This is a genomic window from Marinobacter sp. SS8-8 (assembly GCF_030540945.1).
Lineage (GTDB): Bacteria > Pseudomonadota > Gammaproteobacteria > Pseudomonadales > Oleiphilaceae > Marinobacter.
This window is the reverse complement of record NZ_JASSVN010000010.1, coordinates 115,344-156,588: the sequence shown is the minus strand read 5'-3', so window position 1 is coordinate 156,588 and position 41,245 is coordinate 115,344. Positions and strand designations below refer to the sequence as shown.

The following is a 41,245-nucleotide window of genomic DNA, read 5'->3' as shown; positions in this document are numbered from 1 at the left end:
GTATGCCTTCCCGCTCGAATGCTCTGACTAAAGCCCCTTTGTATTGACCGTATAAGGAGCCCGCTGTGTCCGAAACCTCCCGGCTGACAAAATGCCGAGCTGTGGCCGCGCCACGGCTGAAACCGAAAACGTCAAGAATCATTTCGTCGATTGATTCTTCAACAAAGTCTCGAATTTCAAGTGCGAGATTACCGCTGCCGTGGTCAATTTTCTTGAGTATGCCTTGCTCGCCCAAACCAAGGCCCATACTGGGACCGTCGTCCGGCTCCCCGGACTTGGTCCCAACTCCCGACACATAGGTTGATAGCCGGTAGACCCTTTCGCCGGTCTCACTTTGGCCTCCTTCACGCTGGTAAAGGTTTTCCAGTTTGGAAACATTCGTTTCGGCATTCAGATAACTGCCTTCCATGATCTGCGACAGTTCACTGCTGCACTCGTCCTCGGAGATGGCTCCGGTCGCATTGGCCGTCAGGCATTCGTCCATTTGTCGCTGATAGGCTTGGATCAGAACGGCATTTCAGTCTATTGGGGGGGTGTGAAACCTGCGTAGCTGCGTAAATGTAGATACAGATGTTGACACCTAAAGCCAGCCCAGTTAGTGTAGCTACAACCATCGGCGCGAGGTTGCCATGCAAAGCGAAATTAAACGCTGGGGAAATAGCGCTGCCGTGCGGCTTTCCAGCAAGATCCTGGCGCAAGCCAAACTGGATGTATCCAGCCCAATCAGCATTGATGTTAAGGCCGGAAAGATCGTGATTGAAGCCGCCCAGAAGGCCCCGCGTAAGGTAAACCTTCCCTTCTCGGAAGCCGACTTGCTGAAAGGGCTTGATGCCCACGGCGCTCACGCGGACGAGCTTGCTCAACCCTCTGCCTCTGAAATGGGGATTTGATGGCACACTACGTTCCTGATCGCAACGACATTATCTGGCTGGATTTCGATCCAACCAACGGTAAAGAGATCGGCAAATACCGGCCAGCGCTTGCGCTGTCCTCCAAGCAGTACAACAAGCAGACGGGGCTCCTGATTTGCTGCCCTATCAGTACACGCATTCGCGGTACTGCCACCGAGGTGCCCGTGGACAATCTGGACAAGCCATCTGTCGTGGCTTCGAATCTGATTCAAACGCTTTGCTGGAAAGACCGTAAGGCCGATTTCATCACCAAGGCCGAAAACGGTGTGATGGATCAGGTGCTGGTCCGCATTATCCCCCTGATCGGGGCGGATAGTGTGATCGAGAAATTCATTGAGTAATACATGGACCGGCGGATGTCTGAGGGCAGGGTAAGCAAGCTACAGGGCGTGAGCCGGCTTTCATGTCGGCACCGGAAGGGGGTTAACAGGACTTTTTACGGGGAGGCAGCTGAATAGTTACCATTTTTTTTGCAAAGCGACCGCATGGCGCCGGGAATCAGTTAAAATGCGGTCGCTCTTGTTGCTTGATTTAAGTAATATTACGTAAAAATTACGTTGTGGTTAGATCTGCCTCGCCTTTTTATTGTTATTAAGACCAAATACGGTCAAACAATGTACCTTCGGACCATACCCCGGTACATAAATATCAAGGAAGATGACGGTGCTCTGCCACACAATCCCAACAGCCCATTTTCTCAGAAGATTTCCGCAATGCCTACGACTGTTATCTCCGGCTTTACCCACAACTTCCTTGGCAAGGCACCTGTCTGGTACAAGCAGGTGATCCTGCTGTTTCTGATTGCCAACCCGATCATGATGTATGTCCTCGGGCCCGGAGTGGCCGGCTGGCTTCTGATTGCCGAGTTTATCTTCACCCTGGCCATGGCCCTGAAGTGCTACCCGCTTCTGCCCGGCGGACTGCTGGCTGTGGAGGCCCTGCTGATCGGGCTGACTACCCCGGATGCAGTGTATCTGGAGGTGCTCACCAATTTCCCGGTGATCCTGTTGCTGATGTTCATGGTGGCGGGGATCTATTTCATGAAGGAGCTGTTGCTGGTCACCTTCACCCAGATCCTGGTGGGTGTGCGGTCCAAGTCGGCGCTGTCGATGCTGTTTTGCGGTTCGGCCGCGTTGTTGTCGGCTTTTCTGGATGCCTTGACGGTAACGGCCGTTATTATCTCGGTTGCCGTGGGTTTCTATGCTGTTTATCACAGGGTGGCTTCCGGCAAGGGCTATCAACACGCCGACCACAATGCCAACAGCGACGAAGAAGTGATCGAACTGCACCGGGAAGACCTGGAAAATTTCCGGGCGTTCCTGCGTAGCCTGCTGATGCATGGTGCCATCGGTACTGCCTTGGGTGGCGTGGCGACCATGGTGGGCGAGCCCCAGAACCTGCTGATCGCGAAAGTGGTGGGCTGGGACTTTGCGACCTTCTTCCTGCGCATGGCGCCGGTCAGTTTGCCGGTACTGGCGGCGGGCCTGTTCACCTGCTGGGCCCTGGAGAAGCTGCGCTGGTTTGGTTACGGCGGGCGGCTGCCAAAACCCGTTCGCCGGGTGCTGGAGGAGTTTGCCGATAACGAGCGCGCCAAACGCACCAAGGCCGATCAGGCCGCTCTGTGGGTTCAGGCCGCAGCCGCGCTGATCCTGGTGGTGGGGCTGGCGTTTCATCTGGCCGAGGTGGGCCTGATCGGCTTGCTGGTGATCATCCTGATTACCTCGTTTACCGGCATTACCGATGAGCACCAGATCGGCAAGGCGTTCCAGGAATCGCTGCCTTTCACCTCACTGCTGGTGGTTTTCTTCGCCGTAGTGGCTGTGATTCACGAACAGCACCTGTTCAAGCCGATCATTGATTACGTGCTCGCGTTGCCGGCCAGCCAGCAGCCTGGCATGTTCTTCCTCGCCAACGGCGTACTCTCGATGATCAGCGATAACGTGTTTGTTGCGACGGTTTACATCAGTGAGGTCAAGCAGGCCCTGGATGCCGGCAGCATTAGTTATGAGCACTTCCAGGATCTGGCGGTGGCCATCAATACCGGCACCAACCTGCCCAGCGTGGCGACGCCGAATGGCCAGGCCGCGTTCCTGTTTCTTCTGACCTCCGCCATTGCTCCGCTGGTGCGTTTATCCTATGGCAGGATGGTCATCATGGCATTTCCCTACACGTTGGTGATGGGCGGAGTTGGCCTGTACATGGTAATTAACTATATTTGACAACCCGTCCGTTTTTTGCGGGCTGTGTCAGTACAGATTTGGTCGGGTCTGCTAACCTTTGCTTAAACAGACCCAACCTATCCGGATTCCATGCGCAGCAGCTTTCCATCCAACGTGTTTGTCTTCCTGACGCCCGGGCTCTTTCCTGACGCCCGGGCACTTATCCTGTTGATAGCCGCCCTGTTATCATCAAACACCGTCGCCCAGTATGACCCGGGCGCAAAAACCCTTCGTGTGGCTTATGTCGAGTTTCCGCCTATTACCTATCAAACCGACGACGGCGCCCCGGCAGGCAGCTTCATCGAACTTACCCGCAAAGTCGCTGCTGAGGCGGGCTACGAACCGGACTTTGTCTACTTGCCGCTGAGTCGTGCGTATCTTTACCTGAGCACCGGCAGGATCGATGTCTGGCTCGGTGTGACCGGGGTTCCAAGCCTTGTGGACGATGTCCTGGAGAGCTGGGTCAGCCCGTTGGCTGTGCAGCTGAGTGCCTGGTACCTTGAAGGCACCCCGGCCCTTGACCATTTCGATCTGCTTCGAGGCAAACGGGTGATCGTGATTGGCGGTTACACCTACGGTGGTCTCTTGGCCTGGCTGGAACAGAATGGTGGCATACGGGTAACCGAGGCGCCGAACCACCGCGCGGCCATTGAAATGCTGAAGCGCAAGCGGGGCGACTATCTCCTGGATTACCGCCAGCCGGTTCAGGAAGTCCTGACAGAGCCCTCCGACAGCGTTATCCGGGAATCGGAAGTGCGCACCCGCAATGCCGCGTGGGTTTTCTCGCTTGCACATCCCGATGCAGCGTTGCTGCGGGACGACTTTGATGATGCCTACCTGAGACTGGTGGAGAAAGGCATAGTGCCTCCGGTGCGTGATATTACTGAAGGTTACACGATACCAGGGTTCCCCGGGGTACTTTGGTAAACGGCCCTTTTCACAGGGAGATATCAGGGATTAAGCACGATATCACCATACCATGCGGTTGCGGCTTCGTTGGTGTTGTCTGAGTCCGACATGATCGCAATACCCACCAGCGGCGGCGGTGCTTCGCCAAAGGCCTTTCGATAATCGGCCACAATATCCCGCTTGATCGTGACCCATTCACCGATCTGCTCCGAACCAGAATTGACAGCGACCATCACGGTCTTTTCCGTGTAGGGGTTAGGCACAAACTCACCTTCCGGCAAGGTGTTGGCCCAGATGTAGTTCAGGGCATTGCCCGGCAGGGTTTCGCCGAAAAGCAGCTCCACGGCCTTGCGTTTTGCACGTTCGAAAAAGCCGGCTTTCTCAGGCTGAAATTCAAAGGCGACATAGATTCTGGCAGGGTAGTCATCCCCCGACTTTTCCCGGGCATCACCCTGGTCAAAAACGTTTGAGACTTTCCAGCGCCATTGCAGAACCAGCGAGTCGGACGGTTGCAGATTCACCCGGGCAATCAGGCCGGAAGCTCCGCCCCTGGTGGTGGCCTTCACCACCTGTTTTCCATCCTCCGCGACCAACTCATAGCGGGTGAGCTGGTCGATTTTGGGGAACTCCAAAGGCTCCCAGCCGTCGCCCAATGACTGCATTTCGGAAAACGGTGTCAGCGCCGGTTCTTGTTCAGACAACAGGAACCCCGAGAGGCTGAACAATGCCAGCAGTGCCAGAAATCTTGTAGTCATTCTCATTGTGTTTCTTCGTTTCGCGAAAAAGCTGTTCCATTGGACCGGCGTGCGGCTCAAAAGTGCCCGGGGACCATTACTGGATGGCCAGCAGTCGAATCGCACTCGCGGCGGCAGCGGTGCGGTTCTCCACACCCAGCTTTCGAAATACCTGCTCGAGATGTTTGTTAACCGTCCGCGGGCTCATGTCCAGAATCTGGCCAATTTCCCGGTTGGTTTTGCCATTGGCGATCCACAATAACACGTCGGATTCTCGCAGGGTCAGTTCGAACCGTTGTCGCAGGGCGGCCGTTGAGCTGTTCTGACTCCTGGGCGTTTTCAGCCGAAGTAGGTATTCGCGGTTATCCACAAGTGCCAGGAATTCGACAGATCGTGCCGTGCCCATAATTTCCACTGGCATACTGTGCCCCGGATCAGGGTTGTGTCCCAGCCATTCCCCCAGTCGTGTGCGGACATCGGAAAACTCGGGGTGTCCGGTGTCTGGCAGACATTGGCATACCTGGGGGGTGCACCACAGCAGATTGCCCTCACGGTCTAAGGCAAACAGGTTCTGGCCTGCGGTGTCCAGGGCACAACGGGCACTCCTGGTCATCCGGGCATTGGTCAGGTGCACCTCCATGCGTGCGAGCAACTCCGTGGTGTTGATGGGTTTGTTCACATAATCCACACCGCCGGCACTCAGCCCCATGACCACATGCTCGGTGTCGCTCAGGCCGGTCATGAAAATAATGGGAATGTCGGCAAATGCCGCATTTTCCTTGAGTCGGCGGCAGGTCTCGAAGCCGTCCATGTGAGGCATGAGGGCGTCCATCAGCACTAAGTCGGGGGTAATGTTGCGGCTGATGGTCAGTGCCTGGTTGCCTTCAAGCGCTACCAATACCATCATGCCAGCCTCTTCCAGGGCATCGTTAATCATTCGAATGGAGTCGACTGCATCATCCACGACCATCACAACGGTTTTCTGGTCATCATGAAGCTTCATGTTCAGCTACCTCGAGTAACTCAAGAATTTTTTCAAACTGGAAATCTTTGGTGAGCTGGGTAAGTTCGTCGGTAAAACGCTCAACCGCCTCACCCCGGTGTTTCAGGTCGTGCAGGGCTTCCAGCAATCCCTTGCGGTAACCGATGCGGGCGAGATCCGCCAGCGCCTGACGATGCGCCAGCATCGGTAGAGGCAGGTCGCCGGTATCCGATACCGGAATGGCCGCCAGCGGCTCGGCACTTTTACCGAACCGCCACTCCAGCCCGAGCACCCGGGCGATGGTGTCCAGCAGCAGGTTGAGCCGCACCGGTTTGATAATGTAGCCATCGTGCAGCCGGGGCGAGTCCACCGAGTGGTGGCCTTCATTGGCATCGGCGGACACCATCACCACCGGCATCGTATGCTTGTCTTCCCGTAACTGCTGCACAACCTCCCAGCCGGTGTATCCGGGCATGGCGACGTCCAGCAGGACCAGGTCCGGGCGCTCGGCTTCGACGGTTTCCCGTACCTTGAGGGCATTGCCAATGTCAAAAATTTCAAAACCAAGCGGGGATAACATGGCGCGGATGACCTGACGGTGAAAGATGTCATCGTCCACCAGCAGGACTTTGTGCCGGGTGCCCCGGTAGCCACAGATCCGGCGGGCCGGCGCCGAGATCGAACGGGGGCTGGTGCTGTGCAGGCTCGAGAGCATCAGGCTGGCCTTGAACGTGCTGCCCTGGCCGGGTTGGCTTTCCACGTTGATATCACCGCCCATGATTTCGGCCAGCAGTCGGGTAATGGTCAGGCCCAGCCCGGTGCCAATGCGGCTTTGCCCCGGCAGATGGATGCGCTCGAAGGGGCGGAAGATACGTTCAATGTTTTCTTCGGCAATGCCCTCACCGGAGTCCCGCACGGTAAATTCCGCCACCTGACTGCGGTAACGCAGAGTCAGGGAAACGCTGCCCCGGTCGGTGTACTTGATGGCGTTGGAAAGCAGATTGATCAGGATCTGGCGCAGGCGCTTTTCATCGGTGATCACCATTTCCGGCAGAGGGTTCGGGCAGTGGTAATCAAAGGCCAGTCCTTTTTCTTCGGCTTGCAACCGGAACATGGTTACCAGTTGCTCCATCAGTCGTTGGATGCGCACCGGATCCCGGCGCAGATCCAGCCGACCGGCTTCGATCTTGGAGATATCCAGCAGCCCCTCGATCAGATCGGCCAGGTACTCGCCGCTGTGACGGATCACCCCCAGGGCTTCCTTGCGATGGGAGGGCACCGTCTCATCATTTTCCATAAGCTGGGCGTAGCCCAGGATGGCGTTGAGCGGTGACCGGAGCTCATGGCTGATTCCGGTCAGATAACGGCTTTTCGCGTCATTGGCCGCTTCAGCCTGTTCCTTTGCCTGTTGCAGCGCCTGGTCGGTACGCTCGTGCGCGACGATCTCTGCCATCAACAACCGCGTCTGCCGCCCGGATTCTTCCTCGGCCACCCCCCGGCTTTCATGAGCCAGCACAAACAGCCAGCAGACCACCCCGGTAATAATCAAAAGGATAAAAAAGACTTTCCAGAGGGTGGCCGACAGCAGCAGAGCCTCGGGTGCAGAAGCCACCGGCGTCTTGGAATGGATTAACCACAGCAGGAGGCCTGACAAGCCATTGATCAGAAACAGGAGGGCCAGGAAGTGGCCAAGCCGGGAGTGCAGGCGGCTAAGCACCGACTGGGGCATGAGCTTGCCGAGAAACTGCTGGAGTTGCTTCTGGTAACCGGCTCCGGGCTTGCAGGCATCGCCACACCGGGCATCCAGTGAACAGCACAGGGAACAGATGGTGCCGTCATAGACCGGGCAGGAGGTGACGTCTTCCGGCTCGAATTTGTGCTCACAAATAGTGCATTGCACCAGTTGATGGTCCGTCGCCATAGGAACGAAGGGGCGGGCAGTATAAAACCGCCCGCCGGTTCGCCAGGCAATCAGTGGAGCCGCCAGCAATGCTACCCCCAGGGCAATGAAGTGGGACAGCGCCTGGGCATACACTCCCAGCGCTCCGGTATGGCATACGATGCCAACCACGGAGGCGGCGAGCATGGCACCGACACCCACCGGGTTGATGTCATAAAGATGGGCCCGCTTGAACTCTATGTACCTGGGGCTCAGCCCAAGGGGCTTGTTGATCACCAGATCAGCCACCAAAGCTCCTACCCACGCGACGGCGATAATGCCGTAAAAGCCGAGGGTTTCCTCCAGCGCCCGGTAGACCCCCAGCTCCATCACCAGTAAGGCAATTGCTACGTTAAAGAACAGCCAGACCAAGCGCCCGGGGTGGCTGTGGGTCAGCCTCGAGAAGAAGTTGGACCAGGCGATAGAGCCCGCGTAGGCATTGGTGACGTTGATCTTGAGCTGGCAAAGGATGACAAAAATACCGGCCATCGCCAGGGATACTTCCGGGGAGTGGGTGATGTAGCCGAACGCCACCAGGTACATCTGGGTCGGGTCTGCCGCCTCCGTGGGCGACACGCCCTGATTCAGGGCGAGGACCACCAGAAAGGAGCCTGCGAGAATCTTCAGTATGCCGATCACGATCCACCCCGGGCCACCGGACATGACCGCCAGCCACCACGGGCGTTTTTCTGCCCGGTTCCGGGGTTCCGGAATAAAGCGCAGAAAATCAACCTGCTCGCCAATCTGGGCAATAAGCGAGAACACCACCGCAGCAGCGGCACCGAACGTTACCACATTGAGGCCCTGGCCGGCGCTGAGCCCCAGCCCTTCAAACTGGGTCCAGTCACTGATGGAGGAGGCGTCCGCGTAGATGATGAACACAAACGGTGCCAGTTGCAGCAGGATCCAAACCGGCTGGGTCCAGACCTGGAAGCGGCTGATGGTGGTAATGCCGTGGGTAACCAGAGGAATGATCACCACGGCGGAGATCAGGTAACCGAGCACCAGTGGAATATCGAACAGCATCTCCAGGGCCATGGCCATGATTGCCGCTTCGATGGCGAAGAAGATGAAGGTGAACGAGGCGTAGATCAGCGAGGTAATGGTGGAGCCAATGTAGCCAAAGCCTGCGCCCCGGGTGAGCAGATCGATATCCACACCATAGCGGGCGGCGTAGTAGCTGATTGGAATTGCCGTCAGGAAAATCACCAGACTGACGGCCAGGATAGCTGCCACCGCGTTGTCAAAGCCGTAGTGCAGGGTGATAGAGCCGCCAATGGCTTCCATGGCCAGAAACGAGATAGCTCCCAGAGCGGTGTTACTGACCCGGGCGGCAGACCAGCGCCGCGCGCTCTTGGCGGTAAAGCGCAGGGCGTAGTCTTCCAGCGTCTGGTTGGCGACCCATTGGTTGTAACTGCGCCGAACCCGGAAAATGTTCTGTCGTGCGGCCATTGCTGCCTTGCCTGTGCAACCTGGGAGGTGCCCGGTTTTAGTGCGGTTTTGTGGTTCCGCGCACCGGACCTGAATGCAGCATCAAGTTCCGTGCCATAGCCTGGTGCGCCAGAAGAAGCAGTCACATTTATTTCCTGTGCCTGCGTTTTAGACTGTGTGGTCGGCGACCGGAATGCGTCAAATGACTTAGTGCGCTGGGGTGAATGCCGAATGGGCACCCATGAGGGGGCCGAGCAGAATGATGGTGGTAGGGCCGTGCCTTCGGAAGGAAGCGCGGTACCGGCTTTCAAACACTGCGAGGATTCACCATGGGTACGACAGATACAACCGCCAGCGGGCGATCATTTGGCAAGGGACTGGGGTTTCGAAAGAGCCTGATGACACTGGCGGCGTCCGTCATGCTGGCCACATCTGCGCAAGCGGCTACGCCTGGCACGGCTGAGGTCAACACCACCGGACTGGCGGTCACAGACGATACCGTCACAGTGGGTATCCTGCACTCCATCACCGGCACTATGGCAATCAGTGAGATTGGTTCCGTTCAGGCGGAAAAACTCGCCATTAAACAGATCAACGCCTCCGGCGGAGTTCTGGGCCGCCAGATTGAATTTGTTCAGGAAGATGGTGCCAGCGACTGGCCTACCTTCGCGGAAAAGTCCCGCAAGCTTTTGCGTCAGGATAATGTCGCCGCGATCTTCGGAGCCTGGACCTCCGCTTCACGCAAGGCCATCCTGCCGGTCATCGAACAATACAACGGCATGCTGTATTACCCCACTTTCTATGAGGGGCTGGAGCAGTCGCCCAACGTAGTATATACCGGCCAGGAAGCCACCCAGCAGATTCTTGCGGGCATCGACTGGGCCGTTGAAACAAAGGCTGCTAAAACCTTCTATCTGCTTGGCTCCGATTACATCTGGCCGCGTACCTCCAACAAGATTGCTCGCAAGCATATCAACAAGCTGGGCCTGAACGTTGTGGGTGAAGAGTACTATCCTCTGGGTCACACCCAGTTCAACTCGGTGATCAACAAGATCAAGCTGAAAAAGCCGGATGTGATCTTCGCCTCGGTTGTTGGAGGGTCCAACGTGGCGTTCTACAAGCAGATGAAAGCGGCCGGTGTTGATTTCACCGATGAGAAGCCTCTGCTGCTGACCATCTCCGTGACCGAGGATGAAATTCGCGGTATCGGTGGTGAGAACGTGGAAGGCATCTACGCCTCAATGAAGTATTTCCAGAGCCTCGACAACCCCAACAACAAGGAGTTCGTCGCGGCCTTCAAGGAAGCATACGGCGATGACATGGTTATCGGCGACGTCACCCAGGCGGCCTACCTCGGCCCTTGGCTTTGGAAAGCGGCCGTTGAAAAAGCCGGCTCTTTCGATATCGACAAGATACGCGAAGTCTTTGCAGGCATTGAGTTCACCAGGGCGCCGGAAGGCTATGTGCGCATCCACGAGAACCACCACCTGTGGTCCAAGACCCGGATTGGTCAGGCTCAGTCCGATGGCCAGTACAAGGTTGTCTACGAGACCGAAGAGCTGATGGAGCCGGACCCCTTCCCGGAGGGTTACCAGTAAGGCTGATTGGCCGGCACCTCCGGGTGCCGGCATCCAAGGTCTCCCCAACACGAATCATGTTGGTTTGAAGGAGAAGGGTCATGTTCGATGGCTACACCAGCAGTGAATTGATGTCGATATTTGCCATGCAGGGGTTCGCCGGGCTGTCCCTGTTTTCAGTGTTCGTATTGATGGCTTTGGGCCTGGCCATCATCTTTGGTCAGATGGGAGTGATCAATATGGCCCACGGGGAGTTTATGATCCTCGGTGCCTACACAACCTATCTGACATCGGGCTTTTTCCAGCTCTACCTGCCCGGACTGTTTGGCGGCTATTTCTTTGTCGCCATGATTCTGGCCTTTCTGATTTGCAGCGCATTGGGGGCACTCGTTGAGTGGCTCATGATACGGCATCTCTACCACCGACCACTCGACACCTTGTTGGCCACCTGGGGCCTGAGCCTGATCATGCAGCAGGCCTACCGTTCCATCTTCGGCGCCCGGGAAGTGGGTGTCGATCTGCCGGAGTGGATGATGGGCGCATTCAGTGTGACCGACCTGGTGGAACTGCCGATCAACGGGCTGTTCGTTATGATCATTGCGCTCTCCACGGCGGTGGCTGTTTACCTGCTGATGTACCGGTCCGGCTATGGCAAGAAAGTCCGGGCGGTGGTCCAGAACCGCCCCATGGCCGAAGCGGTGGGGGTAAACAGTGCCGGCATCGACCGCGCGACCTTCGCGCTCGGCTCTGGCATCGCCGGTATCGCCGGTGCGGCGTTTACCATGATCGGCTCCACCGGGCCTTCATCTGGCCAGGCTTACATTGTTGATACCTTCCTCGTGGTGGTCTTTGGCGGTGCCCAGAGCCTGATCGGTACCATTGTGTCTGCCTTCGGCATATCCCAGGCCCAGTCCACCATGGAGTTTTTCCTCAGTGGTTCCATGGCCAAGGTGCTCACCTTGCTGGTGGTCGTCGGCATTCTGATGCTGCGTCCGGAAGGACTCATGGCCCTCAAGGTCCGTCGCTAGGAAAATATCATGAAGAGTCTATCTCCCCTGAAATGGTTTGCCTCCCGCGAGGGGCTGTATTACCTGGCACTGGTGCTTTTGCTGGTTGCCGTCCTGCCGCTGGTTCTGGGCCCGTTCCGGCTGAACATGGTAGGCAAGTACCTGACCTACGCCTTCGTTGCTATCGGTCTGGTGATGTGCTGGGGTAAGGCCGGCATTCTCAGCCTGGGTCAGGGTGTGTTCTTTGGCCTGGGCGGCTACTCCATGGCGATGTTTCTGAAGCTGGAGGCCTCCTCGCCGGAAGCTACCGCTATCCAGTCTACCCCCGGCATTCCGGATTTCATGGACTGGAACCAGCGCACCGAACTGCCCTGGTTCTGGGAACCGTTCAACAGTTTCTCGTTCACGGTTATCGCCATTGTCGGCGTGCCTGTGTTATTGGCGTTCATCATCGGTTTTGCCATGTTTACCCGCCGTGTGGGTGGCGTGTACTTCGCCATCATCACCCAGGCCATCGCTGCGATTCTGACCATTCTCATCATTGGTCAGCAGGGCTACACCGGCGGCGTCAACGGCATTACCGACCTTCAGACCCTGATGGGCTGGGATATCCGCAGCGATGCGTCGAAAAACACCCTCTACTTCGTGACGGTTGGATTGCTTTTCCTATGCCTGTTCGTGGCACGGATGGTTCAGAATCGCAAGCTGGGGCGCATTCTCGTTGCAATGAATGCCCAGGAAACCCGTGTGCGCTTTTCGGGCTATGATGTTGCGGCTTTCAAGATCTTCGTGTTCTGCCTGGCCGCTGCTTTTGCCGGTATCGGGGGAGCGATGTTCACCCTGATTGTCGGTTTCATGTCACCGTCGTTCATCGGCATTGTTGCCTCCATCGAGATGGTGATCTTCTGCGCCCTTGGTGGCCGGCTGTCTATCCTCGGTGCGGTCTACGGTGCCTTGCTGGTCAACGCCGCCAAGAGCGGTTTTTCCGAAACCTTCCCGGAACTCTGGCCCTTTGCCATGGGTGCGTTGTTTATTGGTGTGGTGCTGGCCTTCCCGAACGGTCTGGCCGGGCTATACCAGAACTACGTCATGCCTCTGGAAGACCGCCTCTTCAAGCGCAGCAAACCTGAGCTCAAAACCGCAGCTGAGCCTGTGGCGACCAGGCCGAGTGCTGAAAAAGCCGACAATTATGATCCGATGACCAATACCTGCAGCCCGGAGAAATCGTGATGAGTGTGGCCAAAGGCAAAGATACGGATTTCCTGCTGGCGGTCGAGGGCCTGACGGTGTCATTCGATGGTTTCAAGGCCGTGGATGACCTGTCCTTCTACCTTGATCCAAAGGAAATTCGGGTCATTATCGGCCCCAATGGCGCCGGTAAAACCACCGTGCTGGATCTGATCTGCGGCAAAACCAAGGCCACAGCCGGGTCCATCAGGTTTGCAGGCAAGGAACTGACACGACTCAAGGAACACCAGATTGTTCATTCGGGCGTGGGCCGGAAGTTCCAGACACCGTCGGTGTTCGAGGACCTGACTGTGTTCGAAAACCTCGAGGTGTCCTACCCCCAGGGCCACAGCGTGATGGGGGCACTGGCCTTCAAGCGGGACAAGGCGGTGATTGAGGCCGTGGAAGAGGTGGCAGAAACCATCTTCCTGACATGCGCCCTGAATGAAGCGGCGGCCTCGCTCAGCCACGGTCAGAAGCAGTGGCTGGAGATTGGCATGCTGCTGATCCAGAAGCCTGACCTGCTGATGCTGGACGAGCCCGTGGCCGGAATGTCGGTGGCGGAACGCAAGAAAACCGCGGAACTGCTCAAGGTGATCACTAAGGATCATACGGTACTGGTGATCGAGCATGACATGCAGTTTGTCGGTGACATTGCCGACCGGGTTACGGTCATGCATCAGGGCAAGGTTCTCTCGGAAGGGTCCATCGAGCACGTGAAATCGGACCCGAAAGTCATCGAAGTCTACCTGGGGCACTGATCATGCTGAGTGTAAAACACCATTCGGTGGCCTATGGCCAAAGCACCATCATCGAGGACCTGAACCTTGATGTGGGAAAAAACGAGATTGTCGCCGTGGTAGGCCGTAACGGCATGGGCAAGACCACGCTGATGAAATCCCTGGTGGGCATGACTCCCAACAAAAGCGGTGAAGTCAGCCTTGATGGCATCAACCTTTCCAACCTGAAGAGCTTCCAGCGAGTGCGCGCCGGCGTCGGGTTTGTGCCTCAGGGGCGGATGATTTTTCCCACCCTGACGGTACGGGAAAACATTGAGACTGGCCTCGCCGCTGTGGGCGAGAAGAAGGTGCCTGAGGATCTGTACAAGTTGTTTCCCGTGCTCAAGGAAATGCAGAACCGTCGGGGCGGCAACCTGTCCGGAGGCCAGCAGCAACAGCTGGCCATCGCCCGGGCCCTGGCCACCCGGCCCAAGGTGCTTCTGCTGGACGAACCCACCGAAGGCATCCAGCCCAACATCATCAAGGATATTGCCCGGACTCTGCGGCGCATCCGTGATGAGCGGGGCCTGTCGATTCTGGTGTCGGAGCAGGTGCTGAGCTTTGTGATGGATGCGGCAGACCGGATTCTGGTAATCGAGAAGGGGGTCATCGTGCACGAAGAGAACCGGGAAGAGGCCGATCAGGACAAGATTGCCAGTTATCTGGCTGTTTAGGTTGGTGGAGGCCTTTTCGGTCCCGAAAGGACCTCACCGCCGCATCTCCCGAACCTTCGTGATATCTGCTGCGCAATGAGCAGCAGGCGAAATGGGACACGGTGATATTTCCAGCAGTAACGATACCGCCGGTGTGGCGGTGGCCAACGCCACCGGTTTGAGTCCGGTGTGCAGAGCAGGGCTGTCTCTGAGCACCAATACGTCGAATAACGTAGGCGCCGGGGGTATTTCGCGAATACCTTCCCCGGCGGGGATCACCGATAGTGAATCACGTCAGCGCAGACACCATCGGGCTCTGCGCGCCGCAGCTTTGAACCCTGACGCCAAGAACCGAGGAGCGACCGTTATGGCCGAAACCATTATCAAGATCGACAGAAGCAAATCCGCTTACGAGAACGAACAGATTCACAACCGGTGGCACCCGGACATCCCTATGGCGGCGACGGTGAAGCCGGGGGATGATTTTGTTCTGGAGTGCTACGACTGGACCGGTGGGCAGATCAAAAATGACGACTGCGCTGACGATATCCGGGATGTGGACCTGACTCAGGTGCACTTCCTGTCAGGCCCTGTTGCCGTTGAAGGGGCTGAGCCCGGTGACTTGCTGGAAGTGGATATTCTGGATATTGGTGCGTTCCAGGACAGCCAGTGGGGGTTTAACGGTTTTTTCGCCAAGAAAAACGGTGGCGGCTTCCTGACGGAGCATTTCCCTGAGGCCCAGAAATCCATCTGGGATTTCAATGGCATGTTCACCAAGTCCCGCCACATACCCAATGTGGAATTCGCCGGAATGATACACCCCGGCCTGATTGGCTGCCTGCCATCCAAAGAGATGTTGACGGAGTGGAACCGCCGGGAGAAAGAACTCTACGATACCGAGCCAAACCGGGTGCCCGGGCTCGCCAACATGCCCTTCGCCGGTACTGCGCACCTGGGCAAGCTCGCCGGTGATGCCGCCAAGGTAGCAGCGACAGAAGCGGCTCGTACCGTGCCGCCCCGTGAGCACGGTGGCAACTGCGATATAAAAGATCTGTCCCGGGGTTCCAAGGCCTATTTCCCGGTGTATGTGAAGGGTGCCGGTTTGTCGGTGGGCGACCTTCACTTCAGCCAGGGTGACGGTGAGATCACCTTCTGTGGTGCGATTGAAATGGCCGGCTGGATTCACTTGCGGGTCAACCTGATCAAGGATGGCATGTCTGAATACGGCATCAGGAACCCAGTGTTCAAGCCCAGTACCATCAAGCCCCGCTACGAAGACTACGTCATCTTTGAAGGCATTTCGGTGGATGAGGAAGGCAAACAGCATTATCTGGATGTGCAGGTGGCCTATCGCCAGGCTTGCCTCAACGCCATCGAGTATCTGACTAAATTCGGTTACACACCGGCTCAGGGCTATGCGCTACTGGGTTGTGCGCCTGTGGAAGGCCACATCAGTGGGGTGGTTGATGTTCCCAACGCCTGCGCCACACTCTGGTTGCCGACTGAGATTTTCGACTTCGACATCAACCCGACGGCGGAGGGACCGACCAAGAAAGTCACACCCGGCACTGACGTACCCCTGTCACGGGACAAGGAGTAAGCCATGCCTCTGTATGACTACAAGTGCGGCGAGCACGGCCTGTTCCAGGCGCTGGGTATGATGGCAGAGGCCGGAAGTCCCTCCGAGTGCCCCAGCTGTAAGGCGCTGTCGCCAAGGGTAATTGTGCTGTCCCCTGAGCTGGTTGGGATAGATCCGGCCAGGCACCTGGCTGAAGATCGAAACGAAAAGGCACGGCATGAGCCGATTATCTCTACCGCCGACCAGCGGGCTCGGGACGCCGAACACCGCAAAGCTTGTGGCTGCAAGAAAAAGTCGGACGGTAAGCACAGGCTTTTCTACACTGCCGATGGGAAGAAAATGTTTCCCTCCATGCGGCCCTGGATGATCAGCCATTGATGATCTGATACTGAGTCTGCATGTATTTGGCCCTCTCGGGGCCTTTTTTGTTTTCCCGCCTTGTTCTTCCCGAATACCGCGTATATAGTGGTTTAATCCTTGGCTACATACCAGATGTTGTTTTTCTGAGCATCCGGGTATCGGGAATCCGGTGAGAATCCGGAACTGACGCGCAGCGGTATTGGAGAACGAGCGTGGCATCAAGACACTGGCAAGGAGCCTCTGGTACCCCCTGAGTCGCCTCTGGCTTTCAGAGCAGGCAGAGACGACTCAGGAGGTAACCAGGGGCTCCAAACCGGGAAGTCGCCACGCAAGGCCGAATCCAACGATTCATGCTCCTGAGTCCGAAGACCTGCCAGGGAGGTGCTGTTTCCTGCCACACCAGAAAACAGCGCAACTGCACCTTCGCGATTCAGGCGCCTGCATTCGGCCGGATTAAGGTGAGCAGCAAACGCACACGGCACGCACGTCTGCCAGCCATTGGCGCTGTGTTTCCGGTTCGTCCTGCCTACGCGAAGGTTATGGAATTCAACGCGTATTCAGGAGAACACCGCATGCCTGCCTCAGCGCTGGCCGAACCCCGGCCAACCCCGCACACCGACACCGAATCCCTCCAGGTCATCAAACGCAACGGTGCCCTCGTGGGCTTTAATCCATCCAAGATCAGTGTTGCCGTTACCAAGGCGTTTCTCGCCGTGGAAGGTGACCAGGCCGCCGGTTCGGCCCGCATTAACGACGCTGTACATCGGGTCACCGAGCAGGTTGTCCACGCCATTGGCCGGCGATTGAAAGCCGGCGGCAAGGTGCACATCGAAGACATTCAGGACCAGGTGGAACTGTCCCTGATGCGGGCCGAGGAGCAGAAAGTGGCTCGCGCCTATGTACTGTACCGGGAAGAGCATGCCAGGGAGCGAGCCCGCCATGCCCCGGTGGAAGCCCACCCACACCTGACCGTTAAAAAGACCGGTGGCGAGATCGCTCCGCTGGACCTGGGCCTTATGAAGTTGCAGGTGGAACAGGCGGCCACCGGGCTGGAAGGCATTGATGGTGACTCCCTGGTGGAAGATGCGCTGACCAACCTTTATGACGGCATCGCCGAGGAAGACGTACTTTCCGCGCTGGTCATGACCGCCCGCAGCCGGATCGAGCGGGAGCCAAATTACAACGCCGTGACGGCTCGCCTTCTGCTGGAGCAGTTGAGGCTGGAGACGGCTTCCGCCCTGAACCTCTCCACCAGCCAGCCGCTGGCGGAGATCTATCCGCAGGCCTTGTCAGCCTGTATCGAAGCGGGTATCCGCTACGAATTGCTGGATAAAACCCTGGCTACCTTCGATCTGGCGCGTCTGGGCGCTGCCCTGAAACCGGAGCGGGACCTGCAGTTTGGCTTCCTGGGTCTGCAAACCCTTTTCGACCGCTACTTCCTGCACTGGAACAAGGCCCGCCTTGAGTTGCCCCAGGTCTTTTTCATGCGGGTGGCCATGGGCCTGTCCCTGCGGGAGGACAACCCGAATGAGCGTGCCATCGAGTTCTACAATCTGCTGTCCTCGTTCGACTATATGGCTTCCACGCCGACCCTGTTCAACAGCGGCACCCGCCATTCCCAGCTGTCTTCCTGCTACCTGACGACCGTCGGCGACGATCTTGAAGACATCTATGGCGCCATCCGCGACAACGCCCTGCTCTCAAAATGGGCCGGCGGACTGGGCAACGACTGGACACCGGTGCGGGCGCTGGGCGCTCACATCAAGGGCACCAACGGCCAGAGCCAGGGCGTGGTGCCCTTCCTGAAAGTGGTGAATGACACCGCCGTGGCAGTGAACCAGGGCGGCAAGCGCAAGGGCGCGGTGTGTGCTTATCTGGAAAGCTGGCACCTGGACCTTGAGGAATTCCTGGAACTGCGCAAGAACACCGGAGACGAGCGCCGTCGCACCCACGATATGAACACCGCCAACTGGGTACCGGACCTGCTGATCGAACGCATGCGCGAAGACCGCGACTGGACACTGTTCTCCCCCAGCGATGTACCGGATCTGCATGATCTGTTCGGTAACGCCTTCCGTGAACGCTATGAGCATTACGAGGCACTGGCGGAGCAGGGCAAGATCAAGCTGTTCAGGAAAATCCCGGCCAAACAACTGTGGCGCAGGATGCTCACCGTGCTGTTTGAGACTGGCCATCCCTGGATCACCTTCAAGGACCCCTGCAACCTGCGTTCACCCCAGCAGCACCAGGGCGTGGTGCACAGCTCCAATCTGTGCACGGAAATCACCCTTAACACCAGCGCTGATGAAATTGCCGTGTGCAATCTGGGCTCGGTGAACCTGGCCGCCCACATCACCCACGGCGAGCTGGATGTGCAGCGGCTGGAGTGCACCGTGAACACCGCGGTGCGGATGCTCGATAACGTCATCGACATCAACTACTACGCGGTGCCCCAAGCCCGCAGCTCCAACCTGAAGCACCGCCCAGTGGGGCTCGGCCTGATGGGCTTCCAGGATGCGCTTTACCAACTGGGTCTGCCGTACTCCAGCCCGGAAGCGGTGGAGTTTGCGGACGTGGCCATGGAACAGCTCAGCTATTTCGCGATCCGCGCCTCGGCCAGGCTGGCGGGCGAGCGGGGAGCCTACGACAGCTATGACGGCTCCCTCTGGCAGCGAGGCATCCTGCCCATCGACTCCATCAGCCTGCTCAAAAACGCACGCAGGGAAGGGGACCTGTCCGTAAACACCAACGCCCGGCTGGACTGGACCCCGGTTCGGGAACTGATTGCCCAACACGGTATGCGCAACAGCAACGTCATGGCCATTGCCCCCACGGCGACCATTTCCAACATCGTCGGCGTGTCCCAGTCCATTGAGCCGGCGTACCAGAACCTGTTTGTGAAATCGAACCTCTCCGGCGAGTTCACGGTGGTGAATCCTTCCCTCGTTCGGGATCTCAAGGCTGAAGGCCTTTGGGACAACGTGATGGTCAACGACCTGAAATACTTCGACGGCTCCGTGCAGCAGATTGACCGTATTCCGGCGGCACTGAAAGCCCGCTACGCCACCGCGTTCGAGATTGACCCGAGATGGCTGGTGGAAGCCGCCGCCCGCCGGCAGAAATGGCTCGACCAGGCCCAGAGCCTCAACCTGTACATGGCCGAACCCAGCGGCAAGAAGCTCGACGCGCTCTACCAGCTCGCCTGGGAGCGGGGCCTGAAAACCACCTACTACCTGCGTTCCCTGGGCGCCACCGGCGCCGAGAAAAACGCCCCGGTGTCGGCGCCACAGCCCCTGGTGTGCAGCATCGACAACCCGGACTGCGAGGCGTGTCAGTAACCGCTGACATACGCCAAAGATTATAACTGCCAAGCCCGAAGAACCGGTCTGGCATCCCCTCCTAAAAATGTCTGTGGCCAAGGATGGCCACAGCCAAGCCCTACATGGACGTATTCTCGGGCGGTTTTCGGGAGGGGATGCCAGACCGGTTCCGCCCCCACGGCAAGCAGGCCAGGCGGACAAAGACCTCAGAGGTAAGACAAATGCTCGATTGGGACGACGAACCGAAAACCGCATCCAAAGGCACCAACCCGGGCGCCCCGGCCCCCGTAAATGTCGACGACAAACGTGTCGTCAACGGCAATACCGACATCAACCAGCTGGCGCCGTTCAAGTACCCCTGGGCCTGGGAATACTTCATCAACGCCAACAAAAACCACTGGACCCCCCTGGACGTGAACATGGCCCAGGATGTTCATGACTACCACCATCGGCTCACCGCGCCGGAAAAACACGTCTACGAAAACGTGCTGGCTTACCTAACCACCTCCGACATCCTCGCCATGCGCAACATTGGCCTGGCCGTGATGGAAAAGATGAGCGCGCCGGAATTGCAGATCTACCAGGCCCGGCAGGTGTATGAAGAAGCCATGCACACATGGGCCTACCAGCACTGCATCGAAACCCTGAACCTGGACCAGAGCGAGATCTACAACCGCTACCGGGTGGTGCCCGCCATCAACGGCAAGATCCAGATCGCCAATCACCGGCTGGATGCCGCCATGCGCCCGGACATGAACCTGCGCAACCGCGACGACTTGCAGGCATTCATCATGTCCTACCTGTTCTTTGCGGCGGTGTTCGAAGGCAGCTGGTTTTACAATGGCTTCAGCCCCATCTTCGCGCTGCAGCGCCGGGGCCTGATGCGCGGCACCGGTGAGCAGTTGCAGTACATCCTCCGGGACGAAGCCATGCACTTTTCCTTCGGCCTGAACGTGGTGAATCAGATCCTGGAAGAGGAGAACATTACCTTCGACCCCAAAGCCGTGCGCGAGATGTGGGACGAATCCGAAGCGGCGGAAATCGACTACGCCAACTACATCCTGCGCGACCCCATCCTGGGTTACTCCGCCGAGTACCACAGCGAGCAGTTCCGCTTCGTGGCCAACCGCCGGGCAAGAACGGTGGGCCTGGAAGAGCCGTTTCCGGGGGCAAAGAACGTCTCACCCTGGCTGGATGAACAGGCCACCCTGCGCAAGGAAAAGAACTTCTTCGAGACCCGGGTGATTGAGTACCAGACCGGAGCGCAACTGGAGTGGTGAGCACGTCACTGACTGACTCCAGGAGCTTGGCCTTTGCTTCCGGGTGAAAAGAATGGGTCGTAGCTGTTATCCCACGAACGGTATGCGTCATTTGACGTATGGACCTGCGCCAAATACCCCATTCTACTCCGCTTGGCACGCCTTTAGACTCGACAGTCATGAAAGCGCTGGTTGTCCCATGTTCACGCGCTTGCCCTGACATTGGTGTTGATTTTTAACGGCCCTGGCCACAACAACAGGAACCTCGAAATGCAGAAGAAAAATGTAATTGGGAAATCTCTGATTGTCGGAAGTCTATTGGCCGCAACCGGAGCGCCGGTTCTCGCCGCCGGAAAAATCGTGATCGACGATACTCGCTGGATCAGCGTTGGAGCCGGTATTCGGACCTCCATCGCCTCGGCAGATAACGGGGCACCGGACGGTGGCAGAAGCAGTGATTTCACTCTGGAAAACATGCGCCTGTATATATCAGGCCAGGTTACTGACGACTTCAAGTTTTATTTCGGTACCGAAAAAATGTGGGGCGAATACGGTGTGCTGGACGCCATTGTCCAGTATGAGCCAGGCGAAGTATTCAATGTATGGGTCGGCCGCATGCTGACACCCGCCGACCGCATTGAAATGAACGGGCCGTTTTACGGCCTGACCTGGGGACAGTACACCGTGCCGTTGTACCCCTCCGACAATGATGTCAGCAACGGCGCTGACGGCGTAGCAGGTACCTTTGCCCGCGACGAGGGCGCGACCATCTGGGGTTCGCTAAACAAGTTCCAGTACGCAATCGGCGTATTTGACGGTTACAGTGCTGCCGAGAACCAGAGTGATGCCCCTCTGTACGCCGCTCGTCTGGCTTTTAACTTCCTCAACAAAGAAGCCAACCCGGGCTATTACACCAGCAGCACCTACTTTGGGAAAGGCGGAGATATCCTGACGCTGGCCATTTCCGGTCAGTATCAGGACGATGGGTATGGCACCGCGGCACAAAGCGGTTCGTTCTCCGGGTACGCAATAGACGGTCTGTTTGAGAAACCTTTGGAGGGGGGTGGCGTGGTTACTCTCGAAGGTGAATATAAATCCTTTGAGGTGGATACCAATGCAGCGGTTCCCGTGTTCTCGATGTTCGACGGCGATGCCTATTTTGCTTCTGCCGCTTTCCTGATGCCTGGCAATGTTGGTCCGGGCCGTTACCAGCCCTATGTTCGCTACACCAGCAACGACCCCTCGTCCGGCGAAAGCAGTTCACTCACGGAACTGGGTGTCAACTACATTATTTCCGGACACAACCTCAAGTTGAACCTCAACGCAACCAGTGGCGACGCGAATGCCAGCGGCGCCAAGGGTAAGGATACCGACACCGTCACATTTGGCGTGCAGTTCCAGATTTAACGACCCAACATCCAGGAGACGAAACATGCTGAAAAAGCAACGGACGAAACCGGCGATTACTGCGGCAATGGCTGCCTCATGCGGCTCGGCGCCCGTTACCTCAGCGTTAGGCGACTGACTCAGGGGATTCTCTTGCCTCAGCACCAAAGCTTGCCGCCGCTCTGGCGCCCAGTCTCAAGCTGACGCCAGTGGCGGCCGGTTCGGAGGCGCCTGAGCAGAACCGGGATCGTCGGTCAGGCCGCGTACCGCCACCCGCGTTCCGTTAAACGCCGCATTTCCTGTCAGCGCATCGATGCGTTGGCAATCCGTCACGTCGTTCATGCTCACCCCCGGCTGTCTCTCCGCGACCGACATAGCGGTGTCGGGCCGGTTATGGCCCCAGCCCTGGGGGATGCTGATCACCCCTTCGAACATATCGTCGTTAACCTCCACCGGCAACTGGATGGCGCCGGTGGCTGATCTGACTTCCGCAGTCTGCCCGTCCTCAAGGCCCAGTTTTTGCGCATCGGCGGAATGGATCTGCACGGTGCACGGGTTTTTGCCTTTTACCAGCCGGTGGGAATTCTGGGTCCAGGTGTTGTGGCTGCGTGGCAGCCGGCGGCCGATCATGGCGAAGGGATGGTCGCTGTTCCGGTCAGCTTGCAGCAGGCCCGAGCCATCCAGGCGTTTCAGATCCTCCAGGTACAGCTGCGGCGCGATCCGGATCATCCCGTCCCCGGTCTGGATGCGCTGTGCCAGGCAGGGCTGCAGTGGCCCCAGATCCACACCGTGGGGGCTGGCTTTCAGTTTCTCGAGACTCATGCCCTGTTTGCCATAGGCGCCGTGCCTGAGGCCAAGATCCAGCATCGCCTCGGGGGTGACGCCATCGTCTTCCAGCCCGGTCAGGTGCAGGGCCAGATCCCGGAGAATCTCCCAGTCGTGTTTCTGATCGGGGGTTTTCTCGAACATCGGCCCGGAGAATTTGGCGGTATTGCGCACGGCAAACGAATTGAAGAAGACATCGAAATGGGGCACTTCCAGGCCGGTGGTGGCCGGCAGGATGATGTCCGCATGGCGGGTGGTTTCGTTCAGGTAGATATCCACGGATACCATGAAATCCAGCGCCTTGAAAGCCGCCTCCAGCCGCGCCCCGCCGGGAGCGGAGAGCACCGGGTTGCCGGCGATGGTGATCATGGCCCGGATCTGGCCGTCGCCGGTTGCCAGGATTTCATCGGCCAGGGTGGCGACCGGGAACTCGTTGTTGAAATAGGGCAGTTTCCTCACCCGGGATTCATGGCGGCCATAGGCGCTGGGTTTGCCCTTTTTATCCCGCACCAGATCGAACGCCGGTTGCGGGAACATGGCGCCACCCCGGCGATCAAAATTGCCGGTGAGTATGTTCAGTACGTTGTTCAGCCACTGGCAGAGGCCACCGAACGACTGGGTGGAGGCCCCCATGCGACTGTAGCAAACGGCGCTCTTGGCGGCGGCCATCGCCCGCGCCAGATCGCGAATGGCGGTGGCGGGCATGCCGCAGGCCTCCGCCACGGACTCCGGCGAGTAGGATTGAACCGCATTGGCCAGTTGGTCCAGGCCGTCAATCCGGGATGCCAGGTGGCCAAGAGTCACCAGCTGTTCATCAAACAGGGTGTGCACCAGCGCGAGCATGAACAGGGCGTCGGTCTCGGGGCGGATAAACAGGTGCTGGTCGGCCTTCCTGGCGGTCTCGGTGCGGCGGGGATCAACCACCACCACCTTGCCACCTCGCTGCTGGATCGCCTTGAGCCGTTTGCCCACACCCGGAGCTGTCATCAGGCTGCCGTTGGAGACAATCGGGTTAGCCCCGATGATCAGCATGAAATCGGTGTGGTCGATGTCTGGAATCGGAATGAGCATGCCGGCGCCGAGCATGTAGTTGGACGCCACGTGGTGGGGCAACTGATCGGCGGAGGCGGAGCTGTAGCGATTGTTGGTGCCCAGGGCCTTGAAGAACCGCGGCAACATAATGGCATTGCCGAAGTTATGGGCGTTGGGGTTGCCAAGATAAACACCGACCGCATCCTTGCCATGTTCCTCCTGGACGCCACGAAAACGGGCGGCGATCTCTTCAAACGCCTCGTCCCAGCGGATTTCCTGCCAGCCGTCGGCGGTACGCCGGAGCGGTGTTTTCAGGCGGTCCTTGTCGTTGTAGAAGTCCTGGAGGGCAACCGCTTTTGGGCAGATATGGCCTCGGCTGAACGGGTCGTCGTTGTCGCCCCTGATCGACAGGATCTCGTTGCCCCGATGCCTGATTTCGAGGCCACACATGGCTTCACAGATGTTGCAGGTGCGATAGTGGGTCTGGGTCTCGTTCTCGCTCATATCGACAGGCTCGGTTTTGGGTGTTGTCGTTGTTGGTTCGGGAAGTGTGGCACAACCGGGCAAAAAAACAGACCGTCGTAAGCCACACAAACCAAGTCAACCCCGGCAAATCCCAGCCGCAATGCCTTCGAATGGTTCCACGCCTTCCTGATGCGTGGAACCTGGATTAGCGGTGTTTTTGTCGCCGGCGATGGGGATGGCAGTCTCATTGAGAAAGTTAACGTGCATTGATTATGCCGGATTCATCCGAAATCACGATCTCCACTCGGCGATTCTGCTGTCTCCCTGCACTGGTATCGTTGGTGGCAGCGGGATAGGCCTCGCCATAGCCTTCCACCTCAATACGGTTACCGGATATTCCCTGATCCAACAGCTCGCTCTGAACCGACTTGGCGCGTCGCTCCGACAACCCCTGGTTGTATTCGGCAGAGCCTGTGCTGTCCGTGTAGCCTTCAATACGTACCCGGCGCTCCTGGTACTGCTTCATAAAATCAGCCAGTCGCTCCACGGTGCGCTTGCCGGAGGCTTTCAGATCGGCTTTATTGAGGTCAAAGAGCACATCACCCAACGTAAGCACCATGCCACGCTCGGTTTTCTCCGCTTTGAGAGCGGCCATTTCAGCCCTCAGCGCTTCTGCCTCCATGCGTGCCTCATTCGCCTCTTTGGACTTCATTTGCAACATCAGCTGTTTGCGGCGCTCTTCCGCAGAGCTGACCTCTTCTTCCAGATCGGCACGCTTGCCCTGCTGCATGGCGATCTCGGCGTGACGCTTTGCCAGGTAGGCTGCGTGTTCGACGCGGTTTACGTCAGCGCCCTCATTTAACAGCGCCTGGGCACGATCCAGTTCGATCTTGGCCTGGCGCAGTTGTGCCGCACCACTGCGCGCGACGTTCGGGTCCCGCTCTATTTCCGTGTATGCCGCCCTCGCTTCGTCAATGCCGGCATTCTGCCTGGGTGTGCTTGCGCATCCAGTCACAAGTGCCAACAGCCCGACCGCAAAACCGATAGATAGTGTAAGGTTCATTTTCGTGTCTCCTGTCGCCGGGCTTACTGCTGATTTGAATTGATCTGCTTGCGGAGGTTTTCGATGTTGCTGTTGATCTCGGCAACCGCTTGCTGAGCCTTTTCGGTCTCAGAGCGCGCGCCAGCGAGCTGCGCATCGACCTCGGCCTGCTCCAGCAAGCGCCTGGCTTCCTTATACCGTTCTTTGTCCATGAGACCGCGAGCATCGGCCACTTTGTTTTTCGCTTCATTCAGCAACACAGGCTCGAATCTTCGGGCGTCCGCGGCCTCGGCCTGTTTGATGGCGGATTCTGCAGACTGCAGCTCGCTGTTGGGCTTTGGCCCCGGCCCGGCACAGGCGGCTAAAAGGGTCGCCAACGTGAGAGTGGTCAGAGTGCGGGTCAGTGAAAGGTGCGGTTTCATACAGGAACTCCCATGTTCACAACATAATCCGCAGCGCAACGGTACTGGCCATATTGTTAAATAAAGTGAAATGCGCTGTGTTTCAGTATAGCCAACGGCGCTCGGTTTGCTACCACGAAACCGCAGGGTAATTGCCAGCGCTTCGACGACGGTATGGCGGTGCGGTAACGTCGCTGTCACCGGTGTCATCAGTTCACCGATGGTGTTCTCCATACCGGAGAGCACCGCACGGGTGGCGAGCGCGGGGAGACTGTTTTTGAACCACCAGCCAGTTGCTTAATTCGCTGAGGGCTATGGGGCGGCAGAGCCAATAGCCTTGTAACAGGCCAGCACCCATGCCTTGTAGCAGACGGGCCGTCTGCTCTGTTTCCACGCCTTCTGCCACTACCTGAAAGCCCAGACCGTGGCCCATGTTGATCGCCGTTTCCACAATCATTCGGGAGCTTTCACTGGAATCGATATCCTGCACCAGTGCACAGTCCAGTTTGATTTCCGTGGCCGGTAGCCGCTTAAGGTAAGACAGGGAAGAGTAGCCGGCACCGAAGTCATCTATCGAGATTTTCAGTCCGGTTTTGGCCAGCCCTTCCAGTGTCGCGAGCCCTTTCTCGGGGTCATCCATGGCTGCGGTTTCGGTGAGTTCCACGGTAATCTGATCGGGCTTTAGCTGGTAACGCTTCATCCGGGTCTCGAACAGGCCTTTCAGCTCCGACGAGATCAGATCCCGGGCGGATACATTCACTGACACGGTCAGTGCCGGATCAACCTGGTGGAGGGTTTTGAGATCGTTCAGGGCCTGGTCCACAACCCATCGGGTCAGATGTTTGATAACGCCGGTTTTTTCGGCCAGTGGAATAAACTCGACGGGAGGCACCCAGCCCCTTTCAGGATGATGCCAGCGGATCAGGGCTTCCACACCCACGACCTGTCCGGTTTTGAGATCCAGTTTGGGCTGATAATGCAACTGGGTCTGGTTCTGGTGAAGGGCGCGCCGAAGATCCGACATCAGCGTCAGCCGGCTCTCACTGTAGATGTCGTTCTTGCTGGAGTAAACGCCGGTTTCGAAGGAGCCGTGGGGTGTCATTTCCATGCCGACATGGGCATTCCGAATCAGCATTGCGGCCTTTGTGCCGTGCTCGGGATAGCTGGCGGCCCCGAATCTCAGGTTGGGTTCGATGGCAAGATGATCCAGTAACACCGGTTCAGCCAGTCGTTTGAGCGCCTGGTTCAGGGGCTGGAAGTCGCCACCGGCTTTGCTGACATTGACGAACAGGCCGAAACTGTCTCCGGAGAGCTGGTACACCCGTTCTTGCCGGCCCTGATTGTCGAGGGTTGCGTGGACCATCGGCAGGCTTCCAGCCAGTTCGCTCATTTGCTCAGCCTTGCGCTTTAGCATGCGCTCACTTCGCTCCAGGCCGAGCGTACGGTTGATCTCCTTCAGCCGTGACACCCGGGCCACGCCGACCATATAGCGCCCATTGGGGTTACGTTCCAGTTGCTCGTCGACCATCCGTTCGAATCGGTTCCGGTTGGGCAGGCCGGTAACCGGATCATGGGTGAGTGCCTCATTCAGTCGGTCCTGGACCTCGCTGCGGGCTTTTTCTTTCTGAAGGTTATCGGCCTGGGCCTGTATTTTCTGTTCCCGCTCACGGTAAAGCCGATCCGCAAGTGCGAGGGTCAGTATGAACGCCTCAAGCCCCGAGCCAATCTGCATGGCGTATTCGGTGAAGAAACTCTCCGGCAACAGGCCAAGCGCCAGGCCGGCGGTTGCTGAAACGCCCAAGGCAAGTGGCGACCAGGCGATGGTGAAAAAGACACCTGCCCGAACACCGGCCGCCCAGGCGATGGGCCCGGCCACCAACAACAGTGAGGAAAAGATAAAAGCGGAGACCGCTGCGATTCGGACTCCAGTCTCGTAGTCGAGCAATGGCGCGCTCAGGAAGAACGCAATTTCGAAGACCAGCAGTCCCAGCAACGCCCGTTGCAAACGTGGGCTGTGGGAGCGTATTTTCAGGAACTCCACACAGAAGAGAATCGAGAATATGGCCAGGAAGGGCATGGACAGCAACAGCACATGGGCATGAAGAAGCGGGGCGTTCGGGTAGAGATGCTGAAGGGTGAAACCCCGGAAGGAGGCAAAGAACACGAGATAGCCGAAGATGGCCAGGGCGTAGAACAGATACAGCTTTTCCCGCAGAGTGAGGAACACGGCCAGATTGATCAGGATAATGACCGTCAGGCTGCCGTAGTAGAAGAAATGCAGTTTGTCTTCATTGGCAACGGCTTCATAGAAGTCCTTTTGGCGCCAGAGTCGCAGGGGCACTACCATGGAGCCCGCGGTGGCTACGCGGATATAGAGGGTTTTGGTGGTGTCCTGTGCGAGCTGAAATCGCAGCAGCATATTGGGATGGTCGACATCCCTCGGATAAAACGGGCGGGTATCTCCGGTTCTGAATTCGCGAAGCAGGGTGTTTCCGGAGAACTCGTGGAACACGACGTCATCGAGCTGGGGGTAGGCAAGCTCGGCGATCAGGAGCTGGTCCTGGCGGGTCTGGTTCTGCACCGATAGCCGAAGCCAGTAGGCGGAGCCGGTAATACCGAATGTAGCCTTGCCCGAGGGTTTGAGCTGCCATTCTGACTCGGGAATTGTCAGGACTTTGTCTATCCCGGCATCGGCGCCTGGGTCTTCCCAATACTGAAAATGGCTGTCGATGGGCGCATCCGGGGTAATAGTGATCGTGCCTGAGTCTGCGCTGGCAAGTTGCAGGACACAGGAAGCCAGGACCGGAATGAAGATACGCAGAGCTTTGTTAAGGATCACGAACAGCAACCCCGTTTGGTGGCCGTCAGACTTTTCTTGCTATCGCATCATTCAGCTTACTCGCCTTTTCCCGGCAAGAAAGCCTGAATTCACTATTTAACGTAGTGATTTGCGCTACATCACCAAGTTTCTGCTGCCCTTCCTTATCCAGTCGCGCCAGAGCCGCTATCCGAGGGTTCCGGATGAGTCCTGCGGCTTTATCCGGTCCAGGGCCGGCGTCGAATGGCCGGACCTGCAGAACCCCTGCCTGGCGATGGTGGGGCTGACCATGCGGTTCCAGCTGGACTTCCGGAAGATTGAACTTGCGGGTTAAGACCCCATGTATAGGCAGTGGCTATCTTTGGTTTGGAAATTATCAATTTTATCCGGGCGTCCAACACCCGTTATGGTATGCGTCGTCAATTCATTAACTTATGAATCCATCAACAAGGAGTTATCTTTAATGGGCATTATTAACAGCGAGATTAAGCCGTTCAGCGCTACTGCTTTCAAGAACGGTGAGTTCGTTGAAATCAGCGAAGCCGACGTAAAAGGCAAGTGGGCGGTATTTTTCTTCTACCCGGCCGACTTCACGTTCGTTTGCCCGACCGAGCTGGGCGACGTTGCGGACAAATACGAAGAGCTGCAGAAGCTGGGCGTTGAAGTGTTTTCTGTGTCCACCGACACCCACTTCACCCACAAGGCGTGGCACGACAGCTCCGAGACCATCGGCAAGATCAGCTACTACATGGTAGGCGACCAGACCGGCACCATCACCAACAACTTCGGTGTGATGCGTGAAGGCCAGGGCCTGGCAGACCGCGCCACCTTCCTGATCGACCCGGATGGCGTTATCCAGGCGATGGAGATCACCGCTGAAGGTATTGGCCGTGACGCTGACGACCTGATGCGCAAGGTCAAGGCTGCCCAGTACGTTCGTAACCATCCTGGCGAAGTTTGCCCGGCCAAGTGGAAGGAAGGCGAGGCAACACTGGCGCCGTCCCTGGACCTGGTTGGCAAGATCTGAGTTTCTCCGCGCGAGAAACTTAAGAGCAAAAAACCCCGATTTTCCGGGGTTTTTTGTTTCTGGAAAAGGTTTGCTCAGAGCGCGTCGAGGATGGATTCGGCGCTGGTCTGGTCCAGGCCCTGGGCATCGATGTTCAGCAGTTCCACTTTGCCGTCGTTGACGATCATCGCATAACGCTGGCTGCGGATGCCCATCTGGCTGGTGGTCCGGTCCTGGGCCAGATCGAGGGCTTTGGCAAACTCGGCCAGACCATCGGCCAGCATAATGAGGTCTTCAGCATTGTGGGCCTTGCCCCAGGCATCCATCACGAAGGTGTCGTTGACGGAGGTGCATATGATGCTGTCGACGCCTTTGGCGCGAAGCTTGTCGGCGTTTACTACGAAGCCGGGCAGATGGGCCGCTGAACAGGTGGGCGTGAAGGCCCCTGGTACGGCAAACAGCACGACTTTTTTGCCGGCAAAGAGGTCGCCGGTGCGGACCTTTTCCGGGCCGTTGTCGCCCATTACCTGAAGTTCGATGTCTGGCAGGGTATCACCGGGCTGGATTGGCATGGCTCACACCTCCGTTGTTGTCATTGTTGAAGTAGTTCGCACCACGGGCCTTGAGGCGATAGAACTCCTCAATGACGCCGGCCATGGCATCCGCGCAATAAGGCCGCAGGCCGCTGAGAACCAGGCGTTTGGTGACTTCGCCCACGGTTTTGCCGTCTGCGGTCAGTTGGTATTCAAGGAGAACGTTGCCCCGTTTCCCGGCTGCATCCAGAGTCGCTTGGTGCAGCTTGAGGCCCGGCGACGGCAGGTCCAGGTTGTCCAGGGCCAGGCTCATGCTCTCGTACATGACCATCGGGCGGTCGGGATTGAACATCACCCCGTTCGACTCCATCAAAGGCTTCAGGGTATGGGGGAAGTTCTTGCCGGAGGCCGCCACGTAGGCGCGGGTGATGTCCTCGATCAGTTGTTTGTCCTGGGTCCGGGCGCCACTGCGGGCCACTTCAATATAGACTTTTTCCGCATCATCGCAGACCTCGATGGCGTTCTCAGTCTCCACGAACCTGAGCGGCACACTCTCGCCGAGCAGGCTACGGAACCGGAAGGTCATGTTTTCCGAGAGCCCGAAGCGCGCCAGAACAATGGCGAAGAGCAGGTCCCCGGGGACGCAGAAGCGGCGGGCATCCGGATCGTGGATGGGGTTGAAATCGCCCGCGATTTCCTTGGCGAACTGACTGGCCTGCAGGGCCGATATGATTACCTGTCCGTCCTGGACGGAGTGGAAACGGTCTAGAAACATGCGTTGCCTATTCTGGTGCCAGAGAATGATGTTGCGACGGTGTTACAACATCATACTGCGGCAGGCCACTAGAGGATATGCGCTATTGGTCAAGCTCTTCGAGTAATGAGCTTCGAAGGATAGCAAAGTTCTATCAATCGGTTTGGGGCAATTAATTTGAGCATTAAGTTGTCGGCCCGTATCTTTGCACCAACGTCAATGAGTCACTGTATTTGACTTCAGATACTTAGTTTGGGTTTTTTAAGGAGAAGTACGAATATGTTGGATGCCAATATCAAGGAACAACTGAGGGCCTACATGGACAAGCTGCAGCAGCCGATTGAGCTGGTGGCAGCTTACGACGACAGCAAGAAGTCCCAGGAACTTCGGGAGCTGCTGGAAGAACTCGAGCCGATGTCATCCAGGATCAGCCTGCGCACCGAAGGGTCTGACGAAGTGCGTCGTCCTTCCTTCGCCATCAACCGTGTTGGCACCGATATTGGCGTTCGCTTTGCCGGCATTCCCATGGGCCACGAGTTCACCTCACTGGTTCTGGCGCTGTTGCAGGTGGGCGGTCACCCGTCCAGGGCTTCCCAGGAGGTGATTAAGCAGATTCAGTCACTGGAAGGCAAGTTCGGGTTTGAAACCTACTTTTCCCTGTCCTGTCAGAACTGCCCAGACGTGGTTCAGGCTTTGAACCTGATGAGTGTGTTGAACCCTAATATCAAGCACACGTCGATTGACGGCGCCCTGTTCCAGGAGGAAGTGGAGCAGAGGGAAGTGATGGCGGTGCCCAGCGTTTACCTGAATGGTGAGCCCTGGGGTCAGGGCCGGATGACCCTGGAAGAGATCGTCGCCAGGCTGGACACCGGCTCCAGCGAAAAAGAGGCCGAAAAGATCAACCAGAAAGACACCTTTGAGGTCCTGGTGATTGGTGGTGGCCCTGCCGGTGCCTCTGCCGCCATTTACGCTGCCCGGAAAGGTATCTCTACCGGTATTGCCGCCGAGCGTTTCGGTGGCCAGGTGGCCGACACCATGGGCATCGAGAACCTGATCTCCGTGCCCTACACAGAAGGCCCGAAACTGGTGGCGGCCATGGAGCAGCACGTAAAAGAGTACGACGTCGATATCATGAACATGCAGCGTGCCGAGAAGCTGATCCCGGCCTCGCGCCCGGGCATGCCCCACGAAGTCCGGCTGGAAAATGGCGCGACGCTGAAAGCCCGCAGCCTGGTGCTCTCTACCGGTGCCCGCTGGCGCCAGATGGGCGTGCCCGGTGAGGAAGAGTACCGCAACAAGGGCGTGGCCTACTGCCCCCACTGTGACGGCCCCCTGTTCAAGGGCAAGCGTGTGGCGGTGGTCGGTGGCGGTAACTCCGGCGTGGAAGCGGCCATCGACCTGGCTGGAATCGTCGGCCACGTGACCCTGATCGAGTTCGGTGCCGAGATGCGTGCGGATGAGGTGTTGCAGAGGAAGCTGCGGAGCCTGAAGAACGTGGAAATTATAACGTCCGGGCAGACCACCGAAATTACCGGCGAAAACGGCAAGGTCAACGGCCTGAACTACACCGACCGCACTTCCGGTGACCAGCATCATCTCTCCCTGGAAGGTGTGTTCGTGCAGATCGGCCTGGTGCCGAACACTGAGTGGCTGAAGGGCGACATCGAACTGAGCCAGCATGGCGAGATTATTGTCAATGATCGCAACGAGACCTCCATTCCGGGGATCTTTGCGGCCGGCGATGTCACCACCGTGCCCTACAAACAGATCGTGATCTCCATGGGCGAGGGTTCCAAGGCAGCGTTGAGCGCCTTTGACTTCCTGATCCGTAATTCTGTGGATGACAGCGAGGACGACGCGGCATAAGCGAAAATAGAGTCGTCTGATGAGATAGAGGCACCGGAGTGATCCGGTGCTTTTTAGTGGGTGTTGGTAATTACCATAAGTCAGACTATCCCAGATCCTTCTCAAGGCTGCCGTTCAGGGCGGACTCTTCGCCCGAATCTGGGAAAAGATGCGGGTAGGCGTTCCGTACACCCGCCACAATAAAGGCATGGGGCACGTCCTCGAACAGACCGTGGTCGTTCACGTATTCCATGTGGGCCTCACCGGATTCTGTGTACTCCTGGAAGATCGAATCGTGAAGGCCATCAAACTCCAGAGGCTCCACATTCATCAGTTCACAGAGTTGCCGGTTGAAGGCCGGGGTGGCCTTCAACCATTTACCGTTCAGGTATAACTCGATAAACCCGTGCATGCGGAAAATGTCTGACTGCAGCCATTCGATCAGCCTGGGGCTGGACAGATGGTTGCGCACATCCGCCAGGCCCAGCCGGCTGGGGATGCCAATGGAGCGGGCAGCGGCACCCAGTAGAACCGCCTTGGGAATGCAGTAGGATTCGCCGGTTTCCAGGGCGTAGCTGGCGCTGAAGGTGTTCGGGGCGGTCCGGAACACATAGGGGTTGTAGCTGATATTGTCCCGTACTGATAGGTAGAGTGCCTTGATCTGCTCCAGCGGCTCCTCAGGCACACCTCCCAGCTGTGCTTCAACCCAGGTTTTCAGCTGCGGCTGGTTGTAGTCAAAGAAGGCCGTTGGCTTTAGGTAGCGTTCCATAGTCATCAGTCCGGTGTCGGGATCAGCGTCTGATCGTTACCAATTACCAGACAACAGGCAATGGCGGTATCCGCCAGAACGATTGCCGAAATAGCTCATTGCTCTGGTGCCGGCGGTTTACTCGCCCCGCATTAATTCGTAGGTGCACATGTTGACCGCCGAGGCCAGGTTCAGGGAGTCGATCTGACCCCGGCCGTGAATGGTATAGGGTGCCGCCTGAAGCTGAGCCAGTGCGTCCCGTGGCACTCCCCGTGCCTCGTTGCCAAACAGGTAACAGTCGTGCTCGCTGAAGGCTTCCGATGTCAGTGAGTGCCCATTCAGGTCAAGGCAGGCGAGGCTTTGGTAGCGGCCTGTCAGGCTGACCAGGGTAACCTCGGTCTCCAGGGGTACGTGGAAAAGCGCGCCCATGCTGGCACGCACCACTTTCGGGTTGTAGGGGTCAACGCTGCCGGGGCTCAGCAGGCATCGGAAACCACCAAACCAGGCGAGGGTCCGCAATATCGTGCCCAGGTTGCCCGGATCCTGAGCCTCGTGCAGGTAAATGGCTTTTTCGCCGGGTTCCGGCCCAGGAGGGCTGTCCGGCATGGGCACCACGGCCAGAATCCCTGGTGGCGTTCGGGTGTCGGCGAGCTGCGCCATCTGGCGGTCATTGATGAGATGGGTCTTGAACGGGCTCTGCCAGTGCTCGTAGGCACCGGTGACATACAGCTCCGAGGCCCGCAAGCAGGGTTGGCGTGCGGCTGCTTTTTGCAGCTCGAGCACCAGATGCTCACCCTCGACGAGGTAGTGGCCAAGCGATTGCCGGTACTTTTTCTGGTGCAGTTTTTTGATGTCGGCCAGATTCACGCGGGGGCTCCCTCACGGTTCTGGAGGTCTTCCAGCATGGCCTGAGCCAGCGCCTCGGCGACCCTGATGCCATCCACTCCGGCCGAGAGAATGCCACCGGCATAGCCTGCCCCTTCGCCTGCCGGATAGAGCCCGCGGGTATTCAGGCTCTGAAGGCTTATCCGGTCTCGGGTGATACGCACCGGCGAGGAGGTGCGGGTTTCAATGCCGGTCAGGATGGCGTCGTGCCGGTCAAAGCCCCGGATCTGCTTGCCGAAAGCCGGCAGGGCCTCGCGAATGGCTTCGATGGCATAGGGCGGCAAGGAAGGTGCGAGGTCGCCCAGTTTGATGCCGGGCTTGTAGGAAGGCTGGACTTCACCCAGTTCGGTGGAGGGTTTGCCGTTGATGAAATCACCCACCAGCTGGGCTGGCGCGCAGTAATCGTTGCCGCCCAGCGTGTAGGCCCGGGATTCCAGGGCCTCCTGAAGATCGATACCGGCCAGCGGGCCGCCCGGGAAGTCTTCCTCCGGGTGAATGGCCACAACAATACCGGCATTGGCGTTGCGCTCGTTGCGGGAATACTGGCTCATGCCGTTGGTGACCACTCGCTCCGGTTCGGAGGTTGCTGCCACCACTGTGCCGCCCGGGCACATGCAGAAACTGTAGACAGCGCGCCCGTTGCTGGCGTGGTACACCAGTTTGTAGTCTGCCGCGCCCAGGGCAGGGTGGCCGGCGTATTTGCCAAGGCGGGCAGTGTCGATAAGCGATTGCGGGTGCTCAATGCGAAAGCCGACCGCAAAAGGCTTGGCTTCGATAAAGACACCGTTTCGCTGGAGCATGCGGAAGGTCTCCCGCGCGCTGTGGCCAAGGGCAAGCACCAGATAACGGCTGTCGAGGCGTTCGCCAGTGGCCAGTTCCACACCCTCGACCCGGCCGTGACGGATGCGCAGGTCGGTAACCTTGTTTTCAAAGCGGACTTCTCCGCCGAGGCGGATGATCTCCTCGCGCATGGCAGACACCACGCCGGTCAGCCGGAAGGTGCCGATATGGGGCTTGCTGAGGTACAGGATTTCGTCCGGCGCGCCGGCTCGGACAAACTCATGCATTACCTTGCGGCCGTAAAACTTCGGGTCCTTGATCTGGCTGTACAGTTTGCCGTCCGAGAACAGGCCGGCACCGCCTTCACCGAACTGCACGTTGGATTCCGGAGACAGCTGCTTTTTCCGCCACAGGGCCCAGGTGTCTTTGGTGCGGCGTCGCACGTCCCTGCCACGTTCCAGCACAATTGGGCGGAACCCCATCTGGGCCAGAAGCAGGGCGGCAAACAGACCACAGGGCCCGAAACCGATTACAATCGGACGCTCGGTGAGACCGGCGGGTGCCTGTGCGACCGGGTGATAGTCGGTATCGGGTGCCGGGCGTACGTGCTGGTCTTGTTCAAAGCGGGCCAGAATGGCGTCTTCGTTCCGGGCGCGCAGATCAATGATGTACACGAACTTGATCTCGGAGTTTTTCTTGCGGGCGTCGTAGCTGCGTTTGAACACGACAAAGTCGGTCAGGTCAGCATCGCCAATGCCCAGTCGTTCGACAATGGCGGCACGCAGGGCGCTTTCCGGATGCTCCAGAGGCAGCGCCAGCTCGGTAAGGCGAATCATAGTCAGTCCTGCCCGGCTCTTGCCGCTAATGGAGTGGAGGTTGCCGGGTAAAGAGGAATCGGAGAATGTTGGGTGAATTGTACGTGTGCCCGCCCCGGTTGTCAGGATTTTGCCGCAGGCGGGCCCGGCACGTACAATTGGCGTTGGCTTTCCCGGTTGATGAGTCCCTATGGCCCGATCCAAAAGCAGTAACCGCTGGCTTGAAGAGCATGTGAACGACCCCTTCGTGAAGCAGGCGCAGGTGGACGGCTACCGCTCCCGTGCCAGTTACAAGCTCCTTGAAATCAACAAGAAGGACCGCCTGATCCGCCCCAACATGGTGGTTGTGGATCTTGGCTCGGCACCGGGCGGCTGGTCCCAGGTGGCGGCAAATCTGGTGGGCCATAAGGGCCGCGTTATTGCCTCTGACATACTACCTATGGATGCCATTGCCGGTGTGGAATTCATTCAGGGGGACTTCACCGAGAATGATGTGTTTGACGCCATCATGGCCACCCTGGGTAATGACCCCGTGGACATGGTGATTTCCGACATGGCACCCAACATTAGTGGGGTCACCGTCGCCGATCAGGCTTCGTCCATGTATCTGGTGGAACTGGCGCTGGACATGGCCTGTCAGGTGCTCAAACCCAAAGGCAACTTCCTCGCCAAGGTGTTTCAGGGTGAGGGTTATGACGAGTATCTGAAATCAGTACGCACTGTGTTCGACAAGGTCGTGGTACGCAAGCCCGACTCGTCCCGTGCCCGCTCCAGGGAAGTCTACGTCCTCGGCAAGGGCTTCAAAGGCGGACACAGCCTTTGAAGCCCTTTTCAGGGAGAGGAAGTTTCACCCTGGGAAATGGAAAGGTTCCTGGCACCACGCCCCCGGTCCGACGACTGGCTGAAACAACCAGGGTCCGAGACCACTCTGGCCAATTTCCGCATAGCCCGGCCTGAGCTATCTTGATTGCAGACCATTGATTATAAAAAGCGGACTGGAATCCGAGAGGGCGGGTAATGAGTATGCAGCATTTCGATGTACTGATCATCGGCGCCGGCGTCTCCGGCATTGGTATGGCGTGTCACCTGAAGCGTGAGTGCCCGGGCAAGTCGTTTGCCATCCTGGAGCGCCGCCGGTCCCTGGGTGGCACCTGGGATCTGTTCCGTTATCCCGGTATCCGATCCGATTCGGACATGTTCACTTTCGGCTATAACTTCCGGCCCTGGACCGGTGGCAAGGTGCTGGCGGACGGTGCTTCCATCAAGGATTATGTGCGCGAGACGGCCTGTGAACACGATGTTGAGCGCCACATCCGCTACGGACTGGCGGTGAAAACGGCGGACTGGTCCGGTGTCGACAAGTGCTGGAAGCTCTCTGCCCTTAATGAAGCCACCGGTGAAACTGCAACCTTCACCGCCAGTTTCCTGATCGGTTGTACTGGCTATTACAACTATGATCAGGGCTATAAACCGGATTTTCCGGGTGAGAACGATTTCCGTGGCCAGGTTGTGCACCCGCAACACTGGCCGGAAGATCTCGATTACACCGGCAGGAAGGTGGTGGTAATCGGCAGTGGTGCAACCGCCATTACCCTGGTGCCGACCATGGCGGAGAAGGCCGCCCATGTCACCATGCTTCAGCGCTCGCCCAGCTACCTGATACCCTTGCCATCCACTGACAAGGTTACTCTGGCCCTGCAGAAATTTTTGCCGGAGAAGACCGTTTACCGGCTTACCCGGGCCCGGAATATTGCAATTTCCCGTTTTCTTTACCTGCGTTCCAGAAAGAGCCCCAAGTTCATGCGCCGCCTGTTTCTCGGAATTATCAAGCGGCAGGTGGCTGGAAGGGCCGACATGCGGCACTTTACACCGGACTACAATCCCTGGGACCAGCGCCTGTGCGTGGTGAAGGACGGGGATCTGTTCCAGGCAATGAAAGCCGGCAGGGCATCTATCGCCACCGATCACATTGAGCGTTTCACCGAAACCGGGATCTGCCTGAAATCCGGTGAAGAGCTTGAGGCAGACATCATCATCCCGGCCACCGGCCTTGATATCCAGATGCTGGGCGGCATTCGGCCAACGGTGGATGGCCAGGAAGTGGTGATGAAAGACAAGGTCATCTACAAGAACGTGATGGTGGAGGGCGTCCCCAACGCCGGCATGATCTTCGGCTACACCAATATTTCCTGGACCCTGAAGGTGGATATTGCGGCGGAATACCTGTGCCGCCTGATGAATCTGATGGACAGGCAGGGTTACCGAACCGTGGTTGCCAGGGATACGGAAAACAGCCGTGCCGAAGACACCATCCTTGGGTCTCTCAATTCCGGCTACATTCACCGCGCGGCCGACCGCTTGCCTCGCCAGGGCACCCATGGTCCCTGGAAGTCCTCACAGAATTATCTGGAGGATGTGAAAATCCTGCGCTTCGAGCCGATCGAAGACGGCTATCTGGAATTCGACGGCAAACGAACCCCTGCCAGAGCGACTGAATCCAGTGGCTGTCTGCGACCAATTCGCTCGGCCCTGTTTGGGGCCTGATCAGTCAACGGCGGACAAACTTAAGTCCGTATTGAAGGACAAGGACAAGGGCATGACCTTCATGGCCCGCACAAATCATCAGCAAGGCGGTCTGGTGGCCACTGATCATGGGCGTGAGTTCCATCTTTGTGCTTTTCTCTGAAAAATAAGGAGCCTGCTAACTAAAGGCCCCTATGGCTATTTCGAAGGCCCTCTGTTACTGTGCCCGCATCCTGCCTCTAGGGATTCCGCAGTTTAAGGCGATAAGCCCGTGCGATCTTTCATACGACCTGTCAGAGGACGTCACCCCGTTACCGGCGCGTGACTGTAGTCGTCTTTTATTCCATGAATGTTCATGGTACCTGCCCGCATTCGCCGAAACCGGTGTTCGTGGAGGCAGAACAATCAAGAGTTGATCCTATATGAGTTTTTCTTCACTCGGTTTGTCCGAGCAACTGGTCCGTGCCACTACCGATCAGGGTTATGAAACACCGTCCCCAATTCAGGCCCAGGCCATCCCCGCCGTTCTTTCCGGCCGGGATGTGATGGCTGCCGCCCAGACCGGCACCGGCAAAACCGCCGGTTTCACCCTGCCGCTGTTGCAGCGCCTTGGTGAAAACCCGCGCACCGGCAAAGGCCCCCGTGCCCTGATTCTGACGCCCACCCGGGAGTTGGCGGCGCAGGTTCACGACAGCGTGAATCTTTACAGCAAATACGTTCCTACCAAGGCCGCTGTGGTTTTCGGTGGTGTGAAAATCAATCCGCAGATGATAAAGCTGCGCAAGGGTCTGGACGTATTGGTGGCAACACCGGGCCGGTTGATGGACCTGTACCAGCAGAACGCTGTGCGCTTCAACGAAGTGGAGATTCTGGTGCTGGATGAAGCCGACCGCATGCTGGACATGGGCTTTATCCGCGACATTCGCAAGATTCTTGCGCTGCTGCCGGCCAGGCGCCAGAACCTGCTGTTCTCTGCCACCTTCTCCAATGAGATCCGTACTCTTGCGGAAGGTCTGCTGGATAACCCGGTGCAGGTGGAGGTTGCGACCCGCAATACCACCGCCGAGAAGGTGAAACAGTCTGTTTACCCGGTGGACCAGAGCCAGAAGACGGCTCTGCTGAGCAAGCTGGTTCGTGACAACAGCTGGGAACAGGTGCTGGTCTTTACCCGCACCAAGCACGGTGCCAACCGCCTGACCCAGAAGCTGGAGAAGGACGGTATTACCGCCGCCGCTATTCACGGCAACAAGTCGCAGGGTGCCCGCACCCGCGCCCTGGCTGACTTCAAGGCCGGCGAAGTGCGTGTGCTGGTGGCGACGGACATCGCAGCCCGTGGTCTGGATATCAAGCAACTGCCCCAGGTAGTGAACTTTGAACTGCCCAACGTACCGGAAGATTACGTGCACCGTATCGGCCGTACCGGCCGTGCCGGTGAGAGTGGTCATGCGATGTCTCTGGTCAGTGCCGATGAGGGTAAATTGCTCGCCGGTATCGAGAGGCTGATCAAGAAACAGCTGCCGCGCAAGGAAGTGGAAGGCTTTGAGCCCACCAACAACCTGCCGCTGAAGCCCAAGGTTAAGGCGGACCCCGCCCGCGCCCGTACCCGCAGTAGTAACGGTGGTGGCAATGGCCGGCCCGGAGGCAAGCCGAAAAGCTTTGGGGGCAGGCCAGGGGGCCGCAGTGGTGGTCGGAGCCAGAGTGGCGATGGTCAGCGGAGTCGTCCGGCTCAGCGCCAGAGTGCTTGAGGACTGATTGCCAGTTAATAAAAACGGAGCTTCGGCTCCGTTTTTCTGTTTACAGGTAGGCAAAAAAAGCGGGACCGGAGGGCCCCGCACAGGAGAGCGCACCTTTCGCCAACCCACAGACCATGGAGGCTGGCGGAGGCACGGGGATCAAAACTTGTAGGACAGGCCTACCATGTAGACCAGGGGATCAATTTCCACATCCACGGTCTGGTTTACAGCTTCAATTTTTGCTTCGGTGTCGATGTCTATCCACCAGACCGCCGCGTTAACACCGATGTTTTCGGTGATCATGTAATCCAGGCCAACCTCAGCGGCCAGGCCAAAGCTGTCATCGAGCTTGATGTCGGTGCCTGCAAGGGCGCCGGCGGTTTGCTCATCAAAGAAGACGGTATAATTCACGCCCGCTCCAACATAGGGTTGCAGCTTGCTGCCGCTCGGCATCGGGAAATACTGAAGTGTGATGGTTGGTGGCAGTTGTTTTGTTTCGGCCAGCTTGCCAAGACCAGCCAGATCACCGTCACCTTTGATATCGTGGCTGAAGGGCGTTGCTGCGAGCACGCCCAAAGCCAACTGATCTGTAAGCATATAGCTCAAGGTCAGACCCAGTTGGGTGTTGTTGTCTACGTCAACTCTCGCATCGGGGCCGAGGTTGGTAATGGGGTCACTCGAAGCGTCTGGTGCAACAGTCACGGCGCCCACGCGGCCAATAAAATCGCCGGCTTCGTACGCCTGAACCGCTGGAGCAGAAGCCATAAC

The 41,245-nt window shown here is 58.0% G+C and carries 33 protein-coding genes, 1 pseudogene and 1 riboswitch (1 of these 35 running past the window's edge); of the genes and pseudogenes, 20 read left to right on the top strand and 14 right to left on the bottom strand.

Annotation, left to right across the window (positions count from 1 at the left end):
- Positions 1–484: pseudogene (locus QPL96_RS11965) on the bottom strand (DUF2235 domain-containing protein); the annotation flags it as partial.
- 145 nt (positions 485–629) lie between these two features.
- Here QPL96_RS11965 and QPL96_RS11960 point away from each other — a divergent pair.
- The 4 genes from QPL96_RS11960 (at position 630) to QPL96_RS11945 (ending at position 4,057) form a co-directional block, all read left to right on the top strand.
- The gene (locus tag QPL96_RS11960) at positions 630–890 is read left to right on the top strand and encodes a MazF family transcriptional regulator (RefSeq protein ID WP_303287596.1); all 261 of its coding nucleotides are present in this window, start codon (positions 630–632) and stop codon (positions 888–890) included.
- Entirely contained in the window at positions 890–1,252 is a 363-nt protein-coding gene (locus QPL96_RS11955) for a type II toxin-antitoxin system PemK/MazF family toxin (protein ID WP_303287595.1), read from the top strand. Before QPL96_RS11960 ends, QPL96_RS11955 begins: the two co-directional genes overlap by 1 nt.
- Positions 1,253–1,624: 372 nt before the next feature.
- A complete protein-coding gene (gene nhaB / locus QPL96_RS11950) occupies positions 1,625–3,130 on the top strand; it encodes a sodium/proton antiporter NhaB (protein WP_303287594.1) in 1,506 nt (501 codons plus the stop codon).
- 90 nt (positions 3,131–3,220) lie between these two features.
- Complete coding sequence (locus QPL96_RS11945) at positions 3,221–4,057, top strand: ABC transporter substrate-binding protein (RefSeq protein ID WP_303287593.1); 837 nt, start codon at positions 3,221–3,223, stop codon at positions 4,055–4,057.
- Between the two features lie 23 nt (positions 4,058–4,080).
- On the opposite strand, the gene QPL96_RS11940 is transcribed toward QPL96_RS11945, so the two are convergent.
- The 3 genes from QPL96_RS11940 to QPL96_RS11930 form a co-directional block, all read right to left on the bottom strand.
- On the bottom strand, positions 4,081–4,794 hold the full coding sequence (locus QPL96_RS11940; RefSeq protein ID WP_303287592.1) for a DUF3047 domain-containing protein: 714 nt from the start codon (positions 4,792–4,794) through the stop codon (positions 4,081–4,083).
- Positions 4,795–4,870: 76 nt separating this feature from the next.
- On the bottom strand, positions 4,871–5,776 hold the full coding sequence (locus QPL96_RS11935) for a DNA-binding response regulator (protein WP_303287591.1): 906 nt from the start codon (positions 5,774–5,776) through the stop codon (positions 4,871–4,873).
- Positions 5,763–9,146: an ATP-binding protein gene (locus QPL96_RS11930; protein WP_303287590.1), complete on the bottom strand. Its 3,384-nt coding sequence runs from the start codon at positions 9,144–9,146 to the stop codon at positions 5,763–5,765. The genes QPL96_RS11935 and QPL96_RS11930 overlap by 14 nt, the downstream gene beginning before the upstream one ends.
- A gap of 398 nt (positions 9,147–9,544) precedes the next feature.
- On the opposite strand from QPL96_RS11930, the gene urtA reads away from it, so the two are divergent.
- The 10 genes from urtA to QPL96_RS11880 all read left to right on the top strand — a co-directional run bounded on the left by urtA (position 9,545) and on the right by QPL96_RS11880 (position 22,293).
- Positions 9,545–10,723 (top strand): urea ABC transporter substrate-binding protein, encoded by a 1,179-nt coding sequence (gene urtA / locus QPL96_RS11925; RefSeq protein ID WP_303287606.1) that lies wholly within the window; start codon positions 9,545–9,547, stop codon positions 10,721–10,723.
- Between the two features lie 80 nt (positions 10,724–10,803).
- Complete coding sequence (gene urtB / locus QPL96_RS11920; RefSeq protein WP_303287589.1) at positions 10,804–11,730, top strand: urea ABC transporter permease subunit UrtB; 927 nt, start codon at positions 10,804–10,806, stop codon at positions 11,728–11,730.
- Between the two features lie 9 nt (positions 11,731–11,739).
- Positions 11,740–12,939 carry an urea ABC transporter permease subunit UrtC gene (gene urtC, locus QPL96_RS11915; protein ID WP_303287588.1) on the top strand — a complete coding sequence of 400 codons (1,200 nt, stop codon included), beginning with the start codon at positions 11,740–11,742 and terminating at the stop codon, positions 12,937–12,939.
- Complete coding sequence (gene urtD / locus QPL96_RS11910; RefSeq protein ID WP_303287587.1) at positions 12,939–13,697, top strand: urea ABC transporter ATP-binding protein UrtD; 759 nt, start codon at positions 12,939–12,941, stop codon at positions 13,695–13,697. The genes urtC and urtD overlap by 1 nt, the downstream gene beginning before the upstream one ends.
- A gap of 2 nt (positions 13,698–13,699) precedes the next feature.
- Positions 13,700–14,389, top strand: a complete 690-nt coding sequence (gene urtE, locus QPL96_RS11905) for an urea ABC transporter ATP-binding subunit UrtE (RefSeq protein WP_303287586.1) — start codon at positions 13,700–13,702, stop codon at positions 14,387–14,389.
- 346 nt (positions 14,390–14,735) lie between these two features.
- The gene (gene fmdA / locus QPL96_RS11900; protein WP_303287585.1) at positions 14,736–15,968 is read left to right on the top strand and encodes a formamidase; all 1,233 of its coding nucleotides are present in this window, start codon (positions 14,736–14,738) and stop codon (positions 15,966–15,968) included.
- A gap of 3 nt (positions 15,969–15,971) precedes the next feature.
- On the top strand, positions 15,972–16,325 hold the full coding sequence (locus tag QPL96_RS11895; protein ID WP_303287584.1) for a zinc ribbon domain-containing protein: 354 nt from the start codon (positions 15,972–15,974) through the stop codon (positions 16,323–16,325).
- Between the two features lie 95 nt (positions 16,326–16,420).
- Positions 16,421–16,700: riboswitch (cobalamin riboswitch) on the top strand.
- Between the two features lie 179 nt (positions 16,701–16,879).
- On the top strand, positions 16,880–19,645 hold the full coding sequence (locus QPL96_RS11890) for a ribonucleoside-diphosphate reductase subunit alpha (protein WP_303287605.1): 2,766 nt from the start codon (positions 16,880–16,882) through the stop codon (positions 19,643–19,645).
- 83 nt (positions 19,646–19,728) lie between these two features.
- Positions 19,729–20,907 carry a ribonucleotide-diphosphate reductase subunit beta gene (locus QPL96_RS11885; protein WP_303287583.1) on the top strand — a complete coding sequence of 393 codons (1,179 nt, stop codon included), beginning with the start codon at positions 19,729–19,731 and terminating at the stop codon, positions 20,905–20,907.
- A gap of 249 nt (positions 20,908–21,156) precedes the next feature.
- Entirely contained in the window at positions 21,157–22,293 is a 1,137-nt protein-coding gene (locus QPL96_RS11880) for a porin (RefSeq protein WP_303287582.1), read from the top strand.
- Between the two features lie 174 nt (positions 22,294–22,467).
- On the opposite strand, the gene QPL96_RS11875 is transcribed toward QPL96_RS11880, so the two are convergent.
- The 4 genes from QPL96_RS11875 to QPL96_RS11860 all read right to left on the bottom strand — a co-directional run bounded on the left by QPL96_RS11875 (position 22,468) and on the right by QPL96_RS11860 (position 28,876).
- The gene (locus tag QPL96_RS11875; RefSeq protein WP_303287581.1) at positions 22,468–24,633 is read right to left on the bottom strand and encodes a molybdopterin-dependent oxidoreductase; all 2,166 of its coding nucleotides are present in this window, start codon (positions 24,631–24,633) and stop codon (positions 22,468–22,470) included.
- A 217-nt stretch (positions 24,634–24,850) separates the two neighbouring features.
- Positions 24,851–25,657: an OmpA family protein gene (locus QPL96_RS11870; protein WP_303287580.1), complete on the bottom strand. Its 807-nt coding sequence runs from the start codon at positions 25,655–25,657 to the stop codon at positions 24,851–24,853.
- Between the two features lie 23 nt (positions 25,658–25,680).
- Positions 25,681–26,271, bottom strand: a complete 591-nt coding sequence (locus QPL96_RS11865) for a DUF4398 domain-containing protein (protein WP_303287579.1) — start codon at positions 26,269–26,271, stop codon at positions 25,681–25,683.
- The gene (locus QPL96_RS11860; protein WP_303287578.1) at positions 26,252–28,876 is read right to left on the bottom strand and encodes an EAL domain-containing protein; all 2,625 of its coding nucleotides are present in this window, start codon (positions 28,874–28,876) and stop codon (positions 26,252–26,254) included. Before QPL96_RS11860 ends, QPL96_RS11865 begins: the two co-directional genes overlap by 20 nt.
- 109 nt (positions 28,877–28,985) lie before the next feature.
- On the opposite strand from QPL96_RS11860, the gene QPL96_RS11855 reads away from it, so the two are divergent.
- Positions 28,986–29,189 (top strand): hypothetical protein, encoded by a 204-nt coding sequence (locus tag QPL96_RS11855; RefSeq protein WP_303287577.1) that lies wholly within the window; start codon positions 28,986–28,988, stop codon positions 29,187–29,189.
- Between the two features lie 129 nt (positions 29,190–29,318).
- Positions 29,319–29,882, top strand: coding sequence for an alkyl hydroperoxide reductase subunit C (ahpC, locus tag QPL96_RS11850; RefSeq protein WP_303287576.1), 564 nt, complete (start codon positions 29,319–29,321; stop codon positions 29,880–29,882).
- 74 nt (positions 29,883–29,956) lie between these two features.
- On the opposite strand, the gene QPL96_RS11845 is transcribed toward ahpC, so the two are convergent.
- Positions 29,957–30,433, bottom strand: coding sequence for a peroxiredoxin (locus QPL96_RS11845; protein ID WP_303287575.1), 477 nt, complete (start codon positions 30,431–30,433; stop codon positions 29,957–29,959).
- A complete protein-coding gene (locus QPL96_RS11840) occupies positions 30,414–31,169 on the bottom strand; it encodes a DUF3581 family protein (protein ID WP_303287574.1) in 756 nt (251 codons plus the stop codon). The genes QPL96_RS11845 and QPL96_RS11840 overlap by 20 nt, the downstream gene beginning before the upstream one ends.
- Before the next feature lie 258 nt (positions 31,170–31,427).
- Between QPL96_RS11840 and ahpF the strand changes: the two genes are divergently transcribed.
- Positions 31,428–33,014 carry an alkyl hydroperoxide reductase subunit F gene (ahpF, locus tag QPL96_RS11835; RefSeq protein ID WP_303287573.1) on the top strand — a complete coding sequence of 529 codons (1,587 nt, stop codon included), beginning with the start codon at positions 31,428–31,430 and terminating at the stop codon, positions 33,012–33,014.
- A gap of 85 nt (positions 33,015–33,099) precedes the next feature.
- Here ahpF and QPL96_RS11830 read toward each other — a convergent pair whose 3' ends face one another.
- The 3 genes from QPL96_RS11830 to QPL96_RS11820 all read right to left on the bottom strand — a co-directional run bounded on the left by QPL96_RS11830 (position 33,100) and on the right by QPL96_RS11820 (position 36,242).
- Complete coding sequence (locus QPL96_RS11830) at positions 33,100–33,762, bottom strand: transglutaminase family protein (protein ID WP_303287572.1); 663 nt, start codon at positions 33,760–33,762, stop codon at positions 33,100–33,102.
- Positions 33,763–33,879: 117 nt separating this feature from the next.
- The gene (locus tag QPL96_RS11825) at positions 33,880–34,608 is read right to left on the bottom strand and encodes an RNA methyltransferase (protein WP_303287571.1); all 729 of its coding nucleotides are present in this window, start codon (positions 34,606–34,608) and stop codon (positions 33,880–33,882) included.
- Positions 34,605–36,242, bottom strand: a complete 1,638-nt coding sequence (locus QPL96_RS11820; RefSeq protein WP_303287570.1) for an NAD(P)/FAD-dependent oxidoreductase — start codon at positions 36,240–36,242, stop codon at positions 34,605–34,607. Before QPL96_RS11820 ends, QPL96_RS11825 begins: the two co-directional genes overlap by 4 nt.
- A 169-nt stretch (positions 36,243–36,411) precedes the next feature.
- Here QPL96_RS11820 and rlmE point away from each other — a divergent pair, with 169 nt between their 5' ends.
- The 3 genes from rlmE (at position 36,412) to QPL96_RS11805 (ending at position 40,489) form a co-directional block, all read left to right on the top strand.
- Positions 36,412–37,044 (top strand): 23S rRNA (uridine(2552)-2'-O)-methyltransferase RlmE, encoded by a 633-nt coding sequence (gene rlmE / locus QPL96_RS11815; protein ID WP_303287569.1) that lies wholly within the window; start codon positions 36,412–36,414, stop codon positions 37,042–37,044.
- 194 nt (positions 37,045–37,238) lie between these two features.
- Positions 37,239–38,765 carry an NAD(P)/FAD-dependent oxidoreductase gene (locus QPL96_RS11810; protein ID WP_303287568.1) on the top strand — a complete coding sequence of 509 codons (1,527 nt, stop codon included), beginning with the start codon at positions 37,239–37,241 and terminating at the stop codon, positions 38,763–38,765.
- Between the two features lie 401 nt (positions 38,766–39,166).
- Positions 39,167–40,489: a DEAD/DEAH box helicase gene (locus QPL96_RS11805; protein WP_303287567.1), complete on the top strand. Its 1,323-nt coding sequence runs from the start codon at positions 39,167–39,169 to the stop codon at positions 40,487–40,489.
- Between the two features lie 147 nt (positions 40,490–40,636).
- On the opposite strand, the gene QPL96_RS11800 is transcribed toward QPL96_RS11805, so the two are convergent.
- On the bottom strand, positions 40,637–41,245 hold the 3' portion of the coding sequence (locus QPL96_RS11800) for an OmpW family protein (protein ID WP_303287566.1). The gene runs 39 nt beyond the window's last position; only the last 609 of its 648 coding nucleotides appear in the window; its start codon lies off the right edge, out of view; its stop codon occupies positions 40,637–40,639.

Excerpts from the sequence above, each read along its gene's own strand:
- QPL96_RS11960 (WP_303287596.1), top strand. The coding sequence starts at position 630 with ATGCAAAGCGAAATTAAACGCTGGGGAAATAGCGCTGCCGTGCGGCTT.
- QPL96_RS11955 (WP_303287595.1), top strand. The coding sequence starts at position 890 with ATGGCACACTACGTTCCTGATCGCAACGACATTATCTGGCTGGATTTC.
- nhaB (WP_303287594.1), top strand. The coding sequence starts at position 1,625 with ATGCCTACGACTGTTATCTCCGGCTTTACCCACAACTTCCTTGGCAAG.
- QPL96_RS11945 (WP_303287593.1), top strand. The coding sequence starts at position 3,221 with ATGCGCAGCAGCTTTCCATCCAACGTGTTTGTCTTCCTGACGCCCGGG.
- QPL96_RS11940 (WP_303287592.1), bottom strand. The coding sequence starts at position 4,794 with ATGACTACAAGATTTCTGGCACTGCTGGCATTGTTCAGCCTCTCGGGG.
- QPL96_RS11935 (WP_303287591.1), bottom strand. The coding sequence starts at position 5,776 with ATGAAGCTTCATGATGACCAGAAAACCGTTGTGATGGTCGTGGATGAT.
- QPL96_RS11930 (WP_303287590.1), bottom strand. The coding sequence starts at position 9,146 with ATGGCCGCACGACAGAACATTTTCCGGGTTCGGCGCAGTTACAACCAA.
- urtA (WP_303287606.1), top strand. The coding sequence starts at position 9,545 with ATGCTGGCCACATCTGCGCAAGCGGCTACGCCTGGCACGGCTGAGGTC.
- urtB (WP_303287589.1), top strand. The coding sequence starts at position 10,804 with ATGTTCGATGGCTACACCAGCAGTGAATTGATGTCGATATTTGCCATG.
- urtC (WP_303287588.1), top strand. The coding sequence starts at position 11,740 with ATGAAGAGTCTATCTCCCCTGAAATGGTTTGCCTCCCGCGAGGGGCTG.
- urtD (WP_303287587.1), top strand. The coding sequence starts at position 12,939 with ATGAGTGTGGCCAAAGGCAAAGATACGGATTTCCTGCTGGCGGTCGAG.
- urtE (WP_303287586.1), top strand. The coding sequence starts at position 13,700 with ATGCTGAGTGTAAAACACCATTCGGTGGCCTATGGCCAAAGCACCATC.
- fmdA (WP_303287585.1), top strand. The coding sequence starts at position 14,736 with ATGGCCGAAACCATTATCAAGATCGACAGAAGCAAATCCGCTTACGAG.
- QPL96_RS11895 (WP_303287584.1), top strand. The coding sequence starts at position 15,972 with ATGCCTCTGTATGACTACAAGTGCGGCGAGCACGGCCTGTTCCAGGCG.
- QPL96_RS11890 (WP_303287605.1), top strand. The coding sequence starts at position 16,880 with ATGCCTGCCTCAGCGCTGGCCGAACCCCGGCCAACCCCGCACACCGAC.
- QPL96_RS11885 (WP_303287583.1), top strand. The coding sequence starts at position 19,729 with ATGGCCACAGCCAAGCCCTACATGGACGTATTCTCGGGCGGTTTTCGG.
- QPL96_RS11880 (WP_303287582.1), top strand. The coding sequence starts at position 21,157 with ATGCAGAAGAAAAATGTAATTGGGAAATCTCTGATTGTCGGAAGTCTA.
- QPL96_RS11875 (WP_303287581.1), bottom strand. The coding sequence starts at position 24,633 with ATGAGCGAGAACGAGACCCAGACCCACTATCGCACCTGCAACATCTGT.
- QPL96_RS11870 (WP_303287580.1), bottom strand. The coding sequence starts at position 25,657 with ATGAACCTTACACTATCTATCGGTTTTGCGGTCGGGCTGTTGGCACTT.
- QPL96_RS11865 (WP_303287579.1), bottom strand. The coding sequence starts at position 26,271 with ATGGAGAACACCATCGGTGAACTGATGACACCGGTGACAGCGACGTTA.
- ahpC (WP_303287576.1), top strand. The coding sequence starts at position 29,319 with ATGGGCATTATTAACAGCGAGATTAAGCCGTTCAGCGCTACTGCTTTC.
- QPL96_RS11845 (WP_303287575.1), bottom strand. The coding sequence starts at position 30,433 with ATGCCAATCCAGCCCGGTGATACCCTGCCAGACATCGAACTTCAGGTA.
- QPL96_RS11840 (WP_303287574.1), bottom strand. The coding sequence starts at position 31,169 with ATGTTTCTAGACCGTTTCCACTCCGTCCAGGACGGACAGGTAATCATA.
- ahpF (WP_303287573.1), top strand. The coding sequence starts at position 31,428 with ATGTTGGATGCCAATATCAAGGAACAACTGAGGGCCTACATGGACAAG.
- QPL96_RS11830 (WP_303287572.1), bottom strand. The coding sequence starts at position 33,762 with ATGGAACGCTACCTAAAGCCAACGGCCTTCTTTGACTACAACCAGCCG.
- QPL96_RS11820 (WP_303287570.1), bottom strand. The coding sequence starts at position 36,242 with ATGATTCGCCTTACCGAGCTGGCGCTGCCTCTGGAGCATCCGGAAAGC.
- rlmE (WP_303287569.1), top strand. The coding sequence starts at position 36,412 with ATGGCCCGATCCAAAAGCAGTAACCGCTGGCTTGAAGAGCATGTGAAC.
- QPL96_RS11810 (WP_303287568.1), top strand. The coding sequence starts at position 37,239 with ATGAGTATGCAGCATTTCGATGTACTGATCATCGGCGCCGGCGTCTCC.
- QPL96_RS11805 (WP_303287567.1), top strand. The coding sequence starts at position 39,167 with ATGAGTTTTTCTTCACTCGGTTTGTCCGAGCAACTGGTCCGTGCCACT.